Source organism: Rhizobium sp. 22-785-1 (assembly GCF_053521965.1).
In genome coordinates this window covers 230,093-287,763 of record NZ_JBNWDI010000003.1, presented here as the reverse complement: position 1 = coordinate 287,763, position 57,671 = coordinate 230,093, and the positions used below count along the sequence as shown (strand labels likewise).

General features: G+C 56.9%; 49 protein-coding genes (2 of these 49 running past the window's edge). 29 read left to right on the top strand and 20 right to left on the bottom strand.

The annotated features are described in order from the left end of the window. The 5 genes from ACQZ5M_RS08945 to ACQZ5M_RS08925 all read left to right on the top strand — a co-directional run. A protein-coding gene (locus ACQZ5M_RS08945) for a polysaccharide biosynthesis/export family protein (RefSeq protein ID WP_296080244.1) crosses the window boundary here: on the top strand, window positions 1-856 show its 3' portion. It extends 413 nt beyond the left edge of the window; the window shows 856 of its 1,269 coding nt (coding positions 414-1,269); its start codon lies beyond the left edge, outside the window; the stop codon is at window positions 854-856. Window positions 857-863: 7 nt separating this feature from the next. Beyond that, entirely contained in the window at window positions 864-2,135 is a 1,272-nt protein-coding gene (locus ACQZ5M_RS08940; protein ID WP_449079514.1) for an O-antigen ligase family protein, read from the top strand. Between the two features lie 117 nt (window positions 2,136-2,252). Then, entirely contained in the window at window positions 2,253-3,014 is a 762-nt protein-coding gene (locus ACQZ5M_RS08935; RefSeq protein ID WP_296017341.1) for an ImuA family protein, read from the top strand. Next, on the top strand, window positions 2,929-4,446 hold the full coding sequence (locus ACQZ5M_RS08930; protein ID WP_449079513.1) for a DUF6504 family protein: 1,518 nt from the start codon (window positions 2,929-2,931) through the stop codon (window positions 4,444-4,446). The genes ACQZ5M_RS08935 and ACQZ5M_RS08930 overlap by 86 nt, the downstream gene beginning before the upstream one ends. Then, window positions 4,443-7,697: an error-prone DNA polymerase gene (locus ACQZ5M_RS08925; RefSeq protein WP_449079512.1), complete on the top strand. Its 3,255-nt coding sequence runs from the start codon at window positions 4,443-4,445 to the stop codon at window positions 7,695-7,697. Before ACQZ5M_RS08930 ends, ACQZ5M_RS08925 begins: the two co-directional genes overlap by 4 nt. Window positions 7,698-7,817: 120 nt before the next feature. On the opposite strand, the gene ACQZ5M_RS08920 is transcribed toward ACQZ5M_RS08925, so the two are convergent. The 5 genes from ACQZ5M_RS08920 to ytfQ form a co-directional block, all read right to left on the bottom strand. Beyond that, window positions 7,818-8,546 carry a FadR/GntR family transcriptional regulator gene (locus tag ACQZ5M_RS08920; RefSeq protein WP_296017336.1) on the bottom strand — a complete coding sequence of 243 codons (729 nt, stop codon included), beginning with the start codon at window positions 8,544-8,546 and terminating at the stop codon, window positions 7,818-7,820. A 21-nt stretch (window positions 8,547-8,567) separates the two neighbouring features. Further along, the gene (gene yjfF, locus ACQZ5M_RS08915; protein ID WP_296041251.1) at window positions 8,568-9,548 is read right to left on the bottom strand and encodes a galactofuranose ABC transporter, permease protein YjfF; all 981 of its coding nucleotides are present in this window, start codon (window positions 9,546-9,548) and stop codon (window positions 8,568-8,570) included. Then, complete coding sequence (locus tag ACQZ5M_RS08910; protein WP_296098261.1) at window positions 9,545-10,588, bottom strand: ABC transporter permease; 1,044 nt, start codon at window positions 10,586-10,588, stop codon at window positions 9,545-9,547. Before ACQZ5M_RS08910 ends, yjfF begins: the two co-directional genes overlap by 4 nt. Next, the gene (locus tag ACQZ5M_RS08905; RefSeq protein ID WP_449079511.1) at window positions 10,588-12,111 is read right to left on the bottom strand and encodes a sugar ABC transporter ATP-binding protein; all 1,524 of its coding nucleotides are present in this window, start codon (window positions 12,109-12,111) and stop codon (window positions 10,588-10,590) included. Before ACQZ5M_RS08905 ends, ACQZ5M_RS08910 begins: the two co-directional genes overlap by 1 nt. Before the next feature lie 179 nt (window positions 12,112-12,290). Beyond that, window positions 12,291-13,256 carry a galactofuranose ABC transporter, galactofuranose-binding protein YtfQ gene (gene ytfQ, locus ACQZ5M_RS08900; protein WP_296041242.1) on the bottom strand — a complete coding sequence of 322 codons (966 nt, stop codon included), beginning with the start codon at window positions 13,254-13,256 and terminating at the stop codon, window positions 12,291-12,293. Window positions 13,257-13,745: 489 nt separating this feature from the next. Here ytfQ and ACQZ5M_RS08895 point away from each other — a divergent pair, with 489 nt between their 5' ends. Beyond that, a complete protein-coding gene (locus ACQZ5M_RS08895) occupies window positions 13,746-15,557 on the top strand; it encodes an IlvD/Edd family dehydratase (protein WP_296098264.1) in 1,812 nt (603 codons plus the stop codon). 77 nt (window positions 15,558-15,634) lie between these two features. On the opposite strand, the gene ACQZ5M_RS08890 is transcribed toward ACQZ5M_RS08895, so the two are convergent. Both ACQZ5M_RS08890 and ACQZ5M_RS08885 read right to left on the bottom strand, forming a co-directional pair. Further along, entirely contained in the window at window positions 15,635-16,360 is a 726-nt protein-coding gene (locus ACQZ5M_RS08890; protein ID WP_296106427.1) for a metallophosphoesterase, read from the bottom strand. Between the two features lie 95 nt (window positions 16,361-16,455). Beyond that, window positions 16,456-17,376: a LysR family transcriptional regulator gene (locus ACQZ5M_RS08885; protein WP_449079510.1), complete on the bottom strand. Its 921-nt coding sequence runs from the start codon at window positions 17,374-17,376 to the stop codon at window positions 16,456-16,458. 111 nt (window positions 17,377-17,487) lie between these two features. Between ACQZ5M_RS08885 and ACQZ5M_RS08880 the strand changes: the two genes are divergently transcribed. The 12 genes from ACQZ5M_RS08880 (at window position 17,488) to ACQZ5M_RS08825 (ending at window position 30,294) form a co-directional block, all read left to right on the top strand. After that, window positions 17,488-18,264, top strand: a complete 777-nt coding sequence (locus ACQZ5M_RS08880; protein ID WP_449079509.1) for an SDR family NAD(P)-dependent oxidoreductase — start codon at window positions 17,488-17,490, stop codon at window positions 18,262-18,264. An 88-nt stretch (window positions 18,265-18,352) separates the two neighbouring features. Further along, window positions 18,353-19,345: an aldo/keto reductase gene (locus ACQZ5M_RS08875; RefSeq protein ID WP_449079508.1), complete on the top strand. Its 993-nt coding sequence runs from the start codon at window positions 18,353-18,355 to the stop codon at window positions 19,343-19,345. 257 nt (window positions 19,346-19,602) lie between these two features. Then, window positions 19,603-20,238 carry a hypothetical protein gene (locus tag ACQZ5M_RS08870; RefSeq protein ID WP_449079507.1) on the top strand — a complete coding sequence of 212 codons (636 nt, stop codon included), beginning with the start codon at window positions 19,603-19,605 and terminating at the stop codon, window positions 20,236-20,238. 2 nt (window positions 20,239-20,240) lie between these two features. After that, the gene (alkB, locus tag ACQZ5M_RS08865) at window positions 20,241-20,891 is read left to right on the top strand and encodes a DNA oxidative demethylase AlkB (protein WP_449079606.1); all 651 of its coding nucleotides are present in this window, start codon (window positions 20,241-20,243) and stop codon (window positions 20,889-20,891) included. Window positions 20,892-21,064: 173 nt separating this feature from the next. Further along, complete coding sequence (locus ACQZ5M_RS08860; RefSeq protein ID WP_449079506.1) at window positions 21,065-22,813, top strand: chemotaxis protein; 1,749 nt, start codon at window positions 21,065-21,067, stop codon at window positions 22,811-22,813. 243 nt (window positions 22,814-23,056) lie between these two features. Beyond that, window positions 23,057-23,950, top strand: a complete 894-nt coding sequence (locus ACQZ5M_RS08855) for a DMT family transporter (protein ID WP_449079505.1) — start codon at window positions 23,057-23,059, stop codon at window positions 23,948-23,950. Between the two features lie 81 nt (window positions 23,951-24,031). Continuing rightward, entirely contained in the window at window positions 24,032-24,283 is a 252-nt protein-coding gene (locus tag ACQZ5M_RS08850; protein WP_296041218.1) for a DUF2188 domain-containing protein, read from the top strand. 1 nt (window position 24,284) lies between these two features. Then, a complete protein-coding gene (locus ACQZ5M_RS08845) occupies window positions 24,285-24,800 on the top strand; it encodes a 2'-5' RNA ligase family protein (protein WP_296106410.1) in 516 nt (171 codons plus the stop codon). 47 nt (window positions 24,801-24,847) lie between these two features. Next, window positions 24,848-25,507: an ABC transporter ATP-binding protein gene (locus tag ACQZ5M_RS08840; protein ID WP_296017309.1), complete on the top strand. Its 660-nt coding sequence runs from the start codon at window positions 24,848-24,850 to the stop codon at window positions 25,505-25,507. Continuing rightward, the gene (locus tag ACQZ5M_RS08835) at window positions 25,504-27,912 is read left to right on the top strand and encodes an FtsX-like permease family protein (RefSeq protein ID WP_449079504.1); all 2,409 of its coding nucleotides are present in this window, start codon (window positions 25,504-25,506) and stop codon (window positions 27,910-27,912) included. Before ACQZ5M_RS08840 ends, ACQZ5M_RS08835 begins: the two co-directional genes overlap by 4 nt. Continuing rightward, window positions 27,902-28,966 carry a lipocalin-like domain-containing protein gene (locus ACQZ5M_RS08830; RefSeq protein ID WP_449079503.1) on the top strand — a complete coding sequence of 355 codons (1,065 nt, stop codon included), beginning with the start codon at window positions 27,902-27,904 and terminating at the stop codon, window positions 28,964-28,966. The genes ACQZ5M_RS08835 and ACQZ5M_RS08830 overlap by 11 nt, the downstream gene beginning before the upstream one ends. 86 nt (window positions 28,967-29,052) lie before the next feature. Further along, window positions 29,053-30,294: a glucoamylase family protein gene (locus ACQZ5M_RS08825; protein ID WP_449079502.1), complete on the top strand. Its 1,242-nt coding sequence runs from the start codon at window positions 29,053-29,055 to the stop codon at window positions 30,292-30,294. Window positions 30,295-30,315: 21 nt separating this feature from the next. Here ACQZ5M_RS08825 and ACQZ5M_RS08820 read toward each other — a convergent pair whose 3' ends face one another. Beyond that, on the bottom strand, window positions 30,316-31,056 hold the full coding sequence (locus ACQZ5M_RS08820; protein ID WP_449079501.1) for an MOSC domain-containing protein: 741 nt from the start codon (window positions 31,054-31,056) through the stop codon (window positions 30,316-30,318). Between the two features lie 20 nt (window positions 31,057-31,076). Further along, window positions 31,077-32,756, bottom strand: coding sequence for an FAD/NAD(P)-binding protein (locus ACQZ5M_RS08815; protein ID WP_449079500.1), 1,680 nt, complete (start codon window positions 32,754-32,756; stop codon window positions 31,077-31,079). A gap of 236 nt (window positions 32,757-32,992) precedes the next feature. On the opposite strand from ACQZ5M_RS08815, the gene ACQZ5M_RS08810 reads away from it, so the two are divergent. Next, on the top strand, window positions 32,993-33,226 hold the full coding sequence (locus ACQZ5M_RS08810; RefSeq protein ID WP_296017296.1) for a DUF2171 domain-containing protein: 234 nt from the start codon (window positions 32,993-32,995) through the stop codon (window positions 33,224-33,226). Window positions 33,227-33,302: 76 nt separating this feature from the next. On the opposite strand, the gene ACQZ5M_RS08805 is transcribed toward ACQZ5M_RS08810, so the two are convergent. The 3 genes from ACQZ5M_RS08805 to fba all read right to left on the bottom strand — a co-directional run bounded on the left by ACQZ5M_RS08805 (window position 33,303) and on the right by fba (window position 37,007). After that, a complete protein-coding gene (locus ACQZ5M_RS08805) occupies window positions 33,303-34,931 on the bottom strand; it encodes an ABC-F family ATP-binding cassette domain-containing protein (protein ID WP_296080288.1) in 1,629 nt (542 codons plus the stop codon). 167 nt (window positions 34,932-35,098) lie between these two features. After that, on the bottom strand, window positions 35,099-35,758 hold the full coding sequence (locus tag ACQZ5M_RS08800; protein WP_296080291.1) for a peroxiredoxin: 660 nt from the start codon (window positions 35,756-35,758) through the stop codon (window positions 35,099-35,101). A gap of 184 nt (window positions 35,759-35,942) precedes the next feature. Continuing rightward, window positions 35,943-37,007: a class II fructose-bisphosphate aldolase gene (fba, locus tag ACQZ5M_RS08795; RefSeq protein WP_449079499.1), complete on the bottom strand. Its 1,065-nt coding sequence runs from the start codon at window positions 37,005-37,007 to the stop codon at window positions 35,943-35,945. A gap of 417 nt (window positions 37,008-37,424) precedes the next feature. On the opposite strand from fba, the gene ACQZ5M_RS08790 reads away from it, so the two are divergent. The 4 genes from ACQZ5M_RS08790 to ACQZ5M_RS08775 all read left to right on the top strand — a co-directional run bounded on the left by ACQZ5M_RS08790 (window position 37,425) and on the right by ACQZ5M_RS08775 (window position 41,653). Next, window positions 37,425-38,426 carry an ABC transporter substrate-binding protein gene (locus ACQZ5M_RS08790; RefSeq protein ID WP_296017290.1) on the top strand — a complete coding sequence of 334 codons (1,002 nt, stop codon included), beginning with the start codon at window positions 37,425-37,427 and terminating at the stop codon, window positions 38,424-38,426. A 150-nt stretch (window positions 38,427-38,576) separates the two neighbouring features. Further along, window positions 38,577-39,464, top strand: coding sequence for an ABC transporter permease (locus ACQZ5M_RS08785; RefSeq protein WP_296034691.1), 888 nt, complete (start codon window positions 38,577-38,579; stop codon window positions 39,462-39,464). Then, window positions 39,457-40,539, top strand: coding sequence for a quaternary amine ABC transporter ATP-binding protein (locus ACQZ5M_RS08780; protein ID WP_296017285.1), 1,083 nt, complete (start codon window positions 39,457-39,459; stop codon window positions 40,537-40,539). The genes ACQZ5M_RS08785 and ACQZ5M_RS08780 overlap by 8 nt, the downstream gene beginning before the upstream one ends. Before the next feature lie 91 nt (window positions 40,540-40,630). Continuing rightward, window positions 40,631-41,653 (top strand): LLM class flavin-dependent oxidoreductase, encoded by a 1,023-nt coding sequence (locus ACQZ5M_RS08775; protein ID WP_449079498.1) that lies wholly within the window; start codon window positions 40,631-40,633, stop codon window positions 41,651-41,653. Between the two features lie 117 nt (window positions 41,654-41,770). On the opposite strand, the gene ACQZ5M_RS08770 is transcribed toward ACQZ5M_RS08775, so the two are convergent. The 8 genes from ACQZ5M_RS08770 to ACQZ5M_RS08735 all read right to left on the bottom strand — a co-directional run bounded on the left by ACQZ5M_RS08770 (window position 41,771) and on the right by ACQZ5M_RS08735 (window position 50,210). Further along, window positions 41,771-43,492 (bottom strand): ABC transporter substrate-binding protein, encoded by a 1,722-nt coding sequence (locus ACQZ5M_RS08770; protein ID WP_296017283.1) that lies wholly within the window; start codon window positions 43,490-43,492, stop codon window positions 41,771-41,773. Between the two features lie 80 nt (window positions 43,493-43,572). After that, window positions 43,573-43,854, bottom strand: coding sequence for a DUF2160 domain-containing protein (locus tag ACQZ5M_RS08765; RefSeq protein WP_296017282.1), 282 nt, complete (start codon window positions 43,852-43,854; stop codon window positions 43,573-43,575). Window positions 43,855-43,869: 15 nt separating this feature from the next. Continuing rightward, the gene (locus ACQZ5M_RS08760) at window positions 43,870-44,685 is read right to left on the bottom strand and encodes a carbohydrate ABC transporter permease (RefSeq protein WP_296034702.1); all 816 of its coding nucleotides are present in this window, start codon (window positions 44,683-44,685) and stop codon (window positions 43,870-43,872) included. Between the two features lie 14 nt (window positions 44,686-44,699). Further along, a complete protein-coding gene (locus ACQZ5M_RS08755) occupies window positions 44,700-45,566 on the bottom strand; it encodes a carbohydrate ABC transporter permease (protein WP_296017277.1) in 867 nt (288 codons plus the stop codon). 3 nt (window positions 45,567-45,569) lie between these two features. Beyond that, window positions 45,570-46,640, bottom strand: a complete 1,071-nt coding sequence (locus ACQZ5M_RS08750) for an ABC transporter ATP-binding protein (RefSeq protein WP_296034704.1) — start codon at window positions 46,638-46,640, stop codon at window positions 45,570-45,572. Between the two features lie 12 nt (window positions 46,641-46,652). After that, window positions 46,653-47,735: an ABC transporter ATP-binding protein gene (locus ACQZ5M_RS08745; RefSeq protein ID WP_449079497.1), complete on the bottom strand. Its 1,083-nt coding sequence runs from the start codon at window positions 47,733-47,735 to the stop codon at window positions 46,653-46,655. Window positions 47,736-47,822: 87 nt separating this feature from the next. After that, a complete protein-coding gene (gene glpD / locus ACQZ5M_RS08740) occupies window positions 47,823-49,331 on the bottom strand; it encodes a glycerol-3-phosphate dehydrogenase (protein ID WP_449079496.1) in 1,509 nt (502 codons plus the stop codon). Between the two features lie 81 nt (window positions 49,332-49,412). Continuing rightward, complete coding sequence (locus ACQZ5M_RS08735; RefSeq protein ID WP_449079495.1) at window positions 49,413-50,210, bottom strand: DeoR/GlpR family DNA-binding transcription regulator; 798 nt, start codon at window positions 50,208-50,210, stop codon at window positions 49,413-49,415. A gap of 377 nt (window positions 50,211-50,587) precedes the next feature. On the opposite strand from ACQZ5M_RS08735, the gene ACQZ5M_RS08730 reads away from it, so the two are divergent. The 6 genes from ACQZ5M_RS08730 to ACQZ5M_RS08705 form a co-directional block, all read left to right on the top strand. Beyond that, the gene (locus ACQZ5M_RS08730; protein WP_296034711.1) at window positions 50,588-52,186 is read left to right on the top strand and encodes a peptide ABC transporter substrate-binding protein; all 1,599 of its coding nucleotides are present in this window, start codon (window positions 50,588-50,590) and stop codon (window positions 52,184-52,186) included. A 59-nt stretch (window positions 52,187-52,245) separates the two neighbouring features. Then, window positions 52,246-53,169 (top strand): oligopeptide ABC transporter permease OppB, encoded by a 924-nt coding sequence (gene oppB / locus ACQZ5M_RS08725; protein ID WP_296017268.1) that lies wholly within the window; start codon window positions 52,246-52,248, stop codon window positions 53,167-53,169. Next, a complete protein-coding gene (locus ACQZ5M_RS08720; RefSeq protein WP_296017266.1) occupies window positions 53,162-54,292 on the top strand; it encodes an ABC transporter permease in 1,131 nt (376 codons plus the stop codon). The genes oppB and ACQZ5M_RS08720 overlap by 8 nt, the downstream gene beginning before the upstream one ends. Before the next feature lies 1 nt (window position 54,293). After that, entirely contained in the window at window positions 54,294-55,901 is a 1,608-nt protein-coding gene (locus tag ACQZ5M_RS08715; protein WP_449079494.1) for an ABC transporter ATP-binding protein, read from the top strand. A gap of 181 nt (window positions 55,902-56,082) precedes the next feature. Next, complete coding sequence (locus ACQZ5M_RS08710; protein WP_449079493.1) at window positions 56,083-56,424, top strand: hypothetical protein; 342 nt, start codon at window positions 56,083-56,085, stop codon at window positions 56,422-56,424. Between the two features lie 258 nt (window positions 56,425-56,682). Beyond that, window positions 56,683-57,671, top strand: the 5' portion of a protein-coding gene (locus tag ACQZ5M_RS08705; RefSeq protein ID WP_449079492.1) for an SMI1/KNR4 family protein. Its footprint extends 463 nt past the window's final position; only the first 989 of its 1,452 coding nucleotides appear in the window; it begins with the start codon at window positions 56,683-56,685; the stop codon falls past the right edge of the window.

The following is a 57,671-nucleotide window of genomic DNA, read 5'->3' as shown; positions in this document are numbered from 1 at the left end:
CGAATATCCCTATGCCCCCAATATGACGGTTTTGAAGGCGGTCAGCCTTGCAGGGGGACTGCGCCGCTCGGATGCAGGTCAGCGTTTTGCGCGTGACTTCATTAACGCGCGCGGCGACGCTGCCGTCTATGACGATCAGCGTGGTCGCCTTCTTGCCCGGCAGGCACGCTTGCTCGCCGAAGTGAGCGGTGATCAGCAGATCAAGAAGACGCCAGAGATGGAGAAGGTCATCAATATCGACGCGCTCTTGGAAAGCGAAAGCGCGCTGATGAAGTCTCGCACAGAGCGCTATACGCTTCAGTTGAAGGCGTTGAAGGATCTGCGTGAGCTGCTGGATTCCGAAGTCGAGTCTCTGCGCAAAAAGGCAGAGAGCCAGCAACGTCAGTTGCAGTTGGCCAATGAAGACCGTGAGAAGGTCAACCGGCTCAACGAGCAGGGTCTTGCGCTTGCTCAACGCCGCATCTCTGCCGAAGAGCGCGCAGCCGAGGTCGAGGCAACGCTTCTTGATATCGATACCAATGCGCTGCGCGCCAAGCAGGACATCAACAAGGCGATCCAGGACGAAATCAATCTGCGAAACGACTGGGAAGCTCAGCGTTCCAAGGAATTGCAAGACACGCAGGCCGAATTGCAGAAGCTTAACCTGCAGCTCTCCACCAGCCGCGAACTCATGTCGGAGGCCCTCGCGCAGTCGGCGGAAGCTTTACGTTTCGATCCGTCCGGCAAGTCTGCCTCGATTTCCTATGTGGTCGTTCGTGAGGACAATGGACAGTCGAAGGAAATCAAGGTCGACGAAACCACGGCTCTCCAGCCGGGCGACGTCATCAAGGTTTCCTCGGAAGTGCTGATGCAGTGAGGCTGCGATGCGGATTGCGAAATCAGCACTGATCGATCCTGATAGAAGTGGGCTTTATGGAACGGCGGCGGTTGCGCTGTCGTTCTTTGTCTTCGCCTATTCCTCGAAATTCGGACAGATATCGATCCTTGCCTATTACGCCGTCTGGCTGCCACTGGTCGTGGTGGATTACCGCAGAGTACTCGGCAATTATGCGCGCTACTTCTGGATATTTGCCTTCGGAATTCTGGCCCTCATTTCGAGCTTCTGGTCGGATGCCATGTCGGTCAGCCTGCGGGCCTCGATCCAGTATATGACCCATATCGTCTGCGCGCTGATTGCCATGCGCGTCATTTCTATCCAAACGCTGACACGCGGCGCATTGATCGGCATAACTATTGTTTTGCTCTATTCGCTTCTCTTCGGTACCTATCTTTTTGATGCGCTGGATGGCACGACGAGCTTCGTTGGGGCCTTTTCTTCCAAGAACCAGTTGGGTTTCTATGCTTCGCTGGGCGTTCTCTTCGCCGCAGCGTCGGCGCTCGTCCTTCGCCAAAAAGGCTTGTGGTGGCCGGTTGCGGGCGTCGCAGGACTGATCTCGTCCTACAGCCTGCTTGCATCTCAATCGGCGACATCGGCCATCACCACGGCGGCTGTGGTCGTTCTGATGGCGGGTCTTCTGCTATTTTGGGTCTTGTCTCCCGGTAACCGAAAGACGCTCTTCTTCGCTGCCGTGGGTGTGGGTGGCCTGTTTGTGGTCGCAGCACTGCAATTCGGTCTGTTCGACGCGATTCTCGGCGCTTTTGGCAAGGACACCACGTTGACGGGACGCACCTATCTCTGGCAGCAAGGCATTGAGGCTGCAAAGCGCGCGCCGATTTTCGGTGTCGGTTATCAGGGTTTCTGGGTGCCGGGTTTTTCAGATGCCGAACGCCTCTGGGACGATTTCTTCATTACTGGTCGTAGCGGCTTCCATTTCCACAATACATATATCGAGGTGGTGGTGGAGAATGGCTTCGTCGGTCTTATTCTGCTGGCGATCCTGCTTTATGGAACACTGCTGGGTCACCTGCGCTCAATTCTCATGCGCAACCAAGATCCACAGGCGCTAATCCTGTTTTCCCTATGCGCCCTTTTTGTCGTCCGATCCTTCGTCGAAATCGACATCATTTTCCCCTATCAGGTAGGCTCCTTCTTGTTGTTCTTCGCGGCTGGAAAACTCTGCCTGCCGCGCCGTGCGCCGCTTCCCGCGTCGCCCTTTCTGGCAGGTATTCCGGTACGGCCAATCATTGGCGGATGAAGAATCTTCTCATCTCTCAACAGGAGTCTGTTGGACTCCTGTTGACTCTTTTGTGATGATAGAACAAAAAGTGAACATTAGTTTTTTAGCGTGGAATGCTCTGAGAAGTTTCGTGTCATGCAGAAGCGCGCAGAACAGCTTGTTGTGGAGGAATTGCGAGAAAGACTGGAGAGGATCACCCAAGGTCCTGCCAGACAGCAGCAGACTCTGCCTTTCAATATTCCTGCCATCGATGAGCGTCTTCCCGGTCAAGGCCTGAAGCTTGGCAGCTTACATGAGATAAGCGGTGGGGGAAATGGTGCCGTGGACGGTGCGGCTTCTGCGCTCTTCTGCGCAGGCATTGCGGCGCGCCTGAAGGGAAAGATTCTCTGGTGTGTGACACGGCCTGATCTTTTTATGCCGGCCCTCACCCAGGCAGGGCTTTCCCATAACCGGCTGATCATCGTCGAATGTCGTGACGAAAAAGGTGTTCTGGACTGTTTCGAGGAGGGGCTTCGCTGCAACGGCTTTGGTGCGGTGATCGGGGAAGTGTCTAAACTGCCTATGAATATGTCACGGCGGTTACAACTGACGGCGGAAGCCTCAGGCGTGGCAGCGATTGCGCTTCGCCGCTGGCGCCATGTGAGCGGTCTGGACGATTTCGGTCAGCCGACCGCCGCTGTCACCCGATGGCGCATTTCCATGCGCCCCTCCACACCGTTGCCCGTGCGCGGAGTAGGGCGGTCACGCTGGTTTCTGGAATTGTTGCGTGTCCGGGGTGGCGAACCTTTTGAACTGGAAGTGGAAGCCTGTGATGCAGAGGGTCGTCTCGCTATACCTGCCGACATGGCAGACGGATCGATACCGCAGAATGCTTGGGAACGAAGCGCCGCCGGTTGAGACCCCGGTCGTCATGATCGCCCGTCAGGCAAGCCGTCGCCTTGTGGCTGCTCTCGATAGCGCTGCGATGAAAGCGGGCTTGCGTCCGGGAATGCCAGCTAGCAAGGCGCAGGCCATTCTGCCGGGCCTGATCGTCGAAGACCTGAAGCCGCTGGAGGATGCAAAAGCTCTGGAGGATCTGGCCTTCTGGTTTCTGCGCATCTACGCCCCCATCGTTGCACCCGATGCGCCTGATGGGCTGGTACTCGATACAACCGGTGCCGATCATCTGCATGGCAATGAGAAGCTGATGCTGACCGGCATGATCAATCGCTTGCATGCGCTCGGGTTTAGGGCCCGTGCGGCAATTGCCGAAAGCTGGGGCGCGGCTCATGCACTTGCGCGTTTCGGGCGCGAGGCCGTCACCATTTTACCTGAAGGTAGCGTGAGAGAGGCTCTTGCCCCGCTGCCACTTTCCGCCTTACGGCTGGATGCACTTCTGGTCAATGAATTGAAGGTTTTAGGATTTCGCCGGATTGGAGAACTGGCAGCCGCCCCACGTGCGCCGATTACCTTGCGGTTTGGCCCTGAAGTGGGACGCAGGCTGGATCAGGCCTATGGCCTGCTTTCGGAACCGATAGAGCCTGTCCGCGTGGCGGAGCTGGTGACGGTAAAGCGCTTCTTTCCCGAACCCATCGGTGCTGCCGAGACCATCGCCAAATACACGAGACAGCTTGTGTCTGATCTTTGTCTGGATCTGGAGAAGCGCGGCTTAGGTGCGCGCCGTGTCGATCTTCTTTTCCATCGTGTCGATAGCAGTCTACAGGCCATCCGTGCAGGAACCTCGAGACCCGCACGTGATATCAAGCAATTGTCACGTCTTCTCACGGATCGTATCGAGACGATCGATCCGGGTTTCGGTATCGAAAAAATGATACTGACGGCAACCCATGCCGAGACGCTTCTTGCCGGACAGACACGCTCCATTCTTCTGGAAGATGCTGGAGGGGATATTGGCGAGGCTGTCGATATCATCCTCAACCGTGGTCACAGGGTTTATCGCTATGCTGCCGTTCAAAGCGATGTGCCGGAGCGTTCCGTTGCCAGAATTCCAGCGGAGACTGTGGAAGACGCGCCTGGCTGGCCGGAGTATTGGCCCCGCCCGGTGCGACTGCTGTTCAAGCCGGAGCCGATCCAGACCGTGGCGCTTCTGCCCGATCATCCTCCCAGAAATTTTACATGGCGGGGTGTGCGCCACATCGTGAAGCGGGCCGATGGGCCGGAACGTGTGTTCGGGGAATGGTGGAAGCGCGACCGTGAACTTTCGGCGGTGCGCGATTATTTCCGTGTGGAAAACGAGAGCGGCGAGCGCTTCTGGATATTCCGTTCCGGTGATGGCGAACACAGCGATACCGGCTCCCAGAACTGGTTCATGCATGGATTTTTCGCATGAGCGCGCGTGTCCGTTACGCCGAGCTTCAGGTGACGTCGCATTTTTCCTTTCTGCGGGGCGCGAGCTCCTGCGAGGAACTGTTTGCGCAGGCCAAGGCACTCGGCATAGAGGCGCTGGGCATTGTCGATCGCAACAGCCTTGCAGCCATTCCTCGGGCACACAAAATCGCTAAAGAGCTTGAGCTTCGGCTCGTGGTCGGCTGCAGGCTGGATCTCACGCAGGATGTCTCCGTGTTGGTCTATCCAACCGATAGGGAAGCCTATGGTCGGCTATGCCGCCTGCTGACATTCGGAAAGAGAGACGGCAAGGCGGGCAAGTGCTCGCTTACATGGAGCGATCTCGTCGCCTACGGCGAAGGGATGATCGTGGTTCTGCTGCCAGATGAGACGAGTGAAGGCCTCGCCAGTCATATGCGTAGGATAAAAGCGGATTTTGTCGATCGCGCCTATGTGGCGATGAGCCTGCGCCGACGGCCCAATGATGCACTGCGCCTTCATGAGCTTTCGCAGATGGCGCAACGCGCCGGTGTGGCAACAGTCGTCACCAATGACGTTCTGTTTCACGAGCCCGGTCGGCGCATGTTGCAGGATGTCGTCACCTGCATTCGCCACAACTGCACCATCGACGATGCCGGCTTTCGGCGCGAGCGGCATGCGGATCGTTATCTGAAGCCGCCGGAGGAAATGTATCGGCTTTTTTCCGCCTATCCGGATGCGCTGGAAAATACATTAAAGATCGTAAAAAAATGCCGATTTTCGCTTGCTGAATTGGAATATCAATATCCGGACGAGCAACAAGTCCCGGGGATTACGGCTCAGGAAGCACTGGAAAACTTCGTTTGGGAGGAGGCGCCGAAGCGCTATCCTGATGGTGTGCCGGAAAAGGTGGCAAAGACACTCCGGCATGAATTGGCCGTCATCGCCAAAAAGAAATACGCAGCCTACTTTCTGACCGTCAACAAGATCGTCCGGCGGGCGCGGGAGATGAAGATCCTCTGTCAGGGACGGGGATCTGCGGCCAACTCCGCCGTGTGTTTTGTTCTCGGCATTACCGCAATTGATCCAAAGGAAAGCGACCTTCTTTTCGAGCGCTTCGTTTCCGAAGACCGCGACGAGCCTCCGGATATCGATGTCGATTTCGAGCACCAGAGGCGAGAGGAGATCATTCAGTGGATTTACGATCACTATGGGTTTGACAAGGCAGCGCTTTGTTCTGTCGTCACCTGCTATCGCGGCAAGGGTGCAATCCGCGATGTGGGAAAGGTGCTTGGCCTTCCAGAAGACCTGACCAAGCTCATGTCCTCGCAGATATGGTGGTGGACAGAAGGGACGGGTGAGAAGCACGCCAAGGAGTTGAACATCAATCTGGAGGATCGGCGCGTCAGGCTCGCCTTTGATCTCGCGCGCCAGCTTATCGGCACGCCTCGCCATTTCAGTCAGCATCCGGGCGGCTTCGTATTGACCCACGACCGGCTGGACGAACTCGTTCCCATTCTTCCCGCGGCCATGAAGGACAGGCGGATAATCGAGTGGGACAAGGACGATATCGATATCGTCAAATTCATGAAGATGGATTGTCTCGCGCTTGGCATGCTCTCTTGTATGCGTAGAGCCTTCGAGATGCTGACCGAACGTACGGGGAAAGAGTTCGGGTTGACCAGCATCAAGAACGACGATGAGCCTACCTACGACATGATCTGCAGGGCTGATACGATCGGCACATTTCAAATCGAGAGCCGGGCGCAGATGTCGATGCTGCCCAGACTGAAGCCACGTAGACTTTACGATCTAGTCATACAGGTCGCAATCGTTCGCCCCGGACCGATCCAGGGTGACATGGTGCATCCTTATCTTCGGCGAAGAGAGGGAAAGGAGGAGGTGGTCTACGAGCGGCCTGAACTGGAGAACGTACTCAAAAAGACCCTCGGTGTTCCTCTCTTTCAGGAGCAGGCGATGCGTGTAGCAATCGAATGCGCCGGTTTTAGTGCCAATGACGCGGACCGTTTGCGAAGAGCCATGGCCACTTTTAAAAACGTAGGGACGATCAACGAGTTTCAAGAAAAGCTCGTTCAGGGCTTGGTGAAGAATAAATTCAGCGAAGACTTCGCTAAGCGTATCTTCAAGCAACTGGAAGGTTTCGGCAGCTATGGCTTTCCGGAAAGCCACGCGGCGTCCTTCGCATTGATTGCCTATGCATCGGCGTGGATGAAGTGTCACCATCCCGATATTTTTTGTGCAGCGCTTTTGAACTCTCAGCCCATGGGCTTCTATGCGCCTGCACAGCTTGTCCGCGACGCGCGTAATCATGGTGTCGTGGTCCGACCTGTCTGCATCAATGCCAGCCGCTGGGATTGCACGCTGGAGGAAGAGACCGGACCCGACCGCGAGGCCGTGCGGCTCGGCATGCGGCTGGTGAAGGGTCTTTCAAACAAACATGCCGGTGATATCATCGCCTGCCGCCAGGATAAGCCATTCCAGTCTATCGATGATCTCTGGAGGCGGGCAGGTGTGCCGGTTGCCGCGCTGGTTTGTCTTGCCGAGGCTGATGCGTTTTTGCCGTCTCTCGGACTTTCACGCCGTGAGGCGCTATGGGTCATAAAGGGATTGCGCGACGAGCCTTTGCCACTCTTTGCAGCGGCCGCAGCGAGAGAAAACGCCTTGATCGAGGAGTTGCAAGAGCCCGATGTAAACTTGCTGCCTATGACGGCAGGCGGAGAAGTGGTGCAGGATTACGGTCATATGGGCCTCACTCTTCGCGAACATCCGATGAGCTTTCTGCGCCAGGACCTTGCCCGAAGGCGGATCATCACATGTTCTGAGGCTTATAAATCCAATGATGGGCGCTGGCTGGAGGTCGCGGGCCTCGTCCTTATCCGTCAACGCCCCGGTTCGGCAAAGGGCGTCATCTTCATGACGCTTGAAGACGAGACTGGCATTGCCAATGCGATTGTCTGGGTCAAGACCTTCGAGAAGTATCGTCGCGTCGTCTTGTCGGCGAGCATGGTCGGAATTTACGGCAAGCTCCAACGTGAGGGCGAAGTTGTCCATATCGTCGCCCATCGCATAACCGATCTTTCCGATATTCTGAGAAGCGTGGGAGAGAGGGACAAGCCGTTTCCGCTACCGCATGGGCGTGGCGATGAATTCCATCACGGTAGTCCGCCGACAAGAGACAGGCGCGGCTTGCCGCCGAGATCAGTCCAGACAAGTGATGAAGACCACATCACCATCAAGGGCCGCAACTTCCATTAAAGAACCGCGGGTCTTATTGGACCCGGAGAAGACACTTTGTCTCTTCGTCTAAACCGGTCGTGTTCTTTCGAAAAATGGATTGCGATTTTCAGCACGGTCGCTGCATCGTTCTCGCCAGCGTTATAGAACAGCGCTTTTGATCCGGTCCTTGCCAACCTCGATGACGTGGCGCATGGCCTTCACGGCTGCGGCTTCATCGCGTGCAGCGATAGCGTGGACTATGCGAAGATGGTTGGCGGCGATCTCTGCGATGGTTGCTGGGGCAGAGGCGGGGGACGACAGTTTGAAGGAGATAGCGAGTGCCGCTTCGATCAAGCCGCTTGCCGAGCGCATGAAGGGATTGCCGGAAATGCTGGCGACCGCCAGATGAAACTCCAGGTCGATCTTGGCGATGCTTTCGGCAGTGTGGGCGGGATTGTCAAATTTCGCGGCGATCGCGTAGAGCGCGACGATGTCTTCGCTGGATGCATGCCGTGCTGCTGCGGCTGCTGCGGCAGGCTCAAGCGCGAGGCGAATTTCAGCCAGATGCTCGATGAATTCTGGATCCAGCCCCGCTTCGCAGCGCCAACCCAGAACATCGGGATCGAAGAAATTCCAGCTCGATTTGTCGAGAACGCGTGTGCCGACCTTTGCCTTCGCCTCGACAAGCCTTTTGGCAGCCAGCGTTTTCATCGTCTCTCGAAGTACCGTTCTCGATACGCCGAAGCGAAGGGAAAGCTCTGCGTCGTTGGGAAGAAGGGAACCCTCCGGTATCAGGCCCGAAACAATGGCGCTGCCGAGCTCCGCCACGACATGCGCATGGCTATTGCGTCGCTTTCGTCCCGATATGGTGTTTTCCAAAAGCCCCAAAAACTATCTCCTTCGCTGCTGCTATGCCGGGTGAGCCGCCGCCATTCTTCTGTTTGAGTACCAGATGATTGTGCGTTGCAAAACGATGAATATGAACAGAAGTATTCCGATGACAATTTTAGTCCACCAGGATGAAAGCGTGCCATCGAACACGATATACGTTTGAATAAGTCCCTGGATCATCAGGCCGATGAAGGTGCCGGCGACAAGACCTGTTCCGCCGGTCAAAAGCGTGCCACCGATGACCACGGCTGCGATCGCATCCAGTTCCACACCGACGGTCGCCAGAGAATAACCGGATGACGTGTAGAGCGTATAGACGATGCCTGCGAGACCGGAGAGAAAGCCCGATAGCGCGTAGATGCCGATCGTCGTCTTCGCCACCGGGACGCCCATCAGTTCAGCCGATTGCTGATTTCCGCCAAGCGCATAGACATTGGCGCCAAAGCGGGTGCGGGCTGCCACAAGCATTCCCACCGCAAAGACGATGAGCATGACGATGGCAAGCGCTGTCAACCGACCTCCGCCCGGAACACGAATGTAGAAGCCCTGGATGGCATCGATGACGGGATGCGAGATCGGCACGGAATCGGTTGAGATGAGATAGGCCGCTCCACGCGCCAGAAACATGCCTGCCAGGGTGACAACGAAGGGTGGAATGGACAGAAAGCGGATCATTGCCCCCATCAGACTGCCGAAAATAGTTGATATGACGAGCACCGCCAGGAAAGCGACGAGGGGGTGAACCCCATATCCATTGACCAGCACTGCAACGAAGACGCTGGAAAAAGCGATGACAGAGCCGATAGACAGATCGATGCCTCCCGACAGGATAACGAATGTCATGCCGACCGCGGCGATGCCGAGAAATGCATTATCCGTCAGAAGATTGCCGATGACCCGTGTGCTAAGGATCCCAGGATATTGGGACACGCAAAGAGCATAGGCGATGATGAAAATCGCCAGCGTGGTAAAAAAGGGAAGGTTGCGGGTGTGGATCATCGCGCTGCTTCTCCTTTGTTGGCGGTCGGCGCCGGCGTGACCGGACTTTGTTTTTTCGGTGTCTTGGCAAAGCCGAGCAAAGTAACGAGCGCCGGCGATTGAAGCGTCAGGACCACGATGATGATGCCTGCCTTAATGATCAGGTTGAATTCCGGCGGGAAGCCTGAGACGAGAATACCGGTATTGATCGTCTGGATGATCAGTGCGCCGATGAGCGACGCGGTGATCGAGAAGCGACCGCCATTGAGCGACGTGCCGCCGATGACCACTGCAAGGATCGCATCGAGTTCGAGCCAGAGTCCGGCATTGTTGGCATCTGCACCACGAATGTCAGCGGTCACGATCAGGCCGGCGATTGCCGCACACAGTCCAGAAATTGCGTAGACGAAGAACAGCAGGAAGCGGGCACGGACACCAGCAAGTGCTGCCGCGCGGCGATTGATACCGGTTGCCTCGATCAGGAAGCCGAGTGCGGACTTGCGCACCAGAAGACCGATCAGAACTGCGCTCACAACCCAGATGACGACGGGTAGCGGGACGCCTGCAAAGGAGCCAGAACCGAGAGCGGCGAAGCTGTCATTGTTGAAGGTCAGAATGACCCCTTCGGTAATCAACTGTGCAATACCGCGGCCTGCCACCATAAGGATGAGGGTTGCGATGATGGGCTGGATATCGAGAACTGCAACAAGAATACCGTTCCAGATGCCGCAGGCGATACCAACAGCCAGCGAAACTGCAATCACCACCGGAATGGAATGCCCGGCGCTGATCAGCGTTGCTGCAACAGCACCGCAGATCGCGATGACAGCGCCGATCGAAAGGTCGATACCTTTGGTGGCGATGACGAGTGTCATGCCGATTGTCAGTAGCGCTACAGGTGCGGCACGGACCAGAATGTCGATAAGGCTGCCGTAAAGACGGCCATTCTGCATGGAGACGTTGAGAAAGCCCGGTGAGATCACCGTGATCGCCGCAAGAATGATGAACAGCGCAATGAACTGCGGCGCCAATCTCTTTAATTTCAATGTCACGCTTTTCATCACGCGGCCTCCGTGCGAGCGGACGTAGCAATCGCCTTCATGATGTTTTCTGCAGTCACATCGGATCCCTTGAGTTCTTCAACATGGCGACGGTCCGACAGGACGATGACGCGATGGGCGACAGCCGCCAGTTCTTCCAGCTCCGAAGAGATGACGACAAGTGACATGCCTTCCTGGCAAAGCTTCTCAATCATCTTCAGGATTTCGGCATGCGCGCCGATATCGATACCGCGGGTCGGTTCATCGAGAATGAGAAGCCGAGGCTCGGTTGCCAGCCAGCGAGCAAGGATCGCCTTCTGCTGATTGCCACCGGAGAGAAACTTGATTGGACGTTCGCGGTCGGCGGGGCGAATGTCGAGCGACTTGATGAAGTCGTCGGCCAACGCTGCCTTCTGACGCTTGGATATGGGCCGCATCCAGCCTTGTCGGGCTTGCAAGGCGAGAGCGATATTATCGGCGACGGAAAAATCACCGATGATGCCATCCGTCTTGCGCTCTTCGGGACAGAAGCCGAAGCCTTGTTCGATTGCCGCTTCCGGCGACAGGATAGAAACCTCCTGGCCATCGATAGTGGCTGTGCCGCTTTCCGGCTTGTCGATGCCGAAGAGAAGGAATGCGGTCTCACTGCGACCAGAACCGAGAAGGCCTGCAATACCGACCACTTCTCCCGGTCGAATATCAAGATTGAAAGGCTCAACGCTCCCACGCTTGCCATATCCCTCGAAACGGATGGCGGGAGGACTGGCGACAACGTCGCTATCGGACGGCTGGCGGTTATGCGTGACATTCTGCAATTCGCGCCCGAGCATCATGGAAATGAGCTCACCTCTTGGCAGCTCCGAAATGGTGCGCGTTCCCACGAGCTTGCCATTGCGCAGAACGGTGACGCGGTCTGCAATGTCATAAACCTGGTTGAGGAAGTGCGTGATGATGACGATGCCGAGCCCTTCGGCGCGCAATTGTCTGAGCACCGTGAACAGCATCTCGACTTCGTGACTGTCGAGACTGGCCGTCGGTTCGTCGAGAACAAGAACCTTGCCGGAGAGATCGACAGCCCGGGCAATAGCAATGATCTGCCGAATGGCGACCGAATAGCTGGAGAGCAGCGCATTGACGTCAATATTCAGGCCATAGCGACCAAGCAGCTTCTGAGCCTCGTCGCGCATAGTGCGCTTGTCGATCAGGCCGAAGCGGCGCGGCTGGCGACCGAGGAAGAGATTTTCGGCAACGGTCAGATTCTCAAGGAGGTTGACCTCCTGATAGACGGTGCCGATACCGAGAGCCTGCGCTTCACCGACGTCGGCCGGGGAAATCTCGTCGCCGTCGAGGCGCACTGTTCCTTTGTCGCGTGTATAGACGCCGGTCAGGATTTTGATAAGCGTGGATTTACCGGCGCCATTCTCGCCGAGCAGCGCGTGGACTTCGCCCGCACGCAAGGTGAAGTCGACATTGTCGAGAGCGGTTATGCCGAGGAAGGACTTACCGATGGCACGTGCTTCCAGAAGGGACGGTTGTTCGGACATTCTGAAGCATTCCATTGAAGAAAGAGCGTGGATGGAAACGGTGCCGAAGCACCGTTCCGATCGCTGGCTTCTGTCGGACGGCATCCGAGGATATGGCCTGTGGCCTCACATGCGCGAAATGCGTCGTTACGGAAGCATGAGAGCATTTTGGGGTGAGCCGAAGTTCACCCCAATTGGCCTTAGTAGCCGAGGCCCTTCTTGGCTTCGTAGACCTTCATCGGATCGTCAGAGGCCGTATAGAGCTTGGATTCCGTCTGGATCCACTTCTTTGGCTCTTTCTTGTCCTTCAGGTAAGCATCGAGTACATCGAAAGCAGGACCAGCCATGTCAGGCGTCAGTTCGACGGTTGCGTTGGCTTCACCGGCAGCCATGGCCTTGAAGATATCCGGAACGGCGTCGATGGAGACAACCTTGATGTCTGTGCCGGGCTTCAGACCAGCTTCCTTGATGGCCTGGATCGCGCCGACAGCCATGTCGTCATTGTGGGCGTAGACAGCGCAGATGTTCTTGCCGCCGTTTTCAGCCTTGATGAAGCTTTCCATGACTTCCTTGCCCTTGGTGCGGGTAAAGTCGCCGGTCTGCGAGCGGGTGATCTTGATGTTCTTGTGCGAAGCGATGGCTTCTTCGAAGCCCTTCTTGCGGTTGATGGCAGGCGAAGAGCCGGTCGTGCCCTGAAGCTCGACGACGTTGCAGTCCTTTGAACCGACATCCTTGACCAGCCAGTCGCCCGCAACCTTGCCTTCGTGAACCTGGTCGGAGGTCACAGCGGTCAGGTAGAGGCTGTCTGGTGCTTCGATCTGGCGGTCGAGAAGAATAACAGGGATGTTTTCTTCCTTGGCTTCCTTCAGAACAGCATCCCAACCGGTGGCCACGACAGGTGCGATCAGAATGGCATCAACGCCCTGAGCGATGAATCCACGAACGGCCTTGATCTGGTTTTCCTGCTTCTGCTGCGCATCGGCGAATTTCAGAGTGATGCCACGCTTTTCAGCCTGCTGCTTGGTAACGGTGGTTTCGGCCGCGCGCCAACCCGATTCGGAGCCAATCTGCGAGAAGCCGACAGTGAGCGACTTTGCGGATACGCCGGAAGCGAGGCATACGGAGAGAGCGACGGTAACCGCCGCGAGTGCTTTTTTCATCTTCATTCCTCCCAGAGATGATGTCGGCTGACGAAGCGATATCAGCATATAGTAATATCTTTGGGAAGACACTTTTCACAAAATATCGCGCATTAGGCTAACTCAAGCAAAGCTACTCTAAAAAAGTGCTATTAGATTCAACGATTTAATTTAGTAATATTTTTTTCTTGAGCGAACGGGTAAGGCCGGGTCGTTCCTTGACAACTCCGCCGTTGCGGAAATAGTAATACGAATATAAAGAACAGATTGCGGCATTGACCGCATGCTTCAATTGCCGCACATCAGGCAAGGGAAGACAAAGATTGAGGCGGGAGAAATCGTGCGGCTCGTGAGCGGATTTTTGAGCGAACTGGAAGGATCGGACCAATGTTCGCCTTGCAAGACGCGTCGGTTTTCGCGAGACGTGGCGGTGGCCCAATTTTCGACGATTCAGCATGAATTCGTCACACTCCCATTGACCTACCCGTTCGCCACTTCCGGCTGGAGACCCTTATCATGACAGACTCTAAAAACCTGACCGCACCGCAAGCAAAGCTGCGCTCGCGCGCGTGGTTTGACAATCCGGCCAATGCCGACATGACCGCGCTTTATCTTGAGCGTTACATGAACTTCGGTCTGAGCCAGGCTGAGCTTCAGTCAGATCGTCCGATCATCGGTATTGCGCAGACGGGTTCCGACCTTTCCCCTTGCAACCGCCACCACCTGGAGCTGGCGAACCGCCTGCGCGAAGGTATCCGGGAAGCCGGCGGTATTGCTATCGAGTTTCCGGTTCATCCAATCCAGGAAACGGGCAAGCGCCCGACGGCTGGTCTCGACCGTAACCTTGCCTATCTCGGTCTCGTGGAAGTGCTGTATGGTTACCCGCTCGACGGCGTCGTTCTGACGATCGGCTGCGACAAGACCACGCCTGCCTGTCTCATGGCGGCGGCCACCGTCAATATTCCGTCGATTGCCCTTTCCGTCGGCCCGATGCTGAACGGCTGGTTCCGTGGCGAACGCACCGGTTCGGGCACCATCGTCTGGAAGGCTCGCGAACTTCTGGCGAAGGGCGAGATCGACTACCAGGGCTTCGTTAAGCTGGTTGCCTCCTCCGCGCCGTCCACCGGTTATTGCAACACGATGGGCACGGCAACCACGATGAACTCGTTGGCCGAAGCGCTCGGCATGCAGCTTCCGGGCTCTGCGGCTATCCCTGCGCCTTATCGCGACCGCCAGGAAATTTCCTATCTCACGGGTCTTCGCATCGTCGAGATGGTCAAGGAAGATCTGAAGCCGTCCGACATCATGACCAAGGATGCCTTCATCAACGCCATCCGCGTCAACTCGGCTATCGGCGGTTCCACCAACGCGCCGATCCATCTTAACGGCCTCGCTCGCCATGTCGGCGTCGAACTGACCGTCGATGACTGGCAGACCTACGGCGAAGAAGTCCCGCTTCTCGTCAACCTTCAGCCAGCTGGCGAATATCTTGGCGAAGACTACTATCATGCCGGCGGCGTGCCTGCGGTCGTCAACCAGCTTATGGAGCAAGGCCTCATCATGGAAGACGCCCTGACCGTCAACGGTAAGACGATCGGTGAGAACTGCCGTGGCGCGATCATCGAAGACGAAAAGGTCATCCGTCCTTACGATCGTCCGCTGAAGGAGCGGGCAGGCTTCCGTGTGCTGCGCGGCAACCTCTTCTCGTCCGCCATCATGAAGACCAGCGTGATCAGCCCGGAATTCCGTGAGCGCTATCTTTCCAATCCAAACGATCCGGAGGCTTTCGAAGGCCGTGCGGTCGTGTTCGACGGTCCGGAAGATTACCACCACCGCATCGACGATCCGTCGCTGGGTATCGATGCGCAGACAGTTCTCTTCATGCGCGGCGCTGGCCCTATCGGCTATCCGGGTGCTGCGGAAGTCGTCAACATGCGCGCGCCGGACTACCTGCTTAAGGAAGGTGTCAACTCGCTGCCTTGCATCGGTGACGGTCGTCAGTCCGGTACGTCGGGCAGCCCGTCTATCCTCAATGCCTCGCCTGAAGCGGCGGCAGGCGGCGGTCTTGCCATTCTGCAGACCGGCGACCGCGTTCGCATCGATGTGGGTCGCGGTACCGCCGATATCCTGATCTCGCCGGAAGAACTGGCCAAGCGCTACGAGGCGCTGAATGCCAATGGTGGTTACAAATATCCGGATCACCAGACGCCATGGCAGGAAATCCAGCGCGGCATCGTCGGCCAGATGGAAACGGGTGCCGTTCTCGAGCCCGCCATCAAGTATCAGCGCATCGCCCAGACCAAGGGCCTGCCGCGCGATAACCATTAAATCGTCGTTTGGGTATGCCGAGGCAATTCGGCATACACAGCCTGGCCGCCGGTTGATCTTTAGCCGGCGGCTCTTCTTTATCTGCTGTCTGACGTCATGACGGTAATCTCCCCGTCGCTTTTGATCTTCACTGCAGAAAGCCGTCGCGTCATGAACGCGCCCGTATCGACATTCACCCGGTTTTCAACCATCGCGACGTTGCGCACCGGCGTGTGACCGTGAACGGTCAGAAATGGGTTCGGTACCGACGGCGCTCCCTGCTGACTTGGCCTGATCCAGAGGAGGTTCTTATCCTCCTGCTGTTCGATGGGAACGTCGTTTAGTAGCCCTGCATGGACGAAGCACAGTCCGGGCACTGCGATGAGCGAAGGGAGGCTGGCGGCAAATGCGATGTGATGGGGCGGAATGGCTTGCTGTACTGCGGCCCGTAATTGTCGATTATCGTCTGGTAGCCAGGGAATGCCGTAGGATTGCAAGGTTTCAATACCACCAAACTCCAGCCAGCGATGATCCCGATGTGGATTGCGAATGAAATCCAGCATCGATTCCTCGTGGTTTCCTGCCAGGCAAAATCGCAGCATGCCGTCCGGCTTTGTCGTGATCAATTCTTCAAGGACGGCTGACGACTTCGGTCCGCGATCGACATAATCGCCGAGCATGACGATCCACTTCGCACCCGTCTCCTGTGCAGCATCGGCCTGTATCTTGTCCTGCAGGATGTGAAGAAGATCCAGGCAGCCGTGGACATCGCCCACTGCATAGATGACCTCCGGTCTTTCGGAGAAGAAAAGCTTCTGGCGCATGTGGAACCATATGATCTGAAGAAAGGGCGAGAGCCGCAATATCGATTTCAAGCCTTAGAGCACTTCGCGCCCAAAGGGAAACGCTCTGCCGGGCTTCATCGGGCCAAAGGCGGCAGTCCTTCCCGCGCTCGGATAAGCTCGATCAGATGACGCAGTGCGGGGTGGTTTTGTCGTCGGCTGGCGTAGTACATGTGAAAGCCCGCCCCCGTGGATGACCATTCAGGCAGGACGATCTCAAGTCGTTTCTCTCGCAGTTCAGCTTCAGCCCGCCGTTTCAAGACATAGCCAAGACCCAGACCGTCGGCGGCGGCATCGATCGTTGTTTGCGTATCGCTGATCGTGCAGTGACCTGGCACGTCGATCCGTAACATGGCGTCTCCATTGCCAAGCTCCCATCGGAAGGCGGAGTTGTCGCCCAGCAGCAGACGCAGGCAGGAATGCCGCTGAAGATCCTCGGGTCGTCTCGGTCGTCCATGCCTATCGAGATAGGTCGGCGCCCCGACGATCACCCACTCCAAGGGTTGGGTGAGGGCGACTGCTATCATATCTTCCGGAACAGTGTCTCCATATCGTATCCCGGCGTCGAACCCTTCGGCCACCATATCGACAGGTCGATTTTCCACAACGACCGTAAACCGGATGTCGGGCAACAGGTTGCGAAAACTTGGAAGGACCGGGCTTAACAGGAGGCGACTGGCGTCTGAGGGAATATTGAGGCGAAGCTCGCCGAACGCGCCGGCGTGCACGTCGTCCATCTCGGAGAGTGCCGAGCCGATCTCGTCGAAACCCGCCTCCAGTCGCGCGGCGAAGCGTAGACCCGCAGGCGTGGGAGCGACGCTTCGGCTGGTGCGATTGAGAAGCTTCGTGCCAAGACGCTCTTCCAGCCGGCGGATCGCGTGGCTGAGAGCAGACGCGGTGATTCCCAGTTCGATCGCTGCCGCCTTGAAGCTGCGACGCCTCACTACGATGGAAAAGGCAGCAAGGTCCGGCAGTTCGGACCGTAAAAACGGCGGCATGAAGTGAATTCCGTTCAGTGCATCGTTGAATGTTGTGCAAGGATAAGCACTTGCTTCTGGACCTGCAAGGCATAGGGTCGGGTTCAACGAAGCCGTGCGGAGGAGAACGTTATGTGGCATGAATTGAAGATCCCGGATTTGAGAGACAGAGCCATTCTCGTCACGGGTGCCTCGACGGGCATCGGCGCGGCCGTGGCCAAAGCCTTTGCTGCACAGGGTGCGAGGGTTGCCGTCCACTACAATGAAAGCGCCGCCGCCGCCGAGGCGGTTGTCGACGAGATAGCGCGTGGAGGTGGGGATGGAATCCTCATTCAGGGCGACGTGTCCAAGCCCGGCGAGAGCGAACGTGTTGTCGAGGCCGCAGCGGAAAATCTCGGTGGGCTTGATGGACTCGTCAACAATGCTGGCGGTATGCTCGGTCGCGTACCAACGACGGAAATGGATGATGCCCATTACGCCCGCGTCATGGACCTTAACGCCCGCTCGGTACTCGCCGCGACGCGCGCGGCCATTCCGTTTCTGAGGCGGCGACAGGGTTTCGTGATCAATACCACCTCGATTGCGGCCCGCAATGGCGGCGGTAATGGAGCAATCCTCTACGCTGCCGCCAAAGGTTTCGTCTCAACGATCACCCACGGCCATGCAAAGGAGTTCGTCGGTGATGGTATCCGCGTCAACGCCGTTGCACCCGGCATTATCTCGACGCCCTTTCACGATCGCTACACGAGCGCTGAAATGCTGGATACCCAGCGACAAAGCGTCCCGATGGCTCGTGTCGGCACACCGGATGAATGCGTCGGCGCCTATCTCTTCCTCGCCTCACCACTTCTGTCCGGCTACATCACAGGCCAGATTATCGAAGTGAACGGTGGGCAACTCATGCCGTAAAGGCACCTATGCTCCTCCCAATTCTTGTCATCAAATATTGCCGACTGGCGTCTCGCCAAGGTCGTCGATTTATCATTGGAGTAAATTCATGACTATTCAGACGCGCCGCCTCGGTCGCACCGGCTGGAATATTTCGGAAATCGGTTTTGGCGCCTGGGCCATCGGTGGTTCTTGGGGAGATGTGGATGAAGCTGACGCTAAGGCCAGCGTTCATGCAGCCCTTGATGCGGGAATGACCTTTATCGACACGGCCGATGTTTACGGTGACGGTCGCTCCGAGCGCATTATCCGTGACGTGTTGAAGGAGCGCGGCGGCGAGCGACCGATCGTTGCAACGAAGGCCGGACGCAGGCTTAACCCGCACGTGGCCGACGGATACACGAAGTCCAATCTTGAAGCCTTCGTGGATCGAAGCCTATCGAACCTCGGCGTAGAGGCGCTCGATCTGGTCCAGCTTCACTGCCCTCCGAGCGAAGTCTACTATCGTCCTGAGGTCTTCGGCGCGATGGACGATCTCGTGTCGGCAGGCAAAATCCGCTACTACGGCGTATCGGTGGAGAAGGTCGAAGAAGCGCTCAAAGCTATCGACTTTTCGAATGTTTCGACCGTTCAGATCATCTTCAACATGTTTCGCCATCGTCCCTCCGACCTGTTCTTCTCCGAGGCTTTGCGGCGCGATGTCGGCGTCATCGTGCGTGTGCCCCTGGCGAGCGGCATGCTGACGGGAAAAATGGGGAAGGACTCCAAATTTGCCGCTGATGATCACCGGAACTTCAATCGGCACGGTGAGGCATTTGATGTCGGCGAAACGTTCTCAGGTGTCCCGTATGATGTCGCTCTGGATGCGGTTGAGCAATTGCGGGTGCTTGTTCCCGATAACGCCACCATGGCTCAGTTTGCGCTGCGCTGGATATTGATGGAAGACGCCGTTTCGGTGGTTATTCCCGGCGCGAAGAACCGCGACCAAGCCATAGCAAATGCGGCGGCGAGCGGTGTAGCGGCAATACCTGCAGAGATTATGGACCAGGTGCGGACGCTTTATCGCGAGAAAATCGCTCCGCACGTTCATCAGCGCTGGTAGGCGATATGTGAGAATGAGAGTGCCGGTTCGTGTCGGATACATGGCGCTCTTCTTCTTTCAGCGGTGCATCGTGCAGAACTGGACGCTGGCTATTTCGCAGGTCGGCAGAGTGCCGCTCTGGTTTTGAACTCGTCTAATCTCCGAGAATAAGTAAGCGAACGCACCATATGTTTGTCTCGTTGCGGGTCCTGACCCTAAAACCGTCTACTTTCTGTAGACTGTTGTTGGTGATGCTTTGAGAGCAGGGGAGGAAGGACATGCCGCTTCAAAACCGTGTCGATCCGTTCGGGGATATTCTCGATCTACCATTGCGTGGTCTTTTTACCGGCAACCGCGGCATCATCCATGATCCCGCGTCAAAAACGCTGACCACCAAGCGATGGGCTTCGAAATCCTGGCTGATTTGCAGTTGCAGCTATAAGGACGTCCGCCGTGACGTCATGGCGTCACGAAGCTGGACTGAGCTGTTCTTTCTCGATGAAGCGACCGCGCTCGCTGCCGGACACAGACCCTGCTTTCAATGCAGGCGGGAAGAGGCTTCCAAGTTTATGGTTGCTTGGGTCAAGGGCAATGGTTCTCCGGCAAGTTCCATCCGCGATATTGACGCAACGCTGCATCGCGAGCGGCTGCAGATGAAGCGAAAACGCGTCAATGTCCTGCTCACGCCTGTGGAGGAACTGCCGGATGGAACAATGCTTGCAGCCCAAGGCGAAGCCTATCTCGTGGCGGGTGGCGATACATACCGGTGGAGCCCTGAAGGCTATCGTCAGACGTCTACGCTCCCTTTCGTCGATGGGCTGCTGACGCCGCCCTCGACATTGAAGACGCTGGAGGCAGGCTATCGGCCCGTCCTGCACTCGTCGCTTGAAACCTCCGACCTGGATGCTGCGTGATGATGAATGATCTTTTCGCCGGGCTCGAACCACAGGCGGCTAGGCAGGATATGACAGAGGGTGCCGTGCTGATGCGCGCACGTGCGCTTCCGCAGGCAGACCAGCTACTTGCCGATATCCAGCGTATTTCATCATTGGCACCCTTCCGTCACATGGTGACGCCAGGTGGTTTTGCGATGTCCGTCGCCATGACGAACTGCGGCACCTATGGCTGGATCACGGATAGGCGTGGCTATCGTTATGAGGAACAGGACCCTTTGACCGGGCGGGACTGGAGCCCCATGCCGCAGAGCTTTCTGTCGCTTGCGACAACGGCTGCTGAGGAAGCGGGCTACCCCGACTTCCTTCCCAATGCCTGCCTGATAAACCGGTATGAGCCTGGCGCGAAAATGGCGCTGCACCAGGATAAGGATGAAAAAGATTTCTCCATGCCGATCGTCTCGGTATCACTGGGCTTGCCTGTCGCTTTCCAGTTCGGCGGGGCGAAACGGACCGATCCCGTCGTGAAGCATCAGCTTCAGCACGGCGATGTCGTGGTTTGGGGAGGGCCGTCGCGGCTCTTCTTTCATGGCGTGTTGACGCTGAGAAACGGCGTGCATGAGAAGGCAGGATCCTACCGCTACAATCTTACCTTTCGTCACGTGGTCCTGTGAGCTGACGCTGTTTTATGCTTGCGGTACGTCTTGAAGACGATCGGTGACCAAAACCATTCTAATGAGGCTGTTAACTCTAAAATCGATCTTTCCGGCGTCGCATGCGCGCATTTACCGGTCGTTTCATTATTCCCGTTTAGCGTGAAAGCATAACAAGAGATCGGGAAACGACGATGAACGCGATGCTCAAAGCGAACAGGGCTTACGATACGGATCGCCAGATTGAGTTCAATAGCAAACTCACGGCTGCGCATGCACGCATTGAGAAGCGATTTCTTGATGGCGGTGCGGTGCTCGTTTCCGTCATGGAGATGCTCAACGATCTCATCGGTATTCTCGACGGGATCACGGGGACGCTCGATCAGGGAACGACCGAGGATACGGTGGCTGGTCTGCGCAGGACGATCAAGGATCTAGCGCATTTGCCCGAAATCGAGAGCGATCGAAAAGCCGGCTTCGAGCAGTTGTCAACCATGTGTAGTTCGACCCGTGGCCACATCGAGGATATTCACGAGACCATTCGCTATCTCAAGACCTTTGCGGTTACGGTCAAAATTGCGGGTGCTGGCCTTGCGGAGTTTTCCGGTTTCGCTGATGAAATTCGCGAACGCATCCAGTCAGGCGCCGACGAAGTCAGTCGTTTCGGCGCCAATCTAGAGGCAATGCGCCTTCAGCTGACGGATGCCCGGACATTTTCGTCGAAAACTCTGAGTGACTTCGGATCGACCATTCCATCCATCATCAAGGGCCTGAACGAGAATTCCGCTCGTATCGTTGAGCAGCATCGGGAAATGGCCGAGATAGCGGGGCAGGTCAAAAAGATTGCTCAGGGCGTGCAGGGCAAGATTGCCTCCACACTGTCCAACCTGCAGATCGGCGACATCACCCGACAGCGCATCGAGCATATCCAGAGCACGCTTCAGCTTCTCAACGAGTTCGTTACCTCACCAGAAGGCGAAGCCCTCGATCACGATGAACAGGCTGTGCTGCGCGAGGCCGTCCTTCAGCTCATTAGCGCGCAGATGGATGAAACGGCCGCAGACTTCCAGCGCGATTGTGCCAAGATTTTCAACAGTATTTCCAGCTTCACCGATGATGCGGCTCGCATTCTCTCGCTTCGCGACGAGCTGGTCGATCGCAGCTCGAATGGGGATAAAAATGTCCTTTCACTGATGGAAAAGGATATTGTCGAAGCCTGCAAACTGGCGGAACGAGTTCAGGGAAGCAGCGGCGAGGCGGACAGCGTCGTCTCCTCGGTTGCCGAGAGCGCCAAGGAACTGCTGCGGGGGATCGAGGTTCTGCGCTCGATCAAGATTGATATCCATTACATGGCGTTGAATTCGAACCTGCGCTGCTCAAAGCTTGGCGAGGCTGGCCGTTCCGTCAACGTCGTTAGCGGCGAAATGCGTATCTTTGCCGGTAAGCTCGAGACGCCCGCAGATGCGATTGTCGAAGAGTTGCGCGGCGTTGAGGTCGCAACGCAGGCCCTGGTGGAGCAGGGGCAGGGCCTTTCCAAAAATTTCAGCGCACCCTTGAACGAAGCACTGGAGTCGATCCAGAACGCAAAATCCCGTATGGAGCACGGAACGCAGGCTCTGGCGGAAGAGGGACAGGCGGTCTTTACCCGCATCAGTGCAGCTGTCGTCAACCTCGATTTCGAAAGCGAACTCGGCGCGACGTTCAACGATTGCTGCAATATTGCAGCTCAGCTTTCTGAAGGCTTCCAGGCAGACGTGTCCGGCTTTGCGGACAAGATCGAGGGGTTCGCTTCGCGCGTCTACAAGCTCTATACGATGGCGCATGAGCGCGAGATTCACGTCCGTTATCTTCCAGCAAACAACTCGTCGAGCCAGGCATCCGCACCGGCAGCCGCGTCGGCTCAAGCCGATGACGACGATCTTTTCGCTGACGCGCTGTTCTGATTGCTGCAGGGACTGTTTCGAATTGATGGGAAAGCTAGTCACGGAGCAATCGAAGCATGTCGCACAAAGCCCGTGCGGTGGCTTTGCCACGACGACACGTTTTAGGCCTTGCAAAACGGAGCGGGATGTCCGATCCATCCCGTGGTTGCGTTCCTAAGGGAGAACGCGTTTGGTATCACGCTCGGTATCTCCGGTGGCAAAGCTGTCGTGAGCGAGTCAGTGTTCGCAATATCGGTGAGAAGCATGACACATTCTTTAGAAGCCAGGCCGCTCTTTGGCATTAGTCTGGCTGCTATGGGCTATGCCTGCTTTGCCATGCAGGACGCTGTGGTGAAGTACCTTGTGGAAACCTATTACGTTCCGCAAATTTTGTTCATCCGTAGTGCCGTGATTGTCGCCATTACCGGGACGCTGGCTTATTTCTACCGTCACCCATCTATTCTGAAAAGCAAATATCGGGGAACGCTCGTCCTGCGCGCTACTCTGATGCTGATCGCGTGGATGCTGTTTTACAGCTCGTCGCTTTATCTCGGTCTGGCGGAATTGACGACGCTGTATTTCTCGGCACCCATCATGGTCGTCGTCCTCTCCATTTTCGTTCTCAAGGAGAATGTCGGCTTCGGTCGCTGGATCGCATGTGCCTTCGGATTTATCGGGGTTCTCATCGCTGCCAATCCTACCCATTCACCCAATTGGCTTCCCTCGCTTCTATGCATTGTGGCTGGCTTCTGCTGGGCGTGGAGCACGATTATCGTCCGTATTGTCAGCAAAACGGAAACCACGCTGACGCAGATGTATTCGACAAGCGCACTCTTCGGTATTGCCTGCGCCCTGTCGTTGCCATGGTTGTGGAAGAGCCCTGATAGCCAAGGATGGGCTCTGATGATCGGTGTCGGCCTTGTCTCCACGCTTGGTCAGTTCCTTCTCTACGAGGGGTTCAGGCATGCGGAGGCCTCGTCTCTCGCGTCCGTCGAGTATACTGGCCTCATCTGGGCGTTCCTTTATGGCTATCTCATCTGGTCTGAGATCCCGGCCATCAATGTCTTCATCGGCGCCGCCATCATCGTGACCGCCAGCCTCGTCCTCGTCGGGTGGGAGCGGCGGGCAGTGAGATTGCCAAAAGAACGTGTTCCTTAAGCAGACCCGCTGAAGGTATCGAGGGCGCGGGAACATCTGTGTCGCCGCAACGTTTGAGAAAGCCTGCAAAAGGAGACTCACATGGCAGTAACTTATCACGTCGACGAACATGATGGCGGCTTCGCATACCGGGTTGACGATGTTTGGTCAGAAACCTTTCCCGACCATGATACGGCCTTGGAGGCAGCGAAGGATGCAGCGCGCCGACAGCAGATCGGCGGAGAAGAAGTGGAAATCGCGTATCAGTTGGCTGATGGGCGTTGGCAGTCGCAGCATGTCAGTGGTGGAGACAGGCCGGAAACCGATGTCGTAGACGATACCGCAGACCGGTAACATGTCCTTGCCACCCATCATCGTTACGGCGCACGCCTCATCGGATGATATGGACTATTTCGACCTGCTGAGGCGGGAGCATTTCCCGCCCCACCGAAACTTCCTCGATGCCCACATCACGATGTTCCATCATCTTCCGGGCAGAGTATTCTGCGATATTTTGACGGCAGCCGACGAGGTCATGGCGCAGCGTGATCCATTCGTTGCGTCCATATCCGGTCTAAGACACCTGGGCGGCGGCGTTGCTTTCGATATTGACAGCCCGGAACTGAAAAACCTGCGTGCGGACCTCTTCAAATCGTTTGGCTCATGGCCGGGGCCGCAGGATCGGCAGAAATTCAAGCCGCACATCACCGTCCAGAATAAGGTGGAGAAGGCGTCGGCGGACAGGCTGTATGATGATCTCCGTACTCATTTTCAGCCGCGTGAGATAACCATTCTTGGAATTGACCTATGGGACTATCTTGGTGGGCCATGGGAGCATCGCGCGTTTCTCTCTTTTGGCCAAAACACATAGCCCGTATGGGCTGAAACAGAGCAACCATCACAGAGATCCATCCAGACATGCTTCTAACCCTCTCCAATGTCAGCAAATCCTACCGAACGGTAGAAGGGTCAGTGGCGGTATTGAAGGGGATCGACCTCTCGGTCGATGCTGGCGAGAGCGTCGCATTGACTGGGGAATCAGGCAGCGGCAAAAGCACACTGTTGCATCTGTCGGGCGGGCTTGATCGGGCGGATAGCGGCTCTATCGTCGTCGACGGTCGGGATATCACCGCGTTGGACGAAGCTGGACGGGCGCATTACCGGCGTGAGGTGGTCGGTCTCGTATTCCAGCAGTTCAACCTCATTCCCTCCCTCGATGTTGCAGATAACATTGCGTTTCACGCAAAGCTCGCGGGGCGTCACGATGCGACATGGGAGCGTGAACTGGCCGAGACTTTGGGGATCGGCACTCTACTCAACCGTTACCCAGAGCAATTGTCCGGCGGCCAGCAGCAGCGTGTTGCGATCGCTCGAACGCTGGCAGCGCGACCGGCCCTGGTTCTCGCCGATGAGCCAACGGGCAACCTCGATGAGGCGACCAGCGAAATCGTCCTCGATCTGATGATATCGCTCAGCCGAAGCGCCGGCTCTGCGCTGTTGCTTGTCACTCATTCGAGCCGGATGGCCGAGAAGCTGGACCGGCGGGTGATGTTGCGCGGCGGAAAGATCGCCGCATGATGTGGGTGGTGTTTCATGCGCTGCTCTCGCATTGGCGGCACAGGCCGCTCCAGTTCGTGACATTGGTGCTCGGGATCGGCCTTGCGACAGCGCTCTGGTCCGGTGTTCAAGCGATCAATGCGGAAGCGCGGGCGAGCTATGCCCGCTCCGCGTCGATTATCGAACAAAGTAGCCTCGCTCGTCTCGTTGCAAAGAATGGCGGACTTATCGCTCCCGAAAGCTTTGCGGCATTGCGGCGGGCCGGATGGAATGTCTCGCCGGTCATCGAAGGCGATTATCGGTTCAATACCGCTCGGATCAGATTGATCGGTATCGATCCTCTGAGCATGTCCGGCGGAAACGGACCGGTCAGAATTTCGAGTTCATCCGATCTGGTGGACTTCATGGGCGGTAAAGGCCTGTTGATGGTTTCGCCAGCGACGGCAGCCCGGCTCGAAGGCCAGACACGGATACCAATAAGAATTTCGCCGGATGTGCCGGACGATACCGGCTTTGTCGACATTGGGCTTGCCGACCGGCTGCTGCGCCGAGACGGGCGATTGAGCCGCATCATGGTGGCTGAGACCCAGCGTCCAGACATCGCGGATGTGACAAGCGTTGCGCCAGAGCTTCACATCCAGCCAATGGAAGACCGGGCGGATATGGCACGCCTGACGGACAGCTTTCACCTGAACCTCACCGCCTTCGGTTTTCTGGCCTTTATCGTTGGTCTCTTCATCGTTTATTCGGCGACGGGTCTCTCCTTCGAACAACGGCGGGCGAGCTTTCGCACCATTCGTGGGCTCGGTGTTTCCTTGCAGATGCTGACGGCACTGTTGCTGTTGGAAATCCTTGCTCTTGCTCTGCTCTCCGGCATGATCGGCGTTGGCTTTGGCTATGTCATCGCATCGGCACTGCTGCCAGGCGTCTCGTCCACCCTGCGTGGCCTTTATGGCGCTGCTGTACCCGGAAGCCTTCAGTTCCGCCCGGAGTGGTGGGCGGCGGGAATGGCCATGGCACTTGCGGGAACACTGCTTTCCTCCGCGCAGAGCCTTTGGCGTGTGCGCAATTTGCCGCTTCTGGCCTCTTCACAACCGCAAGTATGGGGGTTGTCATCCGCGCGTTCTCTGCGCATCCAAGCCTTGGCTGGCGCTCTCCTTCTCCTCGTCGCCATATTTGTCGCTTGGTGGGGGGCGGGCTTGGTCGCCGGTTTTACGGTGCTCGGTGCGTTACTGCTGGGTGCTGCCTTGCTCTTGCCAGCCTTCCTGTCGAAGGCGCTGACATTGGCTCAGAATAAATCGAAGACCACGCTGACGGTCTGGTTTTGGGCAGACACGCGTCTGCAACTGCCGGGCCTGTCGCTCGCTCTCATGGCGCTTCTCTTAGCACTTTCGGCCAATATTGGCGTTGGCACCATGGTGTCGAGCTTCAGAATGACCTTCATAGGATGGCTAGACCAGCGTCTGGTTGCGGAGCTTTACGTCACCGCTCGAGACGATAACGAAGCCGCTCGACTGAGGGCATGGTTGCCGCAGCACGCCGATGCCACCCTGCCGATCTTTGGCACGGAAGGCGAAGTCAACGGCGAGCTGGTGCAGATCTCAGGGGTTGCGGACCACTCAACCTATCGTGATCACTGGCCGTTATTGTCGCAGGAGCCTGATGCTTGGAACGCGGTCAGCAGAGGCGACGGGGCACTGATCAACGAACAGCTTTGGCGCCGAGATCATTTAGCGCTGGGAGAGCCGTTGCGTCTTGCCGATGGCTGGACGCTCAGGATTGTCGGGGTGTATTCCGACTACGGCAATCCTCGCGGTCAGATCATGGTCGGCGCAGATGCCCTGACACAGCATTACCCGCAAGCGTCCCGGCTGAGATACGGAATACGTGTCGATCCCTCTTTGGCCCAGAGACTCAAGAAAAAAATGGTCGACGAGCTCGGCTTACCGGAAGGCAATATCCTCGATCAGGCGGCCATCAAACGCCAGTCGCTCGACATATTCGAACAGACCTTCACCGTGACGGGCGCCCTCAATATATTGACACTGGGTGTGGCAGGCTTTGCCATGTTCGCCAGCCTTCTGACGCTTTCCGGCGCAAGGCTCTCGCAATTGGCACCAATCTGGGCGATGGGGATCAGACGGCGTGACCTTGCGTATTTCGAGGTGTGGCGAACGCTCGCCCTGTGGTGCATCACTTTCGTTGCCGCCATTCCGATCGGGCTTGCGCTGGCCTGGGTGCTGCTTTCCGTTGTCAATGTCGAAGCATTCGGCTGGAAACTTCCCATGATGATCTTCCCGCTGGATTGGTTGCGTCTTGGTGCCATCGCGCTCGTGGCGGCGCTTCTATCGGTGTTGCTGCCCGTTCGTCGGCTAGCTTCAATCGATCCAGCCGATCTTCTCAGGGTGTTTGCCGATGAGCGTTAAACTGTTCCTATATACGCTTTCTCTGGGCCTTGCGCTTTGGCAGCCGGTGGCTGCGCAAGGCTTTGCCGGTCTCGGTTCGGAGGCTCAAGACTTCGCTATTCCACAGCGTGGTGTCGCACTTACATTTCCCAAGGATCACGGCGCTCATGCGGATTATCGCATTGAATGGTGGTACGTCACCGCCAATCTGACGACGGAGGATGGTCAAACCCTCGGTGCGCAATGGACACTCTTTCGGTCAGCGCTGGCACCCAACGACACACAAGGCTGGTCCAGTCCGCAAATATGGATTGGACATGCTGCCATCACCACGCGCGAAACTCATGTCGTCGCCGAGCGTTTTGCGCGTGGAGGCGTCGGTCAAGCGGGCGTTACTGCCATGCCGTTCGATGCCTGGATCGACGACTGGCAGATGAGGGGGGAACCCGCAGTCTCTGAAGACACACTGGACGATCTGACCCTCAATGCAAATGGCGCTGATTTTTCCTATCAATTGAAACTGGACGCCGAAGGGCCTCTCGCGCTACAGGGTGACCAGGGTTTTTCGATCAAATCGCTGGCGGGGCAGGCCAGCTATTACTACTCGCAGCCTTTCTATCACGTCACAGGCAGCGTTGTGCTGAATGGAAAATCCGTGAAGGTTAACGGGCGCGCGTGGCTCGACAGGGAATGGTCGTCCCAGCCCCTCGCATCCGATCAGATGGGGTGGGACTGGTTCTCGCTCCACCTTGCAAATGGCGACAAGGTTATGGCGTTTCGGCTGCGGGACACAAAGGGCGGCTACACCTCCGCCAACTGGATTTCTGCTGACGGCCAGACCACGCCGCTTGCCTCGCAGGACGTCGTTCTGGAGCCATTGCGTATGGCAAAGGTCAACGGTCGGAATATTCCCGTCGAATGGCGGGTGAGAATTCCCGTTAAAGGTCTCGACATTACAACACGTCCCCTCAATGACCAGTCGTGGATGGCTGTTTCCACGCCCTACTGGGAGGGTCCGATTTCCTTTACGGGCAGTAGCGGCGGTGTGGGCTACCTGGAAATGACCGGCTATTGAACATGACCGCCAAGAGCCATATGTTGACGCCAACAGATGATTGATGTGGCAGGGGCGGTTGTCGCGATGGCGACAACTGAAAATGATTGAAAGCAGACAACCCCGCGACCAAGCTCTTTTCGGCCACCGGTCTTTACAGCAATATCCATCGAGCAACGTTCGACTATTTCTGCTCGGGCGCGCATCAGACGACGGGCTTGCCCTTCGACAGGTTGACGGCTGAGGGAAAGCCGATCAACGATATTGTGTCGATATCGGGCGTTGGCTTTGGCCTCATGGCTGTCCTCGTCGGTGCCGAACAGGGCTGGATCAGTAGAGAACAAGCCCTTGAGCGGGCCTCGCTCATGGTCCGGTCGCTGTCTTCGGTCGAGCGTTTTCACGGTGCGTTGCCCCATTTCATTCATGCGCAAACGCTTGAGATTCTGCCTTTCGGCCGCAGAGACGATGGGGCCGATCTGGTGGAAACCACACTGTTTCTCCAGGGTCTGATCTGCGCAAGGGAGTATTTTGCGACCGACATTGCTGCGGAAGTGGATTTTAGAGCCTTGGCTGAACGGTTCGTTCAGGGCGTGGAATGGTCATGGTTCACGCGCAGAAAGCCCGGGCCACTCTACTGGCACTGGAGCCCGAACCACCACTGGGCACGCAATGTTCCGATTACCGGTTGGAACGAAGCACTGGTGACGTACGTCCTCGCGGCGGGATCGGAAAAACATGCGATCAAGCCGGAGAGCTACCATGACGGATGGGCGCGTGGCGGCGAAATGGTCAATGGCAATAGTTATCTTGGGACGGTACTGCCGTTGGGGGAGCCATTCGGCGGACCACTTTTCCTGTCGCAATATTCCTTCTGTGGGCTCAATCCTTTCGAGCTTCGCGATCGGTATTGCGATTATCGGCAACAGGTGATCGCGCATGCTCGGATCAATCATGATTACTGCAAGGCACAGTTCGGCAGCGAGGCGCCGTGGGGCATGAGTGCTTGTGACGGCCCGAAAGGATATCGTGCCTTCTCGCCGACGGTGGATGGCGGTGTCATCGCTCCGACCGCCGCCCTTTCCAGTTTTGCTTATCTGCCGGATGAAGCGGAAGACGCGCTGAATAGCTTTGCCTCCCACCAGTCCGGTGCGCTGATCGGCAAGTTCGGATTCATCGACGCATTTTCGCCTGTCACCGGCTGGGCGGCACGAACGCATCTGGCCACAAATCAGGGCCCGATCGTCGCGATGATGGAGAATCATCGCACTGGCCTTCTCTGGCGATTGTTCATGCAGGCGCCGGAGGTGCAGCGCGGGCTGGACAGGCTTGGTTTCGAGCAAGCGGCCTAAAAACTCACCTCGTGCTCGATCTCAGTCTTCGATAAAGACGTCCATTCCGACCTGTAGAATGCCGGGATCGGTCACGTCGCAATAGACGCCGAGGCAGCGGTGATTTGTCCGCAGGATCGTTCGTAGAACCTCTGGTTGCTCGGGCAGGTCGGGCTGAGGGATCAGCGTCACGCCACAGCGCTTGGTTCTCTCGATGACGATGGCGCGGACGCTACCGATATGAAGGATTGCGCCAATCCAACCGTCTTCCGGAAAATCGTCGGTCGGAGCTGTATCGAGAAGAAGTGATGGCCTGAAGCGCCGGCGATCTGCCTCCTGCGTAACCAGTCTGCCCTCGATCTGCCTCACAGACGAAGAGCTGAGAAGATGCAAAGGGCTCGCCTTATACGCTCTCCCGATGACAGGGAGCCTCGGCGATATCTCTTCGGCCACATCTGGATACTTGCCGAGCGATACGCCAAACCCGAAATGAGCCGACAGTCGCTCGACAATATGACGGTCTTCGATGGAGAGTTCCTGGTCGTCGGGGAAGCGGATCAGTGTTTCACCAGTCTCCCCAACGCGGCTGCCGAGTAAGAGTGCGGGGCGCCAGCGCGGATCTTTCTCCGGCGTGGCGATAGCGCCAGTTTCCGTCTCGAAAAGGCCGAAGCGTCGATCGCCTTCAAGGCCGCGTTCGTCAATTGAAAGTGCATTGCACATTTCGCCCCCGGTTGAGCTGACCGGGTAGCGCCAAAGTTCCTGAATGTGGCCGACTTTGTTCATATGGGACATTCCGACGAAGATTACGCCGTAAGACGCTCATGAAAGTCGGCTCTTGCCATATCCGCGATGATGGACGCTGCTACGGCCTCACCGATCTCCGCTGCGCTGGTAATACCCTGGATAAAAGGGTGTTTGTGCAACAGATAAGGTATGGCGGCGCAATAAAGTGCGGTTTGAAGGGCGCCTCCCGAAATGACGCGGTAATCCTCATCGACATCGATGCCGCCAAGATACTCGACTTCGCCCACGTGATCTTCGGGCAGTACGCTCAACTCCCGCAGGGTGGGTGCCTCGCGCACGACATTTGCATTCACCAGGCTTGGAAAAGGAATATCCTTGGCAGAATGAGCGCTCTGGCCTGTCGCATCGATAAAGGTATCGAATTCTAGTCTCTCGGATTCTGTTTTGACCGTCGCCCCCCTTTTGCCCGGCGCCGTTTCGATCTCGTAGTCGTTTCCAAGCTTCTGAATCGATAGGACTCCCGCATTGTGAAGCGCCAGAAGGCGCTGGATGGAAAGGTGGGGAACAGTCGCATATTCGTCGATGAAGATGCTTTTGAAGGATTTTCCGAAACGTCGGAAATCGTTCAAGTCGAGATGCGGGACGATCCTGGCAATGATCTCGTGGGTGATCATGATGGCGTTGCGCCAAGGCACGGTAACCTTCTGGATCATGTTGCCTTGTGCTTCTGCCAGATTGCGTGCGGCCCAGGCGAAGGCATCGATGCCGGATCGCTGGGCATAATAGGCATCGGCAAAACTGTCTGCATCGAGATCCGACAAGCCGATCTTCATGGCATATTCCGGGTCGCGAAGCGCGAGCTCCTGGCTAAAAAGCGTAAAAGTCGCGTCGAGAAGACCGCTGGAACCCTTGGCGATCAATGCATCCACCGCTTCTTCCGTGCAGATGGTGGGCGTCTCGTAGGGGATTGGAAAATAAAAATCGGCTTCCGGCAAAAGCCCTTTTCGCGACATCATCGTGGCGTGGAAGTCACCTGAACTGGCTGCAGGCTTGTAGATCAGGGCGCCCGCTTCATCGTATAAGAACGAGCCGTGTGCTGTCGATACCGTCATCAGCGCATCGATAGCGCTAAGAGACGTTCCGAGAATTCCAAGCGAGCCGCTGGGTATGCCTTCCAAGGCTGAAGCGGGCCAAGGCGAGACGAAGTAACCTGGCTTTGTTTCGGTCGTCTCGGGCCAGTCATGCCCGGTAGCGATCACGACATAGCTGAACGAACTGCCGAGATCCTCTCCTTGCCCGGTCTTTACCTGTATGGCCGTCTCACCGACGACGATATCGGTGACGCGGTGGGCGGGTTTTACCAGCACGGCGTGTCCCTTTTCCTTTGCTACCGTCAAGAGGAATTGGAACTGCGTATGTAAATAATCGCCCAAGACAACGCGGGGGTAGAACTGCCGCTCGTCTATTTCACTTTTGACGATGCCGAAGCGCTGGAGATAGGCATCCGGCTGCTTCGCCAGCCAGTCCATCAAAGTCTGACCGATGAAAGGAATTTCGATGCTGGGAATGTTGCAGAGCATTACCGGATCGTTGATGCTTGGCAGATAGGGAGTCCCTTTGCCCGCCTCGCTCTCGGCTTCGTAGATGGTAATATCGAGAGGCGTAGGTGACGCGATCAGGTTCTTCAGCGTGTAAATGCCGGTCGGACCCGATCCGATGATACAGATTCTGTTCTTCACGTAAGTTTCGCCCATTCAAAATGGTGATGCCGATCATGTTAAAGAACAGGATCAGTAAGTTGTTCCGTCGATCTTTCGGAGCGTCCGGTAACGGACGTTGTTTGTATCGTGCTGGACTGCTTCTTGGACGCGCAGGGGGAGGTTCGGAAGAGCCGAACAGTGGATTTTTGTCGGAACGAAATAGCGCCCGGCTCATTTTCTGAGCGTCAACGAATACCGACAGGAGGAAATATCCAATGATCTCTGCAGACAACATTCGCGAGCATATGGAAGTCAAGGCAGCCGATGGCAGCCACGTGGGAACCGTCGATCACCTCGAAGGTCAGAGCCGCATCAAGCTGACAAAGAACGATGCCGACGACGGCAAGCACCACCTGATCCCGCTGGACTGGGTCGATCACGTCGATTCCCATGTGCATCTCAGCAAGTCGGCTTCCGACGTGCGTGAGAACTGGGAAACGCTCAACTGAGCAACCAGCCCTGTGCGTGAAAAAATGCGGCTATTGAGCCGCATTTTTTTTGCCTATCATCTCGGACGACGGCTTTTTAGGCGGCGCGTTCCAGGCCGGGGGCTTCCACTCCGGTCCTCTCGACATATTCGGTATATCCGCCGTCATATTGGTGGATACCATCGGGCGTCAATTCGAGAACACGATTGGAGAGAGCGCCAAGGAAGTGGCGGTCGTGCGAGACAAACAGCATCGTGCCCTCATATTCCGAAAGCGCCTTGATCAGCATCTCCTTGGTGTCGAGATCAAGATGGTTGGTAGGCTCGTCCAGAACGAGGAAATTCGGTGGATCGAACAGCATGGCGGCCATCACGAGCCGCGCCTTCTCGCCACCTGACAGGACACGGCATTTCTTTTCCACATCGTCACCTGTGAAGCCGAAGCAACCGCTGAGCGCGCGAAGCGGGGCCTGACCAGCTTTGGGGAAACGTTGTTCCAGCCATTGAAGAATGGTGGCGTCCCCATCAAGAAGATCCATGGAATGCTGGGCGAAATAGCCGAGCTTGACGCTGGCGCCAATCGTGACGCTGCCATGATCCGGTTCTGTACTGCCGGTCACAAGCTTCAGCAGGGTCGATTTACCCGCGCCGTTCACACCCATCAGGCACCAGCGTTCCTTGCGACGGATCATGAAGTCCAGGCCGTCGTAGATCGTGCGACTGCCATACGCTTTCTTGACCTTCTTTAGGGAAACAACATCTTCGCCGGAGCGAGGAGCAGGAAGGAATTCGAAGGCCACGGTCTGGCGGCGCCGTGGCGGTTCGACGCGCTCGATCTTGTCTAGTTTCTTCACCCGGCTCTGCACCTGGGCGGCATGAGACGCACGTGCCTTGAAGCGTTCGATGAATTTCAACTCCTTGGCAAGCATTGCCTGCTGGCGTTCGAATTGCGCCTGCTGCTGCTTTTCGTTCTGCGCCCGCTGTTGCTCGTAAAAACCGTAGTCGCCGGAGTAGGTTGTCAGCGAGCCGCCATCGATCTCGATGATCTTGTTGACGATGCGGTTCATGAACTCACGGTCGTGAGACGTCATCAACAATGCGCCGTCATAGGTCTTCAGGAAATTCTCAAGCCAGATCAGGCTTTCGATGTCGAGGTGGTTGCTCGGTTCATCGAGAAGCATCACGTCAGGTCGCATCAAGAGGATACGAGCAAGGGCCACGCGCATCTTCCAGCCGCCCGAAAGCTTGCCAACGTCGCCGTCCATCATTTCCTGGCTGAAGCTCAGCCCCGCCAGCACTTCGCGAGCGCGGCCCTCCAGCGAGTAACCATCCAACTCCTCATAGCGGGCCTGAACTTCGCCATAACGTTCGATGATTTCGTCCATCTGGTCCAGTTGATCGGGGTCGACCATGCGCGACTCCAGTTCGCGCAGTTCGGCTGCGATCACGCTGACAGGGCCGGCACCTTCCATCGCTTCCGCGACCGCGCTGCGGCCTGCCATTTCGCCGACATCCTGGTTGAAATAGCCGATCGTGATATTCTTCTCGGCAGCGACCTGTCCCTCGTCTGGCAGTTCCTCGCCGGTGATCATACGAAACAACGTCGTCTTGCCAGCGCCGTTAGGCCCCACCAGACCGACCTTTTCGCCGCGATTAAGGGCGGCAGATGCCTCGATATAGAGAATGCGATGGCTGGCAGACTTGCTGATATTTTCAATGCGGATCATGGGGAGCGGACCAAACTGTCAAAACGTTGCGCCCCTATGCCATGGCGCGCCGCCGGTGTCATCCGCTGAATGGTCGGGAAGGGCAGGAAGGGCAGCAAAGCAGTGGTGTAAAGCAAAAAGCGACCCCGTAAGGATCGCTTTTTGGTCTTTCGCCTTGGGAGGCCGGTTTATGCCTGTGGCTGCTTGGTCTTGCGCAAGTAGGGCAAAACCGTATCGAAGGAACCGAAACGCTTCACTGCGTCTTCGTTGGACACTGCGGCGGTGATGATGACGTCGTCGCCCTGCTTCCAGTTGGCGGGCGTCGCGACCTGATGCTTCGCCGTCAACTGAATGGAGTCGATGGTACGCAGGATTTCATCGAAGTTGCGGCCAGTCGTCATCGGGTACGTGAGGATCAGCTTGATCTTCTTGTCCGGGCCGATCACGTAGACGGAGCGCACGGTCGCGTTGTCGGCAGGCGTGCGGCCTTCGGAACTGTCGCCGGCATCGTCAGGAAGCATGTCGTAAAGCTTGGCGACCTTGAGTTCCTTGTCCCCGATCAACGGATACTCGACATTAAAGCCCGTCGCGGTCTTGATGTCCTGCTTCCACTGCGCATGGCTCTCTACCGGATCAACAGAAATGCCGATGACCTTGACGTTGCGCTTTTTGAATTCCTCGTCGAGGCCCGCCATCGCGCCGAGTTCGGTGGTGCAGACAGGCGTGAAATTCTTAGGGTGAGAGAAGAGAACGGCCCAGCTATCGCCGATCCAGTCATGAAAGCTGATCTGGCCCTGGGTCGTGGCAGCGGTAAAGTCCGGTGCGGTCTGGTTGATGCGCAATGTCATTGTCTGCTCCCATTCACATGCTGACGGAATAGTGCCGTGAAACCAGCCACATGTCGCCGCAGATTTGTGCTTGCGGGGAAGCTTCAAAGGAAAATGAGTCTGAATTTGGAGTATCAGCGCAAAATTTATCCTCAGGCAACATGATGGCCGAACGGCTTGTTCGGCCATCATGCAATAGTTGAGGTTACGAAATGACCGGATCGAGCGAGCCGGAGGCGTAACGCTTTGCCATATCGCGCAAGGCGATCGGCTTGATCTTGGCTGCCTGACCTGCGGTATTGAACAGTTCGAAACGTTCCTTGCAGAGCTTGGTCATCGCTTCTCGCGCTGGCTTCAGATATTTGCGCAGATCGAATTCAGCAGGCTCTTCGACGAGGACCTTACGGATCTGGCCGGTGATCGCCATGCGGCAATCGGTGTCGATATTGATCTTGCGAACGCCGTTCTTGATGCCGCGCTGGATTTCTTCGATCGGAACGCCGAACGTAGGCTTGATCGCGCCACCATAGGCATTGATAATGTCCTGCAGATCCTGCGGAACAGTCGAGGAACCGTGCATCACGAGATGCGTGTTCGGCAGCTTGCGATGGATTTCCTCGATGACGTTCATTGCCAGAACGCTGCCGTCAGGCTTGCGCGTGAACTTGTATGCACCGTGGCTGGTGCCCATGGCGACGGCCAGCGCGTCCACCTTGGTCTCGCGAACGAATTTTACCGCTTCGTTCGGATCGGTCAGAAGCTGGTCGTGCGACAGAACGCCCTCCGCGCCATGTCCGTCTTCAGCCTCGCCCATACCGGTTTCGAGAGAACCGAGAACTCCGAGTTCGCCTTCGACCGAGATGCCGCCGTAATGCGCCATGTTGGTGACCTGGCGCGTCACACCGACATTGTAATCCCAATCGCCCGGCGTCTTGCCATCAGCCTTCAGCGAGCCGTCCATCATGACCGAAGTGAAGCCAGCCTGGATGGCCGTCATACAGTTGGCAGGCTCGTTGCCGTGGTCGAGGTGAACGCAGACGGGGATGTCGGGATAGATTTCCACCACGGCGTCCATCATGTGCTTGAGCATGATGTCATGCGCATAGGCACGAGCGCCGCGCGAAGCCTGCATGATGACCGGCGAATTGGTTTCGCTGGCGGCATCCATGATGGCCAGTGCCTGTTCCATATTGTTGATGTTGAAGGCGGGCACGCCATAATCGTGTTCAGCTGCATGATCGAGCAGTTGGCGGAGCGTAATTCGAGCCAAGGTTTCTCCCCTTAATTGAAGGTCACCGTCAGGTGCGGGACCATTTGAACCGAGTGTGTGACCGATTTTTCATCACGGGAAACACTCTTGTCTTGAAGGGGATAACTCGCCAAGCACTTTTTGAAGGCACGAGTTTTTCAAACGATTTGGTTCGAATCTTTTTTTTGGACGGCTTGTCAAAGCGGCATTTTACGCGCTGATTTCAACCACTGCGAGAACCGAATCGGAAACTTCAATGAACTATTCAAAAGAAATTAACCTGTCGTAGTTGGGCGAAAACCCGTCGCTTTCTGCGCAGGCTGTTTGCGGTCTTCACGCCATCATCCATTCAAGCTTGCAAAAGACAAGAACTGAGCCTGGTGCCAGCGGCGCACCTGCGCTTTCGTAGATGCCGCCAACAAAGGGAACATAACAGATATGAACAAACTGCTTGCATCGACCTGTCTCCTATTCGGACTGCTGGGCGGCGCTGCTGCCGCCAATGCTGCCGATTGCGGTAGCCCGACCATCGCCAGCATGAACTGGCAGAGTGCCGAAGTGCTTTCCAACATCGATAAGATCATCTTGAACGAAGGCTATGGCTGCACCGCTGACATCACGGTGGGCGATACTGTTCCGACCATCACCTCGATGGCTGAAAAGGGTCAGCCGGATATCGCGCCGGAAGCTTGGGTGGATCTGCTTCCCGATGTCGTGAAACGCGGCGTAGATGAAGGCAAGCTTGTTATTGCTGCCAAGGCCCTGAAGGACGGCGGCGTCCAGAGCTGGTGGATACCGAAGTATTTCGCCGACGCCCATCCTGAAATCAAGACTTTCGCGGACGTCTTCAAGAACCCGAAATTGTTCCCTGCTCCTGAAGATCCAAGCAAGGGTGCCGTCGTCAACGGCCCGCAGGGCTGGGGCGGTACGGTCGTCACCGCGCAGCTTTTCAAGGCCTATGGCGGCGAGAAGGCTGGCTTCACCCTGGTCGACAGCGGTTCTGCTGCCGGTCTAGACGGCTCGATTGCCAAGGCTTACGAGCGCAAGCAGCCCTGGGTCGGCTATTACTGGGCGCCGACCGCAATCCTCGGCAAGTATGAAATGGTGAAGTTGACGCAGGACGTTGCGAACGATCCAGCGGAATGGAAGCGCTGCAACACGGTTGCCGATTGCCCCGATCCCAAGCCGAATGCATGGCCGGTCGATCAGGTCGTGACGCTCGTCGCTAAGCCATTTTCCGAAAAGGCCGGCCCTGATGTGATGGCCTATCTCAACAAGCGGTCCTGGGACAACGCCACCGTCAACAAGTTGATGGCTTGGATGACAGATAACCAGGCCACTGGCGAAGACGGTGCAAAGCATTTCCTTAAGGAAAACGCCGATGTCTGGACGACGTGGGTGTCGCCAGAAGCGGCCGAGAAGATCAAGGCGTCTCTCTAACTACTCCCCCTCGCCACGCCGTTCTCTTCAAGAACGCGCGGCACGCGAAACGACATGCGGCGCCCATCTGCCGCGTGTCAACGCCGTGGGTGACGATACGTCACTGTTCGACCGTTCCCCCCAAAGGGGTAACGCTCACAGGGGATGACTATGGATTGGTTTTACACATTTCCGCACATGAATGATGAGGCTCTTCGGAACCTCAAGAAGGTGATCGACGACGGCTTCCGCGGCTTTACCCGAGAATGGGGTGGCACGATTGAAACGTTCTTTTCGCCGCTTCAGCATTTTCTGATCTCGGCCGAACGCTTCATGACACAGACACCGTGGCCGATCATCATCCTGATCATTATGGCAATCGCCTGGTTCGCCAGCCGCAGCCTCAAGATCGTTTTCGGCTGTCTGATCACGCTTCTCCTCATCGGTTACTTCGACATGTGGACCGACACGATGCGGACGATCTCGATGATCTTTGTCTGTACGGTGCTTTCCATCGCTATTGGCCTACCGCTCGGTATCGCCATGTCGCGGTCCGACCGCTTTCAGCGGATCGTCAATCCCGTGCTGGACGTGATGCAGACGATGCCAAGCTTCGTTTATCTGATCCCTGTCGTCATGCTGCTTGGCATCGGCAAGGTGCCAGGCCTGATCGCCGTCGTTATCTACGCCATCCCGCCGATGATCCGCCTGACCGATCTCGGCATCCGACTGGTTGACAAGGACGTGCTGGAGGCAGCTGATGCCTTTGGATCGTCCGGTTGGCAGAAGCTCTTCAAGGTACAGTTGCCGCTTGCCTTGCCGACGATCATGGCCGGTATAAACCAGACGATCATGATGGCACTTGCCATGGTGGTGGTTGCCTCGATGATTGGTGTACAGGGACTGGGACAGCCGGTGCTGAAAGCCATCGCCAACCAGTATTTCACGCTCGGCATCTTCAACGGTCTTGCCATTGTCGGCATTGCCATCATCTTCGACCGAATTAGCCAGGCCTATGGCAAGCGGCTCCAGAAGCACCAGGAGGTCGCCCATGGCTGATGATTTCGGCGGTATTGAAATCCGCAATCTCTACAAGATTTTCGGTTCCAACCCTGCGTCCCATGTGGAGGCCGTGCGCAACGGTCTGACGAAGCAAGAGTTGAACGAAAAGTATGGCCATGTGCTCGGGCTTCGCGATATCAACATCACCATTCCGTCGGGCTGCATTCAGGTCATCATGGGGCTGTCCGGCTCCGGCAAATCTACGCTGATCCGCCACATCAACCGGCTGATCGACCCGACCGCCGGAGAGGTGCTGGTGGATGGCGTGGATGTCGTGAAGATGTCAGCGACTGAACTTCGCGAGTTTCGTCGCCACCAGACCGCTATGGTGTTCCAGAAGTTCGCACTTCTGCCGCATCGCAACGTGCTGGACAACACGATCTACGGGCTCGAAGTGCAAGGCGTTGCGCGTGACAAGAGCATCGATACGGCGATGCGCTGGCTGGAGCGCGTTGGTCTGAAGGGCTTTGAGCAGCGCTACCCCAACCAGCTTTCGGGTGGCATGCAGCAGCGCGTCGGTCTTGCGCGGGCTCTCTCAAACGACGCGCCCGTGCTGCTAATGGATGAGGCCTACTCGGCGCTCGATCCGCTGATCCGCACGGACATGCAGACCGTGCTTCTCGATATTCAGAGCGAGATCAAGAAAACCATTGTCTTCATCACGCATGATCTGGATGAGGCGCTGCGGCTAGGCGACCAGATCGCCATCCTGCGCGATGGCGAGGTTATCCAGCAGGGTGACAGGCAGGATATCGTGCTTCGTCCGGCCGACGCTTACATTGAAAGCTTCGTCAAGGAAGTGAACCGCGGTCGCGTCGTCAATGTCGAAGCCGTCATGACGCCGGTCCGCAGCACTGTCGTTGCTGATGCGCCGCCCGTTCCTGCTGGCACAAGCATTGAGGAAGCCATGCGTCTGCTTGCCATTGGCGGGCATGAGGTTGCGACAGTGGTTGGCAAACAGGCCGAGCCGCTCGGCATCGTGACCTTCCGTCAACTGGCAGGTGCCATGGTCAATGCACCTGGCTCCGCAGAGCACTCCCATGGAGATAATGTCGTTCGTGCACAGGCCTGAACGGACTGTTCACTAATCGCTTCGGTACATCCTGCTGGCGGCTCACTATATGTGGGACAACCACAGTCATTAAGCCAGCAGGTTTTATCTCATGAAGAAGATCGGTTTTCTGTCCTTCGGCCATTGGAGCCCCGGACCGCATTCGCAGGCACGCACCGCCAAGGACGTTTTGCAACAATCCATCGACCTTTCCGTCGCCGCCGAGGAAATCGGCGTCGATGGTGCATATTTCCGCGTGCATCACTTTGCTCGCCAGCTCGCTTCGCCTTTTCCTCTGCTCGCGGCAGTCGGCGCGCGCACCAAGTCGATCGAGATCGGCACGGCCGTCATCGATATGCGCTACGAGAACCCGCTTTACATGGCGGAAGATGCCGGCTCTGCGGATCTGATATCGAACGGGCGTCTGCAATTGGGCCTGAGCCGAGGATCGCCTGAACAGGTGATCGACGGATGGCGCTATTTTGGCTATCGCCCCGCGGAGGGAGAAAGCGACGCCGACATGGGCCGTCGCAACACCGAGATATTGCTAGAGGTTCTCAAAGGCCAAGGCTTTGCCGAACCAAATCCGCAGCCGATGTTCCCCAATCCTCCTGGCCCTTTGCGGCTGGAGCCACATTCGGAAGGCTTGCGCGAACGCCTATGGTGGGGTGCAGGCTCCAACGCCACGGCCCAGTGGGCGGCAAAGCTTGGCATGAATTTGCAAAGCTCGACACTGAAGGATGATGAGACAGGCGAACCCTTCCACGTTCAGCAGGCGGCGCAGATCCGGGCCTATCGCGATGCATGGAAGGAAGCGGGTCATGAACGGACGCCACGCGTATCGGTTAGCCGCAGCATTTTCGCACTCGTTGACGATCGCGACTGCGCCTATTTCGGCCGAGGTTCGAAGGAAAGCGACAGCATCGGTTACATCGACGCCAATACGCGTGCGATCTTCGGTCGCTCTTATGCGGCCGAGCCGGATGTGCTCGTCAAGGAACTCGCAAAGGATGAGGCGGTGGCGGAAGCCGATACCTTGCTCTTGACGATCCCGAACCAGCTTGGCGTGGACTATAACGTCCATGCGCTGGAGGCGATCTTGAAATATGTTGCGCCGGAACTCGGCTGGCGCTGACGATATTACAGCGTCGTCTGCGATTAGGATCAGAAAAGACGCTCTAACTCTCTGGATGCAATATTAAATAAGCCGGAGCGAATATCGCCCCGGCTTTCTCTTATCAGATGAGTAGACTTACTTCTGCCAGCTCTTCACCAGTTCGTCGTAGTTAACGGTAACCGGCTTTTCCTTCTCGTTGTCGACCTTCAGCTGCGGTGCCAGATTGCCCTTGGCGACCGCGTCCTTGTGCCAGTATTCGAGATCGTGCTCTTCCGCGAGCTTCGGTCCCTTGTCTCCCTGAACGCCTGCGCGTTCCAGGCGTGCCATGACCTTTTCTTGTTCGGCGCAAAGCGAGTCCATGGCTTCCTGTGCGGTCTTCGCCCCGGAGGAGGCGTCACCCACCGCCTGCCACCACAGCTGAGCCAGCTTCGGATAGTCAGGAACGTTGGTACCAGTCGGCGACCACTGAACGCGGGCAGGCGAGCGGTAGAATTCGATCAGACCGCCGAGATCCTTGGCGCGCTTGGTGAAGCTCTCGTGGTTGATCGTCGATTCACGGATGAGCGTGAGGCCGACATGCGCCTTCTTCACATCCACCGTCTTGGAGGTGACGAACTGCGCGTAGAGCCAAGCGGCTTTGGCGCGGTCCGTCGGGGTAGACTTCATCAGCGTCCAGGAACCCACGTCCTGATAGCCGAGCTTCATGCCGTCTTTCCAGTAGACGCCATGCGGGGAGGGGGCCATACGCCACTTCGGCGTGCCGTCCTCGTTGACGACCGGCAGACCCTTCTTGACCGCATCCGCGGTGAAGGCGGTGTACCAGAAGATCTGCTGAGCGACTTCACCCTGCGCCGGTACCGGACCGGATTCGGAGAAGTTCATGCCCTGCGCTGCCGGAGGTGCGTAAGCCTTCAGCCAGTCGAGATATTTCTGGATGGCATAGACGGAAGCAGGGCCATTGGTGTCACCACCGCGCGCCACGCAGGAGCCGACCGGCTGGGATTTTTCGTTGACCTTGATACCCCATTCGTCAACAGGCAGACCGTTTGGCAGGCCCTTGTCGCCGTTGCCGGCCATCGAAAGCCAGGCGTCGGTGAAGCGCCAGCCGAGCGACGGGTCCTTCTTGCCATAATCCATATGGCCGTAGACCTTCTTGCCGTCGATTTCGCGACCGGTGAAGAACTCGGCGATATCCTCATAGGCCGACCAGTTGACCGGAACGCCGAGATCGTAACCGTACTTGGCCTTGAAATCGGCCTTGTTCTTGGCGTCGTTGAACCAATCGTAGCGGAACCAGTAGAGGTTGGCGAACTGCTGGTCGGGAAGCTGGTAGAGCTTGCCGTCCGGCGCGGTGGTGAATTTCGTGCCGATGAAGTCGGGAAGATCGAGACCAGGATTGGTGACGTCCTTGCCTTCGCCAGCCATCCAGTCGGTCAGGTTGCGCACCTGCTGGTAGCGCCAATGCGTGCCGATGAGGTCGCTGTCGTTAACGAAGGCGTCGTAGATATTTTCGCCGGACTGCATTTGCGTCTGCAGCTTTTCGACGACGTCGCCTTCGCCGATCAGGTCGTGGGTGATCTTGATGCCGGTGATGTCCGAGAAGGCCTTGGCCAGCACCTTGGATTCATATTCATGCGTCGTCAGCGTTTCGGAGACGACCTTGATGTCCATGCCTGCAAATGGCTTTGCAGCGTCGATAAACCATTGCATTTCCTTTTCCTGGTCCGCACGGGAAAGGGAAGAAAGGTCGCCGACTTCTTTGTCGAGAAAGGCTTTGGCTTCATTCATTCCGGCATGAGCCACGCCGGTGATTGCCAGCAGCACTGCTGCCGTGGTGGTAAGAAGATGCATTCGCATAAGAGGTCCTCCCAAGGTTTTGCGATTGCGTCATGTAGAGAAGTGCCGGGTCGTCCTCCGCCCCGGTATGTTGTCGGCGGCTATACGAAGCGGAACACCCCGATCGCATAGACAACCGAAAGAGCGAGCGCCCACCAGAGGCCTGGGCCGACTAAGCCGAGCCAAGCGAGGTTGATGAACGCAGAGCCGAGCAGCGAGACGAAGAGCCTGTCCCCGCGCGTCGTCTCGAAGCGAAGAATGCCGACGCGCGGATTGCCGCCGGGTGAAAAATATTCCCACACCGCCATGCCGATCAGCAGCATAAGGATCGTCAGAAAAAACAGGGCTGTCGGCAGCGTCCAGGCCATCCAGGAAAAATTCATGTGAGATCTCCTTTCTCAGACGCGGCCGAGGGCAAAGCCCTTGGCGATGTAGTTTCGGACGAAATAGATGACGAGCGCTCCGGGGATGATCGTCAGCACGCCAGCAGCCGCCAGAACACCCCAATCCATCCCCGAAGCAGAAACTGTGCGTGTCATGGTCGCGGCAATCGGCTTTGCCGCCGTGGTGGTCAGGGTTCTGGCGAGCAGTAGCTCGACCCATGAGAACATGAAGCAGAAGAAGGCCGCTACGCCGATGCCGCTCGCGATCAGAGGCATGAAGATCTTCACGAAAAAGCGCGGGAAAGAGTATCCGTCGATATAGGCGGTCTCGTCGATTTCCTTCGGAACGCCGGACATGAAGCCTTCCAAAATCCACACCGCCAGCGGCACGTTGAACAGGCAGTGGGCGATTGCGACTGCGATATGCGTGTCGATCAGACCGAAGGCGGAATAAAGCTGGAAGAAAGGCAGAGCGAAGACGGCCGGGGGTGCCATGCGGTTGGTGAGCAGCCAAAAGAACAGATGCTTGTCGCCCAGGAACCGATAGCGGGAGAAGGCATAGGCCGCTGGCAGGGCCGCTGCGACCGAGATGACGGTGTTCAGCGCGACATAGATGATCGAGTTGATGTAACCGTTATACCAGGACGGGTCGGTAAAGATGATCGTGTAGTTACGCAGCGTCGGGTTTTGCGGCCAGAGCGAGAAGGCACCGAGGATTTCGGCATTCTCCTTGAAACTCATATTCACTAGCCAGTAGATCGGCAGCAGGAGGAAGATGATGTAGATCGTCGGTATCAAAAAGGAAAACCGGCTCATGGTGGAATTGCTCATATTGGTCTCCTTTCTCACGCATCCGCGTCGCTGTTGGTCATGACGGTGTAGAAGATCCAGGACAGTGCCAGGATGATCAGGAAGTAGATGATCGACATTGCCGCAGCAGGACCCAGATCGAACTGACCGACAGCCATCTTCACGAGGTCGATCGAGAGGAATGTCGTGGAGTTGCCGGGACCGCCGCCGGTGACGACAAACGGTTCGGTGTAGATCATGAAACTGTCCATGAAGCGTAGCAGCACGGCGATCAGCAACACGCGCTTCATCTTCGGCAGTTGAATGAAGCGGAAGACGGACCAACGCGAGGCGCCATCGATGCGGGCGGCCTGATAATAGGCATCCGGAATAGAGACAAGACCGGCATAGCAGAGCAGCACGACAAGGCTTGTCCAGTGCCAGACGTCCATAACGATGACGGTCGCCCAGGCATCCACTGGATCCTGCGTATAGTTATAGTCGATGCCGAGCATCGAGAGGTAATGGCCAAGGAAGCCGATATCGACGCGACCGAAAACCTGCCAGATGGTGCCGACGACGTTCCATGGGATGAGGAGTGGCAGCGCCATCAGCACGAGGCAGACCGGAACGCCTAACCCCTTTTTCGGCATGTTCAGCGCAATCAGGATTCCAAGCGGAATTTCAATGGCCAGGATGACCAGCGAGAAAATCAGGTTGCGGATGAGCGCATCCCAGAAGCGAGGGGAATGCAGCATCTGCACGAACCAGTCGGTACCCGCCCAGAAGAACTCATTATTGCCGAACGTGTCCTGCACCGAGTAGTTGACGACCGTCATCAGCGGGATGACGGCTGAAAAGGCGACGAGCACCAGAACCGGAATGACGAGGAACCAGGCCTTGTTGTTGACTGTCTTGTCCATGGCTCAGGCTCCTGTTCCGACGCGCCAGCTATCGGCGTAAATGCCGATCGCTTTTGGATCGAAAGTCACGCGCGGGTCTGCGGGAATCTCACCATCTTCCGGCACCACGATGGTCAACGGCTGGCCGGCAAAGCTGGAGCGTACGACCTTCTGCCGACCGATGTCCTCCACCTTGTTGATTGAGACCGGCATGCCGTCGCGACCAAGCGAGATGAACTCGGGACGGATGCCGAGTTCCGTTTTTGCACCCGCGCTGACGTTTGGCGCAGAGGACAGTGCAATTGTCTGGTCGCCGACCGTTGCCTGTGCGCCGTTCAGAGAAACCGGCATCACATTCATGCCAGGCGAGCCAATGAAGTAACCGACGAAAGTGTGGCTTGGCTTCTCGAAGAGCTCCGCAGGCGTCCCGATCTGGACAATCTGGCCGTCATACATGACGACGACCTTGTCCGCGAATGTCAGGGCTTCGGTCTGATCGTGCGTGACATAGACCATTGTGAAGCCGAACTGGCGGTGCAGTCGCTTCAACTGCGAGCGCAGCACCCACTTCATATGCGGATCGATGACCGTCAGCGGCTCGTCGAAGAGGATGGCGTTCACATCATTGCGCACCAGCCCGCGCCCGAGTGAGATCTTCTGCTTCTGGTCGGCCGTCAAGCCTCGCGCACGGCGCTTCGCCATCGCGGCAAGATCGATCATCTCTAGAATTTCCTTGACGCGACGATCAACATCCGGCTCGGCCACGCCGCGATTGCGCAAAGGAAAGGCGAGATTGTCATAGACCGTCATCGTGTCGTAGATGACCGGGAACTGGAAAACCTGCGCGATGTTGCGCTGCTCTGTCGGCAGGGTAGTAACGTCCTTGCCATCGAAGAGAATGCGACCATCCGACGGGTGGATCAATCCGGAAATGATGTTGAGCAAGGTCGTCTTGCCGCAACCGGACGGCCCGAGAAGCGCATAGGCCCCGCCATCGCTCCATTCGTGATGCACTTCTTTCAGAGCGTAATCGTTAGCTGCTTTGGCCTTGGCGTTGTAGGCGTGGCGGATATGGTCGAGACTGATACGTGCCATGTCTCTATCTCCTCACGCGGCAGCAAGCTTAGGAGCGGCAAGGGAACGGCCATTCACGTCGAAGGCCATCAGGTGACGGGTATCGAGATAGATATCGATCTGCCGGTCCGGCTCGATATCGAGAATGCCGCGTGTCAGCATGACCCATCGGTGGCCGGCAAAATCCAGATGGATGAAGCTTTCCGAACCGGCAATTTCAGACACCAGCGTCTTTGCCTGAAGTTTCACGGCATTGATGTTGGTCGGCTCGGGATAAAGGTGGTGTGGATGAAATGCTGCCGTCATCGGCCCGTCAGCAATTCCGGAAAGATGAGCGGGCACGGCGAAAGCCGGCTGGCCATTTTGCAAGAAGGAGCCGCCTGCTTTCGTCAGTTCGACGATGTTCAAGGGCGGATCGGCAAAGGTTCTGGCGGAGATAAGATCCACCGGATTACGATACATATCGATGGTCGGGCCATATTGGGTGATACGGCCTTGGCTCAGCGTTGCCGTATTGCCGCCGAGCAGGAGTGCCTCGGAAGGCTCGGTGGTTGCGTAGACAAAGATCGCGCCGGACGAGGCGAAGATCTTGGGCAACTCCTCGCGTAGTTCTTCGCGCAGCTTGTAATCGAGGTTGGCAAGCGGCTCGTCCAGAAGAACGAGGCTGGCATTCTTGACGATGGCGCGAGCAAGGGCGGTGCGCTGCTGCTGGCCACCGGAAAGATTGAGTGGCGTGCGCTCCAGATAGGGCGTCAGCTTCAACAGGTCTGCGGCCTTGCGCACCTCGCGATCGATCGTGGCACTATCCTTTTTGGCGATCCGCATCGGGGAGGCGATGTTTTCGTAAACGGAAAGCGAGGGATAGTTGATGAACTGCTGATAGACCATGGCAACGCTGCGATCCTGCACGCGTTTGCCTGTCACGTCAGTGCCATCGAACATCAGCGAGCCTTCGGTCGGCTTGTCGAGGCCGGCCATCAGCCGCATCAGGGATGTCTTGCCGGACAAGGTCGGGCCGAGCAGGACGTTCAGCGTGCCCCGCTTGAGTGTGAGATTGGTTGGGTAGATATGATAATTCCCACCCACCATCTTCGCGATATTGCGCAATTCAAGCATTCTGTCCCGCGGCCTCCTCCACCAGCAAGATGTCTGCAATCAATATGCTTTATGTAGCGCCGTTACGGCGCGTATAAATCAGTCGTTTCAAGCAGCCTTCGTCATCATGTAATCGTTAAGGGCTGCGGCTTCCTCCCTGGAAAAATGCAAGCCCTGTTTCGTTCTGCGCCAGAGCACATCCTCGCTCGTTCTGGCCCATTCCTTTTCCATGAGCCATGCGACTTCGCGCTCGTAAAGGTCGCCGCCGAAACGCCTGCCCAGTGCCTCCACACTGGCCGCCTCTCCCAAGATCACTGCAGCCTTCGTTCCGTAGAGCCGGACAAGACGACGCGCGTGGCGGTCCGAGAGAAAGCCGTAGCTGGCCTTCAGTTTTGCCACTTCGGCCTCGTATCCCGTCGGTGCAAAATCGCCGCCCGGCAGTGAGCTTTTTGCCGTCCAGGGCGAACCCTTGGCGCCGATCGCTTCGGTGATTTTTTCCAGCGCATGCTCGGCCAGACGACGATAGGTCGTGAGTTTGCCGCCGAAGACGTTGAGCAGTGGCGGTTCGCCGGTGTTCTGCTCCAGCTTCAAGACGTAGTCGCGCGTGGCTTCCTGCGCCTTGGATGCGCCGTCATCATAGAGCGGACGAACGGCGGAATAGGTCCAGACGATATCGTCCTTCGTTACCGGCTCGGCGAAATATTCGCTTGCCGCCTTGCAGAGATAATCCGTCTCCTCGTCGCTGATCCGCACCTGCGAAGGATCGCCGTCATAATCGCGGTCGGTCGTGCCAATCAGAGTGAAGTCGGTTTCGTAGGGAATGGCGAAAATGATACGGTTGTCGGGGTTCTGGAAGAAATAGGCACGTGGGTCGTTGAACTTCTTCTTCACGACGATGTGGCTGCCCTGAACGAGGCGGACATTATGAACCTGGTTCTTTCCGGCGGCATTGGACAACACCTGATCCACCCAAGGACCGGCGGCGTTGACCAGCATTCGTGCCTGCACGGTTTTCAACTCGCCGCTTTGAATGTCCTGAACGTTGATGGTCCAAAGACCGTTCTCGCGGCGGACGGAGGTGACTTTCGAGCGGTTCATGATGTCTGCGCCGCGATCAGCCGCATCACGTGCGTTCAGCACCACGAGGCGGGCGTCATCCACCCATCCATCGGAATATTCGAAGGCCTTGGTGAAAAGCGGCTTCAACGGCTTGCCGGCTGGATCGCGTCGCATGTCGAGCGACTTTGTCGCAGGCAGCAATTTGCGGCCGCCAAGGTGATCGTAGAGAAAGAGACCGAGCCGGATCAGCCAGGCAGGGCGAATGCCGCCCTTATGGAAGGGCAGAACGAAGCGCATCGGCCAGATTATATGCGGGGCCATGGCCCAGAGAACTTCACGTTCCATCAGCGCTTCACGCACGAGACGGAATTCATAGTGTTCCAGATAGCGCAACCCGCCGTGGATCAATTTCGTGGCGCCGGAGGATGTGCCTGAAGCAAAGTCCTTCATCTCGGCAAGCGTTACGGAATATCCCCGACCGGCCGCATCACGCGCAATGCCGCAGCCATTAATGCCACCGCCGATCACGAAGATGTCGCGAACCGCCTCTTGAGCCACCTGTCCCACTCCCTGATGTTGCGCGTGCAAGCCGAACGATTTTTTTGTTAAAGAGAAAATAAAAGGAACTCAAAGTGAATGTCAAACGAAACTATTGTCTATAGCGTCGCCATTCAGTGGAGCTGTTTCGACCAGCTCTACGCCTGCTTCGCGGCAGATCTCTCTAATGGCATCTGATGGACAGTGATCGGTGATAAAAGTCTGAACCTGCGACAGATGGCCTATTCTGACCGGGGCAGTGCGTTCGAATTTGCTTGAGTCGCTGGCAAGAATCACATGGCGAGCATTGGCGATGATGGCTTGGGCCACTTTCACCTCTCGAAAGTCGTAGTCGAGCAGCGCGCCGTCCGGATCTATGGCGGAAACGCCGATCACCGCATAATCGACCTTGAACTGACGGATAAAATCAACCGCCGCCTCACCGACAATGCCACCATCGGTGCCGCGCACCACGCCGCCAGCTATGATGACTTCGATAGAGGGGAAGATCCGCAGCCGGTTCGCGACATTGATGTTGTTGGTAATGACCATCAGTTCCTGATGGTCGAGGAGCGCATCCCCCACTGCCTCTGTCGTAGTGCCGATGTTGATGAAAAGCGAGGACTTGTTCGGTATCATGGTCGCCGCAGCCTTCCCGATCCCCTGCTTCTCAGTCGCCGCGATCGAGCGGCGTGCCTCATAGCGCATATTTTCCGTACCGTTGGGGAAAATCGCACCGCCGTGGATGCGGTTCAGCGTGCGGTTCTCACAAAGCTCGTTTAAGTCCTTGCGGATCGTTTGCGGGGTAACGGAAAAGCGTGTTGCGAGGTCTTCGACGAGCACACGTCCCTCGGCTTTGGCAAGCTCTATTATCTCAGTTTGACGTGTGCTGAGAAACATTCGATGACCCCCTAAATCTTTTCGTTTTGGTTCAGTTTAACCGAAAACGAAAGGCGCTCAAGCGTCCTTCGACGCTATTTACGACCCGTCTGTCAGAAGCGGATTCTTCTGAAGATTAGACTTATCTGAACTTTCAGGTTCATCCTTTTCCACAGCCGGTTACGAAATTGGGGGCAAATTTGTCAGTCAGCATGACCGATTACAGCGCCTCGTATCCCGATATTTTTTCAGCATATTTTCCGTTGCCGCATTGTTGCGCAGCCACGCCGCGTGCCTGTTCGAGGGGCAAGTTTGACGTGGCTGCAAATATTGGGGGTTGCGCGTCAAGCCAATATGGCCTTGTTTTAGGCCTCTCAACTGTCTGGGAGCATAAAAAAATGATTTCGTTTAAAACGACAACACGGGCCGCACTTCTTCTTGGCTCGCTTCTGATTGGCGCCAGTTCCGCTCTTGCTGAAACCGTTCTGCATCGCGGTAATTCCGGGGAACCTCAAACCCTCGATCAGGCACAGACCTCGATCAATATCGAAGCTTTCATTCTGAAGGACCTCTATGAGGGTCTGACGATCTATGACGCGGCCGGCAAGATCATTCCCGGCACGGCCGAAAGCTGGAAGCTGTCGGATGACGGCACCGTCTACACGTTCAAGCTGCGCGACAATGCCAAGTGGTCGGATGGTTCTCCGGTGACGGCGGAGGACTTCGTGTTCTCCTACAAGCGCGTGCAGGACCCGAAGACGGCTTCGAAATACGCCAATATCCTCTATCCCATCAAGAATGCCGAAAAGATCAACAAGGGCGAATTGCCTGTTGATCAGCTCGGCGTGAAGGCCGTGGACGACAAGACGCTGGAAGTTACGCTCGAGCGGCCGACTCCTTTCTTCCTTGAGCTGCTCGCTCACCAGACCGCGCTTCCCATTTCCAAGGCGAGCTATGAGAAGAACGGCAATGACTTCGTCAAACCCGGCGTCATGGTTTCGAACGGCGCCTATACGCTGCAGTCTCATGTTCCCAATGACAGCCTGACGGTGGTGAAGAACGCCAATTTCTGGGACGCAGCCAATACCAAAATTGACAAGGTGATTTTCTACCCGATCGACGACCAGGCCGCATCGGTGCGTCGCTTTGAAGCAAAGGAAATGGATCTCGCCTACAACTTCTCGGCCGATCAGCTCGATCGTCTGCGCAAGTCCTATGGCGAACAGGTTCACGTGTCGCCGACACTTGCGACCTATTACTACACGTTCGATACGCGCGAGGCGCCTTATAGCGACGTTCGCGTTCGCCGGGCTCTTTCCATGGCGGTCGATCGCGACTTCCTCGCAAAGGAAATCTATAGTGGTTCGCAGGTTCCGGCCTACTCGATGGTGCCGCCCGGCATGGACTCCTATGGCGAGCCCGCAAAGGCCGATTTCGCCGCCATGTCGCAGCTTGATCGTGAAGACGAAGCGCTCAAGCTGATGAAGGAAGCCGGTTACGGTGAAGGCGGCAAGCCGCTCTCCATCGAAATCCGCTACAACACCAACCCGAACCACGAGCGCGTGGCAACCGCCATTGCCGATATGTGGAAGAACACTTTCGGTGCCAAGGTTTCGCTCGTGAACCTCGACGTGGCGTCGCATTATGGCTACCTGCAGGAAGGCGGCAAGTACAATGTCGCGCGTGCCGGCTGGGTTGCTGACTATGCGGACGCCGAAAACTTCCTGGCGCTTTCCATCTCTTCCAACAAGACCTTCAACTATGCGAAGTTCAACAATGCCGACTATGACGCATTGATGCAGAAGTCTTACGAGGAAAAGGACCCGGCAGCCCGCTCCAAGCTGCTGCATGAGGCTGAAACCATTCTGATGAAGGAACAGCCGGTGGCACCGTTTCTGACCCAGGCCGACCTTTGGCTGGTATCGGATCGCGTCAAGGGTTGGCACGACAACGCTGCCAATGAACATTTGAGCCGCTTTCTGAGCGTTTCCGAATAAGCAGCGCTGGCGCGGCGGTTCATAGGGTCCGCCGTGCCTTGCCCGGAGCCTGAAGATCCATGATTTCATTTGTTCTGCGCCGTTTGGCGAGCGCGGTGCCGACGCTGTTCATCGTCGTCACCATTTCTTTTTTCCTGATGCGTTTTGCGCCGGGCGGTCCGTTTAACCTCGAACGGCCGCTACCGCCACAAACGATGGAAAACCTGATGAGGACTTATCATCTGGATGAACCATTGTGGCGTCAGTATCTAATTTATCTGCGCAATGCGGTGACCGGAGATTTCGGCCCGAGTTATATTTATAAGGACAACACTGTCGCTCAGTTGATCGGCAAGGGCCTGCCTTATTCGCTGGAGCTTGGCTGCTACGCGCTGCTTTTGGCGCTGATCGGCGGCGTGACAGCTGGCACCTTCGCCGCCCTTCGACAAAACAGCGCTTTCGATTTCTCCATCATGTCGATTTCGACAGTTGGCGTGACAGTGCCGAACTTCGTCGTTGCACCCGTTCTGACGCTCGTCTTCGCGGTTTTCCTCGGCCTGTTGCCCGCCGGTAGCTGGGGTGATGGATCGCTGCGCTATCTCATTTTGCCAATGATTGCGCTGGCCCTGCCGCAGCTTGCGGTGATTGCCCGCCTGACCCGTGGTGCGATGATCGAGGCTTTGCGGATGGACCATATCCGGACCGCCAAGGCTTACGGGCTTCCGGCCAAAAGCGTCGTGGTGTTTCATGCGATGCGCGCCGCCATGCTGCCGGTCGTTTCCTATCTGGCGCCTTGTGCAGCGGCACTTCTCACCGGTTCCGCGGTGATCGAAACCATCTTCACGATCCCGGGGGTCGGCCGGTACTTCGTTCTCGGCGCCATCAACCGCGACTACACGCTGGTCATGGGAACCGTCGTTCTCGTCGCCATCTTCGTCATCCTGTTCAATCTCGTGGTCGATATTCTCTACGGCCTGCTCGATCCGAGGGTCCGACATGACTGATATCGCAACCAATCCTCCAACGGCGTCCACTGTGGAGAGCCGAAGCCTCTTCCAGCTGGCGGCTATGCGCTTCCGGCGCAACAAGGCAGCGATGGCGGGTTCCGTCATGCTGGTGCTGATCACGCTTTTTTCCTTCATCGGTCCACATTTCCTGACCCACACCTACGATCAGGTGTTCTCTTCCTACGTCTCTGTGCCGCCAAGCCTGGAACCGCGTCCGGACGTGAACAATCTGCAGGAGGTGATGAAAGGCGTCGCAAGCCGGGCGCGTGTTGACTTGAAGGAGTTTGCTGTCAGCGGACAGACCTTTACGGCGACCGTGACCTCCAGCTCCGCCATCGATCCGCGCACGACACGCTATTTCGACCGTGCCAACGAGTTCGAAAACACCAAAGTTGTTGCCACCGAAGACGATGGGCGGACACTGAAGCTGGAAGGCGAGGTGAACCGCGAATACTTCTTCTTCGGCACCGATACCAACGGACGTGACATGCTGGCCCGCGTCATGCTGGGCGGGCAGATCTCGATTGCGGTCGGCGTTCTGGCGAGCCTCGTGTCGCTTGGCATTGGCGTCGTCTATGGCGCGACAGCCGGTTACATCGGTGGACGCGTCGACAATGTGATGATGCGCTTTGTCGAAATCCTCTATTCGTTGCCCTTCGTCTTCCTGGTCGTGGTGCTCGTCGTCTTCTTTGGCCGAAGCTTCATCCTGATCTTTCTGGTGATCGGGGCGGTGGAGTGGCTGGATATGGCGCGTATCGTCCGAGGCCAGACGCTTGCACTCAAGCGACGGGAATTCGTCGGTGCAGCACAGGCGCTGGGCTTGAGCGATTGGCAGATCATCCGCCGTCACATCATTCCCAATACCATTGGCCCGGTCGTCGTTTTCGTCACTGTGGTCGTGCCGAAGGTCATTTTGCTGGAAAGTTTCCTCTCCTTCCTCGGCCTTGGCGTTCAGGCGCCGTTGACGAGTTGGGGTGCGTTGATCTCGGAAGGCGCCAACAACATGCAGTCGGCACCTTGGCTTCTGATTTTCCCGGCGCTGTTCTTCGTGTTGACCCTGTTCTCTCTCAACTTTGTGGGTGACGGGTTGCGTGACGCACTCGATCCAAAGGATCGCTGATATGACGACATCTGAAACCATTCTTTCGGTTCGCAATCTCAAGGTCGATTTCACCACGCCGGACGGCATGGTCAATGCCGTCAAAGGCATCGACCTCGATGTTCGCCAGGGTGAGACCATTGCTGTCGTCGGTGAATCCGGTTCCGGCAAGAGCCAGACGATGATGGGCATTATGGGGCTTCTCGCCTCCAATGGTGTCATCCAGGGATCGGCGAAATATCGTGGCCGCGAGCTTGTCGGTCTTCCGGTCGATGAGCTCAACACCATCCGTGGCGCGAAGATCACCATGATCTTTCAGGAGCCGATGACCTCGCTCGATCCGCTTTACCGGATCGGCGCGCAGATCGCCGAGCCGATCCTGCACCATCGTGGCGGCAGCAAGAGCGAGGCGCGCGCGCGCGTTCTCGAACTGCTGAAGCTGGTCGGCATTCCCGACCCTGAGCGCCGCATCGACAGTTACCCACATGAGCTTTCCGGCGGGCAACGTCAGCGCGTGATGATTGCCATGGCGCTGGCAAACGAGCCGGATATCCTGATTGCGGATGAGCCGACGACGGCGCTCGACGTCACGATCCAGGCGCAGATCCTCGATCTGTTGAAGTCCTTGCAGCAGCGCTTCGGCATGGCGGTGGTGCTGATCACCCACGATCTTGGTGTGGTGCGCCATTTTGCCGACCGCGTCACGGTGATGCGGCGCGGGGAGGTGGTCGAGGCAGGCACGATGGAGGATATTTTCGAGCGCCCGCAAGCGGATTACACAAAGATGCTGCTCGATGCCGAGCCGAGCGGCCACAAGCCGCCGGTGGCAGATGGCACGCCCGTCGTCCTGTCGGGCCAGAATGTCACCGTCGATTACGATATTCCTGGTGGCTTCCTGTCGAAGGCCAGCGTGTTTCGTGCGGTCGATGGCGTGACCATCAATCTGCGCCAGGGCCAGACCATTGGTATCGTCGGTGAATCCGGTTCAGGCAAATCGACGCTTGGCCGCGCGCTTCTGAGGCTGACCAACGCCAACGGACGCATCACTTTCGAGAAGAAGGAGATTACGGGGCTGGACCGCAAGGCAATGCGCCCCCTGCGTCGTCGGCTGCAACTCGTGTTCCAGGATCCCTATGGATCACTTTCGCCCCGCCAGACAGTGGGCGAGATCATAACCGAAGGTCTTTTCGTTCACGAACCGCAACTGACCCGCGCCGAGCGGGATAAGCGCGCCATCGAAGCGCTGAAGGAAGTCGGCCTCGATCCCGCAGCCAGAAACCGCTATCCGCACGAATTCTCCGGCGGCCAGCGCCAGCGTATTGCGATTGCCAGAGCCATCATCCTGAAGCCCGACGTCGTCGTGCTGGACGAGCCGACATCGGCACTCGACCGCTCGGTGCAGGGCCAAGTGATCGATCTGCTGCGCGAGCTGCAGAAGACCCATGGCCTGTCCTACATTTTCATCAGCCACGACCTTTCGGTCATCAAGGCGATTTCGGACTACGTGATCGTGATGAAGGACGGGAAGATCGTGGAAGAGGGGGAGACGGATGCAATCTTCAACGCGCCCGCTGCCGATTATACAAAGACGCTGATCAAGTCTGCTTTCACGGCGGATGTCGCGGCCTGACGCGGCGACCATAAAGGCGCATAGTCACTCTTCATGCCCCGCGTTTGCGGGGCTTTTTTTTTGATCTACCACCCATTCCAAGATCATCACGAAACAACCGTGAAGGAACCAGCGAGACGTTTCAACGTTATAGCGCGGTGAACATTTATGCGTGCCGAAGTAATGGCACTGAGGAGGCAACATGCGGAAGATTATTCAAGTTGCAGGACTTGCTGTTACTATGGCAGTTTCGAGCGTCGCCGTGTCCGGCGTCGCACAGGCGCAGGATGTGGAACTGCGCATTGGCCCAGACGGCGTCCGCCCCGTTATCCGTGATCGCGACCGCGACCGTCGCGACATGGAGCGCCGCAGCGCGATGAGGGGATGCAGCGAACGTGAAGCTCGCGCAGCCGCTCGCGCCTCGGGCTTGCGTGATCCGGAAGTCGTCCGCGTGACCCCGCGCCGCGTGGTCGTCGAAGGCGACACCCGCCGCGGCACCGACACCATCACATTCGCCAACCAGCGCGGTTGCCCGGAAATTTGATTGAAGGTTTTCGGAAGAGGTTGGAAAGGCTCGCTTAGGCGGGCCTTTTTTGTGTCGCTGTTCTGATTGAAGGGGCAACCACGATGCCCCGCCACTTTACATGGAACTACTCAATCTCTAATTTCTTGTCTGCGTTGTATTTTCTGATGTTTCGATTCAGCAGGTTTAAATTTTGGCATTTAAATACTGCGGAATTGAGAGGATCCACCGTTGCATTGCGTGAATTGAGCGCAGCGGGATAAACGGAATAGGAAGGTCATGAGCAGAATTGAAGATACTGTGGGTCGCGCTCGGTATGAGAGAGACCCGTATTATTCATATCGCTATGATGCTGAGACGGTAGATGCCATTGAGGCGCTGGTCGGTCAGCCTCTCCCAGAAGACATCCGGTGGTACCTCCTGAATATCGGGTCCTGGAAGTTCGAGTATGATTACAGTGCCGTGCTTGTCGCACGGGGCGACGCTCTTCTCAATTTGAGGTTCAAAGGCGTAGAAGATCAGGTTTTCTTCAAGAGCCGATACGAGCATTATCTGGATCGCAGAGAGGGCGCACGACTACCAGGCAATCCAGCCCTTTATTATCCGCTTTGTGAAATAAGCGGAGAGTTCAGGCCGAGTGTAACGCTTCGGTTGCTCGTTGATTTAAATGAAGGAGAGGACTTCGGTTCGATTTGGGGTGTCCGACCCATTGGCTATCATGACGATCAAACACCTTCTAAGCCCATACGCCTTGCGGATGATTTTGCAACATTCATTGAACAGGTGGGGTCCGAGAGAAACCTCCAGGCAAAAGCGGAGAAAAACAATGAGGCTCTTTTTAAGCGGTTATTCGCAAGTGAAATAAAAAAACCGAGCGTAATTGCCTCCTCTGCATCAACACCGGAAATTTTGTTGCAAGGCTACTTCGACCGGCGCGAGGAGACCCTCTTTGATGGCGTTAGAAACGTAGAGTTCGACCATTACGTTAGCGGGCGAAGATTTGAGACATCGGAGGATATCAAAAAAAGTGCGATAGCCAGCGGTCATGAAATGCCAGCGAACGCCTTTCAGAGTTCAACTGCTGTCGTGCGACGCGCCATTCGGTTTGGGGTGCCCACTCCCTATGACGGCGGATTTGTCGGACAGAAGCTCTCCAAGGGCTTCATGACGATGACCGTGAAGAGCACGATAGGGGACAACCTGACTTTCGATGAGCAATATCTGCTGTATTATGATGCGAAATCAGGACTTTGGACAATCGTTCGGCG

Excerpts from the sequence above, each read along its gene's own strand:
- ACQZ5M_RS08940 (WP_449079514.1), top strand. The coding sequence starts at position 864 with ATGCGGATTGCGAAATCAGCACTGATCGATCCTGATAGAAGTGGGCTT.
- ACQZ5M_RS08935 (WP_296017341.1), top strand. The coding sequence starts at position 2,253 with ATGCAGAAGCGCGCAGAACAGCTTGTTGTGGAGGAATTGCGAGAAAGA.
- ACQZ5M_RS08930 (WP_449079513.1), top strand. The coding sequence starts at position 2,929 with ATGCAGAGGGTCGTCTCGCTATACCTGCCGACATGGCAGACGGATCGA.
- ACQZ5M_RS08925 (WP_449079512.1), top strand. The coding sequence starts at position 4,443 with ATGAGCGCGCGTGTCCGTTACGCCGAGCTTCAGGTGACGTCGCATTTT.
- yjfF (WP_296041251.1), bottom strand. The coding sequence starts at position 9,548 with ATGATCCACACCCGCAACCTTCCCTTTTTTACCACGCTGGCGATTTTC.
- ACQZ5M_RS08910 (WP_296098261.1), bottom strand. The coding sequence starts at position 10,588 with ATGAAAAGCGTGACATTGAAATTAAAGAGATTGGCGCCGCAGTTCATT.
- ACQZ5M_RS08905 (WP_449079511.1), bottom strand. The coding sequence starts at position 12,111 with ATGTCCGAACAACCGTCCCTTCTGGAAGCACGTGCCATCGGTAAGTCC.
- ytfQ (WP_296041242.1), bottom strand. The coding sequence starts at position 13,256 with ATGAAGATGAAAAAAGCACTCGCGGCGGTTACCGTCGCTCTCTCCGTA.
- ACQZ5M_RS08895 (WP_296098264.1), top strand. The coding sequence starts at position 13,746 with ATGACAGACTCTAAAAACCTGACCGCACCGCAAGCAAAGCTGCGCTCG.
- ACQZ5M_RS08890 (WP_296106427.1), bottom strand. The coding sequence starts at position 16,360 with ATGCGCCAGAAGCTTTTCTTCTCCGAAAGACCGGAGGTCATCTATGCA.
- ACQZ5M_RS08885 (WP_449079510.1), bottom strand. The coding sequence starts at position 17,376 with ATGCCGCCGTTTTTACGGTCCGAACTGCCGGACCTTGCTGCCTTTTCC.
- ACQZ5M_RS08880 (WP_449079509.1), top strand. The coding sequence starts at position 17,488 with ATGTGGCATGAATTGAAGATCCCGGATTTGAGAGACAGAGCCATTCTC.
- ACQZ5M_RS08875 (WP_449079508.1), top strand. The coding sequence starts at position 18,353 with ATGACTATTCAGACGCGCCGCCTCGGTCGCACCGGCTGGAATATTTCG.
- ACQZ5M_RS08870 (WP_449079507.1), top strand. The coding sequence starts at position 19,603 with ATGCCGCTTCAAAACCGTGTCGATCCGTTCGGGGATATTCTCGATCTA.
- alkB (WP_449079606.1), top strand. The coding sequence starts at position 20,241 with ATGAATGATCTTTTCGCCGGGCTCGAACCACAGGCGGCTAGGCAGGAT.
- ACQZ5M_RS08860 (WP_449079506.1), top strand. The coding sequence starts at position 21,065 with ATGAACGCGATGCTCAAAGCGAACAGGGCTTACGATACGGATCGCCAG.
- ACQZ5M_RS08855 (WP_449079505.1), top strand. The coding sequence starts at position 23,057 with ATGACACATTCTTTAGAAGCCAGGCCGCTCTTTGGCATTAGTCTGGCT.
- ACQZ5M_RS08850 (WP_296041218.1), top strand. The coding sequence starts at position 24,032 with ATGGCAGTAACTTATCACGTCGACGAACATGATGGCGGCTTCGCATAC.
- ACQZ5M_RS08845 (WP_296106410.1), top strand. The coding sequence starts at position 24,285 with ATGTCCTTGCCACCCATCATCGTTACGGCGCACGCCTCATCGGATGAT.
- ACQZ5M_RS08840 (WP_296017309.1), top strand. The coding sequence starts at position 24,848 with ATGCTTCTAACCCTCTCCAATGTCAGCAAATCCTACCGAACGGTAGAA.
- ACQZ5M_RS08835 (WP_449079504.1), top strand. The coding sequence starts at position 25,504 with ATGATGTGGGTGGTGTTTCATGCGCTGCTCTCGCATTGGCGGCACAGG.
- ACQZ5M_RS08830 (WP_449079503.1), top strand. The coding sequence starts at position 27,902 with ATGAGCGTTAAACTGTTCCTATATACGCTTTCTCTGGGCCTTGCGCTT.
- ACQZ5M_RS08820 (WP_449079501.1), bottom strand. The coding sequence starts at position 31,056 with ATGAACAAAGTCGGCCACATTCAGGAACTTTGGCGCTACCCGGTCAGC.
- ACQZ5M_RS08810 (WP_296017296.1), top strand. The coding sequence starts at position 32,993 with ATGATCTCTGCAGACAACATTCGCGAGCATATGGAAGTCAAGGCAGCC.
- ACQZ5M_RS08805 (WP_296080288.1), bottom strand. The coding sequence starts at position 34,931 with ATGATCCGCATTGAAAATATCAGCAAGTCTGCCAGCCATCGCATTCTC.
- ACQZ5M_RS08800 (WP_296080291.1), bottom strand. The coding sequence starts at position 35,758 with ATGACATTGCGCATCAACCAGACCGCACCGGACTTTACCGCTGCCACG.
- ACQZ5M_RS08790 (WP_296017290.1), top strand. The coding sequence starts at position 37,425 with ATGAACAAACTGCTTGCATCGACCTGTCTCCTATTCGGACTGCTGGGC.
- ACQZ5M_RS08785 (WP_296034691.1), top strand. The coding sequence starts at position 38,577 with ATGGATTGGTTTTACACATTTCCGCACATGAATGATGAGGCTCTTCGG.
- ACQZ5M_RS08780 (WP_296017285.1), top strand. The coding sequence starts at position 39,457 with ATGGCTGATGATTTCGGCGGTATTGAAATCCGCAATCTCTACAAGATT.
- ACQZ5M_RS08775 (WP_449079498.1), top strand. The coding sequence starts at position 40,631 with ATGAAGAAGATCGGTTTTCTGTCCTTCGGCCATTGGAGCCCCGGACCG.
- ACQZ5M_RS08770 (WP_296017283.1), bottom strand. The coding sequence starts at position 43,492 with ATGCGAATGCATCTTCTTACCACCACGGCAGCAGTGCTGCTGGCAATC.
- ACQZ5M_RS08765 (WP_296017282.1), bottom strand. The coding sequence starts at position 43,854 with ATGAATTTTTCCTGGATGGCCTGGACGCTGCCGACAGCCCTGTTTTTT.
- ACQZ5M_RS08760 (WP_296034702.1), bottom strand. The coding sequence starts at position 44,685 with ATGAGCAATTCCACCATGAGCCGGTTTTCCTTTTTGATACCGACGATC.
- ACQZ5M_RS08755 (WP_296017277.1), bottom strand. The coding sequence starts at position 45,566 with ATGGACAAGACAGTCAACAACAAGGCCTGGTTCCTCGTCATTCCGGTT.
- ACQZ5M_RS08750 (WP_296034704.1), bottom strand. The coding sequence starts at position 46,640 with ATGGCACGTATCAGTCTCGACCATATCCGCCACGCCTACAACGCCAAG.
- ACQZ5M_RS08745 (WP_449079497.1), bottom strand. The coding sequence starts at position 47,735 with ATGCTTGAATTGCGCAATATCGCGAAGATGGTGGGTGGGAATTATCAT.
- ACQZ5M_RS08735 (WP_449079495.1), bottom strand. The coding sequence starts at position 50,210 with ATGTTTCTCAGCACACGTCAAACTGAGATAATAGAGCTTGCCAAAGCC.
- ACQZ5M_RS08730 (WP_296034711.1), top strand. The coding sequence starts at position 50,588 with ATGATTTCGTTTAAAACGACAACACGGGCCGCACTTCTTCTTGGCTCG.
- oppB (WP_296017268.1), top strand. The coding sequence starts at position 52,246 with ATGATTTCATTTGTTCTGCGCCGTTTGGCGAGCGCGGTGCCGACGCTG.
- ACQZ5M_RS08720 (WP_296017266.1), top strand. The coding sequence starts at position 53,162 with ATGACTGATATCGCAACCAATCCTCCAACGGCGTCCACTGTGGAGAGC.
- ACQZ5M_RS08715 (WP_449079494.1), top strand. The coding sequence starts at position 54,294 with ATGACGACATCTGAAACCATTCTTTCGGTTCGCAATCTCAAGGTCGAT.
- ACQZ5M_RS08710 (WP_449079493.1), top strand. The coding sequence starts at position 56,083 with ATGCGGAAGATTATTCAAGTTGCAGGACTTGCTGTTACTATGGCAGTT.